Source organism: Pectobacterium actinidiae, from assembly GCF_000803315.1.
Taxonomy (GTDB): Bacteria; Pseudomonadota; Gammaproteobacteria; order Enterobacterales; family Enterobacteriaceae; genus Pectobacterium; species Pectobacterium actinidiae.
Map to the genome: position 1 here is coordinate 1,440,402 of NZ_JRMH01000001.1, position 57,671 is coordinate 1,498,072.

Annotated in this window: 46 protein-coding genes and 1 pseudogene (2 of these 47 cut by a window edge); 22 read left to right on the forward strand and 25 right to left on the reverse strand. The window is 52.2% G+C overall.

Annotated elements, in window-relative coordinates:
* The 4 genes from KKH3_RS06110 to KKH3_RS06125 form a co-directional block, all read right to left on the reverse strand.
* On the reverse strand, positions 1–629 hold the 5' portion of the coding sequence (locus KKH3_RS06110; RefSeq protein WP_039356985.1) for an ABC transporter substrate-binding protein. Its footprint begins 406 nt before the window's first position; only the first 629 of its 1,035 coding nucleotides appear in the window; its start codon is at positions 627–629; the stop codon falls past the left edge of the window.
* A 37-nt stretch (positions 630–666) separates the two neighbouring features.
* Positions 667–1,992, reverse strand: a complete 1,326-nt coding sequence (gene uhpC / locus KKH3_RS06115) for an MFS transporter family glucose-6-phosphate receptor UhpC (protein ID WP_039356987.1) — start codon at positions 1,990–1,992, stop codon at positions 667–669.
* Between the two features lie 89 nt (positions 1,993–2,081).
* Complete coding sequence (locus KKH3_RS06120; RefSeq protein WP_039356991.1) at positions 2,082–3,659, reverse strand: MASE1 domain-containing sensor histidine kinase; 1,578 nt, start codon at positions 3,657–3,659, stop codon at positions 2,082–2,084.
* A 3-nt stretch (positions 3,660–3,662) separates the two neighbouring features.
* A complete protein-coding gene (locus KKH3_RS06125) occupies positions 3,663–4,292 on the reverse strand; it encodes a response regulator transcription factor (protein ID WP_039362185.1) in 630 nt (209 codons plus the stop codon).
* A 355-nt stretch (positions 4,293–4,647) separates the two neighbouring features.
* On the opposite strand from KKH3_RS06125, the gene nlpA reads away from it, so the two are divergent.
* Entirely contained in the window at positions 4,648–5,463 is an 816-nt protein-coding gene (nlpA, locus tag KKH3_RS06130; protein WP_039356994.1) for a lipoprotein NlpA, read from the forward strand.
* Positions 5,464–5,687: 224 nt separating this feature from the next.
* Positions 5,688–6,632, forward strand: a complete 945-nt coding sequence (locus KKH3_RS06135; protein WP_039356997.1) for a pectate lyase family protein — start codon at positions 5,688–5,690, stop codon at positions 6,630–6,632.
* A gap of 468 nt (positions 6,633–7,100) precedes the next feature.
* Here the strand turns inward: KKH3_RS06135 and cuyB (KKH3_RS06140) are convergent, their stop codons facing one another.
* The gene (gene cuyB, locus KKH3_RS06140) at positions 7,101–7,817 is read right to left on the reverse strand and encodes a cysteate racemase (protein ID WP_039357000.1); all 717 of its coding nucleotides are present in this window, start codon (positions 7,815–7,817) and stop codon (positions 7,101–7,103) included.
* Positions 7,818–8,038: 221 nt separating this feature from the next.
* Between cuyB (KKH3_RS06140) and hypT the strand changes: the two genes are divergently transcribed.
* The gene (gene hypT / locus KKH3_RS06145; RefSeq protein ID WP_039357003.1) at positions 8,039–8,938 is read left to right on the forward strand and encodes a hypochlorite stress DNA-binding transcriptional regulator HypT; all 900 of its coding nucleotides are present in this window, start codon (positions 8,039–8,041) and stop codon (positions 8,936–8,938) included.
* Positions 8,939–9,020: 82 nt separating this feature from the next.
* On the opposite strand, the gene KKH3_RS06150 is transcribed toward hypT, so the two are convergent.
* The 4 genes from KKH3_RS06150 to fdhF all read right to left on the reverse strand — a co-directional run bounded on the left by KKH3_RS06150 (position 9,021) and on the right by fdhF (position 16,495).
* Complete coding sequence (locus tag KKH3_RS06150) at positions 9,021–10,325, reverse strand: dicarboxylate/amino acid:cation symporter (protein ID WP_039357004.1); 1,305 nt, start codon at positions 10,323–10,325, stop codon at positions 9,021–9,023.
* 661 nt (positions 10,326–10,986) lie between these two features.
* Positions 10,987–11,880, reverse strand: coding sequence for a GntR family transcriptional regulator (locus tag KKH3_RS06155; RefSeq protein WP_039357007.1), 894 nt, complete (start codon positions 11,878–11,880; stop codon positions 10,987–10,989).
* A 125-nt stretch (positions 11,881–12,005) separates the two neighbouring features.
* Positions 12,006–13,319, reverse strand: a complete 1,314-nt coding sequence (locus KKH3_RS06160; protein ID WP_039357009.1) for a CitMHS family transporter — start codon at positions 13,317–13,319, stop codon at positions 12,006–12,008.
* Between the two features lie 1,025 nt (positions 13,320–14,344).
* A complete protein-coding gene (fdhF, locus tag KKH3_RS06165) occupies positions 14,345–16,495 on the reverse strand; it encodes a formate dehydrogenase subunit alpha (protein WP_039357011.1) in 2,151 nt (716 codons plus the stop codon).
* Between the two features lie 529 nt (positions 16,496–17,024).
* On the opposite strand from fdhF, the gene KKH3_RS06170 reads away from it, so the two are divergent.
* From KKH3_RS06170 to KKH3_RS06205, 8 genes are all read left to right on the forward strand, one after another.
* A complete protein-coding gene (locus KKH3_RS06170) occupies positions 17,025–18,704 on the forward strand; it encodes a methyl-accepting chemotaxis protein (protein ID WP_039357014.1) in 1,680 nt (559 codons plus the stop codon).
* Between the two features lie 562 nt (positions 18,705–19,266).
* Complete coding sequence (locus KKH3_RS06175; RefSeq protein ID WP_039357017.1) at positions 19,267–21,171, forward strand: FTR1 family iron permease; 1,905 nt, start codon at positions 19,267–19,269, stop codon at positions 21,169–21,171.
* Between the two features lie 118 nt (positions 21,172–21,289).
* A complete protein-coding gene (locus tag KKH3_RS06180) occupies positions 21,290–21,817 on the forward strand; it encodes an iron transporter (protein WP_010285198.1) in 528 nt (175 codons plus the stop codon).
* 157 nt (positions 21,818–21,974) lie between these two features.
* Positions 21,975–23,369, forward strand: a complete 1,395-nt coding sequence (locus KKH3_RS06185) for a Fe-S-containing protein (RefSeq protein WP_039357019.1) — start codon at positions 21,975–21,977, stop codon at positions 23,367–23,369.
* 2 nt (positions 23,370–23,371) lie between these two features.
* Entirely contained in the window at positions 23,372–24,661 is a 1,290-nt protein-coding gene (locus KKH3_RS06190; protein ID WP_039357022.1) for an ABC transporter permease, read from the forward strand.
* Positions 24,651–25,790, forward strand: a complete 1,140-nt coding sequence (locus tag KKH3_RS06195) for an ABC transporter permease (RefSeq protein ID WP_039357025.1) — start codon at positions 24,651–24,653, stop codon at positions 25,788–25,790. The genes KKH3_RS06190 and KKH3_RS06195 overlap by 11 nt, the downstream gene beginning before the upstream one ends.
* Before the next feature lie 4 nt (positions 25,791–25,794).
* Complete coding sequence (locus KKH3_RS06200; RefSeq protein ID WP_039357027.1) at positions 25,795–26,511, forward strand: ABC transporter ATP-binding protein; 717 nt, start codon at positions 25,795–25,797, stop codon at positions 26,509–26,511.
* Complete coding sequence (locus KKH3_RS06205; RefSeq protein WP_039357029.1) at positions 26,498–26,995, forward strand: TlpA family protein disulfide reductase; 498 nt, start codon at positions 26,498–26,500, stop codon at positions 26,993–26,995. Before KKH3_RS06200 ends, KKH3_RS06205 begins: the two co-directional genes overlap by 14 nt.
* A gap of 39 nt (positions 26,996–27,034) precedes the next feature.
* On the opposite strand, the gene KKH3_RS06210 is transcribed toward KKH3_RS06205, so the two are convergent.
* Together KKH3_RS06210 and KKH3_RS06215 are read right to left on the reverse strand one after the other, a co-directional pair.
* Positions 27,035–28,012: a DMT family transporter gene (locus tag KKH3_RS06210; RefSeq protein WP_039357032.1), complete on the reverse strand. Its 978-nt coding sequence runs from the start codon at positions 28,010–28,012 to the stop codon at positions 27,035–27,037.
* 95 nt (positions 28,013–28,107) lie between these two features.
* Positions 28,108–28,941, reverse strand: coding sequence for an AraC family transcriptional regulator (locus tag KKH3_RS06215; RefSeq protein ID WP_039357034.1), 834 nt, complete (start codon positions 28,939–28,941; stop codon positions 28,108–28,110).
* Between the two features lie 486 nt (positions 28,942–29,427).
* On the opposite strand from KKH3_RS06215, the gene cbl reads away from it, so the two are divergent.
* The gene (gene cbl / locus KKH3_RS06220; RefSeq protein WP_039357035.1) at positions 29,428–30,381 is read left to right on the forward strand and encodes an HTH-type transcriptional regulator Cbl; all 954 of its coding nucleotides are present in this window, start codon (positions 29,428–29,430) and stop codon (positions 30,379–30,381) included.
* A gap of 58 nt (positions 30,382–30,439) precedes the next feature.
* On the opposite strand, the pseudogene KKH3_RS22430 reads toward cbl, so the two are convergent.
* Positions 30,440–30,696: pseudogene (locus KKH3_RS22430) on the reverse strand (IS3 family transposase); the annotation flags it as partial.
* Between the two features lie 181 nt (positions 30,697–30,877).
* Here KKH3_RS22430 and KKH3_RS06225 point away from each other — a divergent pair.
* Positions 30,878–31,357, forward strand: a complete 480-nt coding sequence (locus tag KKH3_RS06225; RefSeq protein ID WP_039326242.1) for an Hcp family type VI secretion system effector — start codon at positions 30,878–30,880, stop codon at positions 31,355–31,357.
* A gap of 213 nt (positions 31,358–31,570) precedes the next feature.
* On the opposite strand, the gene KKH3_RS06235 is transcribed toward KKH3_RS06225, so the two are convergent.
* Positions 31,571–32,266 (reverse strand): hypothetical protein, encoded by a 696-nt coding sequence (locus KKH3_RS06235; protein ID WP_039357043.1) that lies wholly within the window; start codon positions 32,264–32,266, stop codon positions 31,571–31,573.
* Positions 32,267–32,871: 605 nt separating this feature from the next.
* Here KKH3_RS06235 and gltP point away from each other — a divergent pair.
* Positions 32,872–34,188: a glutamate/aspartate:proton symporter GltP gene (gene gltP / locus KKH3_RS06240; RefSeq protein WP_039357047.1), complete on the forward strand. Its 1,317-nt coding sequence runs from the start codon at positions 32,872–32,874 to the stop codon at positions 34,186–34,188.
* Positions 34,189–34,265: 77 nt separating this feature from the next.
* On the opposite strand, the gene KKH3_RS06245 is transcribed toward gltP, so the two are convergent.
* From KKH3_RS06245 to KKH3_RS06260, 4 genes are all read right to left on the reverse strand, one after another.
* Positions 34,266–35,369, reverse strand: coding sequence for an iron-containing alcohol dehydrogenase family protein (locus KKH3_RS06245; protein ID WP_039357049.1), 1,104 nt, complete (start codon positions 35,367–35,369; stop codon positions 34,266–34,268).
* A gap of 117 nt (positions 35,370–35,486) precedes the next feature.
* A complete protein-coding gene (locus KKH3_RS06250; RefSeq protein WP_039357052.1) occupies positions 35,487–36,353 on the reverse strand; it encodes an ABC transporter permease in 867 nt (288 codons plus the stop codon).
* The gene (locus KKH3_RS06255; protein WP_039357055.1) at positions 36,313–37,179 is read right to left on the reverse strand and encodes an ABC transporter ATP-binding protein; all 867 of its coding nucleotides are present in this window, start codon (positions 37,177–37,179) and stop codon (positions 36,313–36,315) included. Before KKH3_RS06255 ends, KKH3_RS06250 begins: the two co-directional genes overlap by 41 nt.
* 56 nt (positions 37,180–37,235) lie before the next feature.
* A complete protein-coding gene (locus tag KKH3_RS06260) occupies positions 37,236–38,258 on the reverse strand; it encodes an ABC transporter substrate-binding protein (RefSeq protein WP_039357058.1) in 1,023 nt (340 codons plus the stop codon).
* A 319-nt stretch (positions 38,259–38,577) separates the two neighbouring features.
* Here KKH3_RS06260 and KKH3_RS06265 point away from each other — a divergent pair, with 319 nt between their 5' ends.
* The 6 genes from KKH3_RS06265 (at position 38,578) to cuyB (KKH3_RS06290) (ending at position 44,044) form a co-directional block, all read left to right on the forward strand.
* A complete protein-coding gene (locus KKH3_RS06265; RefSeq protein ID WP_039362188.1) occupies positions 38,578–39,600 on the forward strand; it encodes a malate/lactate/ureidoglycolate dehydrogenase in 1,023 nt (340 codons plus the stop codon).
* Positions 39,601–39,666: 66 nt separating this feature from the next.
* The gene (locus KKH3_RS06270; protein WP_039357061.1) at positions 39,667–40,680 is read left to right on the forward strand and encodes a taurine ABC transporter substrate-binding protein; all 1,014 of its coding nucleotides are present in this window, start codon (positions 39,667–39,669) and stop codon (positions 40,678–40,680) included.
* Between the two features lie 6 nt (positions 40,681–40,686).
* Entirely contained in the window at positions 40,687–41,460 is a 774-nt protein-coding gene (locus KKH3_RS06275) for an ABC transporter permease (protein ID WP_039357062.1), read from the forward strand.
* On the forward strand, positions 41,457–42,260 hold the full coding sequence (locus tag KKH3_RS06280) for an ABC transporter ATP-binding protein (RefSeq protein ID WP_039357065.1): 804 nt from the start codon (positions 41,457–41,459) through the stop codon (positions 42,258–42,260). The genes KKH3_RS06275 and KKH3_RS06280 overlap by 4 nt, the downstream gene beginning before the upstream one ends.
* A gap of 21 nt (positions 42,261–42,281) precedes the next feature.
* On the forward strand, positions 42,282–43,295 hold the full coding sequence (gene cuyA / locus KKH3_RS06285) for a D-cysteate sulfo-lyase (RefSeq protein ID WP_039357067.1): 1,014 nt from the start codon (positions 42,282–42,284) through the stop codon (positions 43,293–43,295).
* On the forward strand, positions 43,292–44,044 hold the full coding sequence (gene cuyB / locus KKH3_RS06290) for a cysteate racemase (RefSeq protein WP_039357070.1): 753 nt from the start codon (positions 43,292–43,294) through the stop codon (positions 44,042–44,044). Before cuyA ends, cuyB (KKH3_RS06290) begins: the two co-directional genes overlap by 4 nt.
* 179 nt (positions 44,045–44,223) lie before the next feature.
* Here the strand turns inward: cuyB (KKH3_RS06290) and KKH3_RS06295 are convergent, their stop codons facing one another.
* The 8 genes from KKH3_RS06295 to KKH3_RS06330 form a co-directional block, all read right to left on the reverse strand.
* Positions 44,224–45,564 (reverse strand): anaerobic C4-dicarboxylate transporter, encoded by a 1,341-nt coding sequence (locus tag KKH3_RS06295; RefSeq protein WP_039357073.1) that lies wholly within the window; start codon positions 45,562–45,564, stop codon positions 44,224–44,226.
* A 595-nt stretch (positions 45,565–46,159) separates the two neighbouring features.
* Positions 46,160–47,515 (reverse strand): TolC family outer membrane protein, encoded by a 1,356-nt coding sequence (locus tag KKH3_RS06300; protein ID WP_039357075.1) that lies wholly within the window; start codon positions 47,513–47,515, stop codon positions 46,160–46,162.
* A 2-nt stretch (positions 47,516–47,517) separates the two neighbouring features.
* Positions 47,518–48,876 (reverse strand): HlyD family type I secretion periplasmic adaptor subunit, encoded by a 1,359-nt coding sequence (locus KKH3_RS06305; protein WP_039357077.1) that lies wholly within the window; start codon positions 48,874–48,876, stop codon positions 47,518–47,520.
* Between the two features lie 64 nt (positions 48,877–48,940).
* A complete protein-coding gene (locus KKH3_RS06310; protein ID WP_039357080.1) occupies positions 48,941–50,788 on the reverse strand; it encodes a type I secretion system permease/ATPase in 1,848 nt (615 codons plus the stop codon).
* A gap of 255 nt (positions 50,789–51,043) precedes the next feature.
* Positions 51,044–51,631: a heme acquisition protein HasA gene (locus tag KKH3_RS06315; RefSeq protein ID WP_039357081.1), complete on the reverse strand. Its 588-nt coding sequence runs from the start codon at positions 51,629–51,631 to the stop codon at positions 51,044–51,046.
* Between the two features lie 120 nt (positions 51,632–51,751).
* Complete coding sequence (locus KKH3_RS06320) at positions 51,752–54,448, reverse strand: TonB-dependent receptor (protein ID WP_039357083.1); 2,697 nt, start codon at positions 54,446–54,448, stop codon at positions 51,752–51,754.
* A gap of 256 nt (positions 54,449–54,704) precedes the next feature.
* Complete coding sequence (locus tag KKH3_RS06325; RefSeq protein ID WP_039357086.1) at positions 54,705–55,658, reverse strand: FecR family protein; 954 nt, start codon at positions 55,656–55,658, stop codon at positions 54,705–54,707.
* A 99-nt stretch (positions 55,659–55,757) separates the two neighbouring features.
* Positions 55,758–56,267, reverse strand: a complete 510-nt coding sequence (locus KKH3_RS06330) for an RNA polymerase sigma factor (protein WP_039357089.1) — start codon at positions 56,265–56,267, stop codon at positions 55,758–55,760.
* A gap of 383 nt (positions 56,268–56,650) precedes the next feature.
* On the opposite strand from KKH3_RS06330, the gene KKH3_RS22210 reads away from it, so the two are divergent.
* Together KKH3_RS22210 and patD are read left to right on the forward strand one after the other, a co-directional pair.
* The gene (locus KKH3_RS22210; RefSeq protein ID WP_167371733.1) at positions 56,651–56,821 is read left to right on the forward strand and encodes a hypothetical protein; all 171 of its coding nucleotides are present in this window, start codon (positions 56,651–56,653) and stop codon (positions 56,819–56,821) included.
* Between the two features lie 120 nt (positions 56,822–56,941).
* Positions 56,942–57,671, forward strand: partial view of an aminobutyraldehyde dehydrogenase gene (patD, locus tag KKH3_RS06335; protein ID WP_039357090.1) — the 5' portion only. It continues 695 nt past the right edge of the window; the window shows 730 of its 1,425 coding nt (coding positions 1–730); the start codon lies at positions 56,942–56,944; its stop codon lies off the right edge, out of view.

Genomic DNA, 57,671 nt, shown 5'->3' on the forward strand with positions numbered 1-57,671 from the left:
CCGGACTTGGTGTACTGCGACACGTTGACATTCAGTTTTTTCAGGTAATCAAAGGCCTGATCCTGTCCCCAAAGTTGGGAGAAGGTTGCCAGTGCGGTATAGGCCGTACCGGAACTTTGTGGGTCAGCAATCTGAATTTCGCCTTTGTAGACCGGGTTGGTCAGATCTTTCCAGCACTGTGGCACTGGCAGGTTTTTCTCTTTCAGGCGATCGGTGTTGACACCGAAGCCGAGGATTCCGACGTAAACGGCTGATGAGTAGTTGCCTTTACGTTTGGCCGGATCGCGGAACTGCGGCATGATCTGATCAAGATTTTTCGACTGATAGGGTTCCAGCAGATCCATTTCACCGGCTTGAGATTGTGGGTCCAGCGTGCCGCCGTACCAGACGTCAGCCTGTGGGTTTTTCTTCTCTGCATCGACTTTCGCTAGCGTGCTGCCAGAGCCGTTGCGGATAAAGGAAGTCTTTACGTTGTGTTTTTCACCGAAGGCTTTGGCTTCTTCCTCGCAGAAGGCGTTGGTGGCGCTACAGTAAATGACCAGGCGGCCTTCCGCTCGAGCAGTGGTGGTGGTAACGGCAGCAACGGTTAGTCCAGCGGCGATGAGGGTCGTTAAGGTACTCAGTTTCATGATGTTTTCCTTTATAGGTGTCTAGCTGTTGTTATTGCTATTTTGATGTCATCAAACGTTCCCGGCGGCTGACACCTGCCATCAGCAGCGGCATCAGTAACAGTCCGATGCAGGCTGAAGCCAACGCCAGCAGAGTAAAAAATCCCGACCATCCGTAGTGTTGCAGCACCTGTGCCAACGGCCAGCCCGCCAGCGCCGCCCCCAGATAGGCAAACAACGCCAGAAAACCTGTCACCGTGCCTGCGGCATCCTTATGGCTGTATTCCGTCGCAGCCAGACCAATCAACATCTGTGGTCCAAAAACAAAAAAACCGATACTGAAGAAACAGGCTGCAAGCAGTGAATAGTGGTGAATCGGTGCCAGCCACAGCGCGGTCATGGTTAAAAACAGCCCTAATGCAAACAGCAAAATCATCGGTGCGCGTTGACCACGAAACAGCAGGTCTGAACCCCAGCCGGCAAACAGCGCCCCCATCAATCCGCCCAGTTCAAACAGCGACAGCGTGGCATTCGCGCTCAGGAGGTTGAAGCCGTGGCTCTCCGACAGCCAGATGTTCCCCCAGTCATTCAGTGCGATACGAATCAGGTACACCAGAATGTAGGACACCCCTAGCAGCCAGATGGTACGGTTCCGCAAAATCGCATCGCGCAGAATCTGACGCATCGGCATCGGTGGGCTCTGTTGCTCCTGACGAAGCTCCAGCGCATCGCGCCGCCACTGACCAACACTTGGCAACCCCTGTTGCTGCGGTTTGTCGCACAGTTGCCAGCATAGCCACAGTCCGATCGCGATGCCGATAATGCCCGGCACCAGCAGGGCTGCCTGCCATCCCCATTCGGAGGCCAGATAGCCTGCCAGCAAGGGAACCGCCGCGCCGCCGATGTTGATCGACGTATTCCAGCATCCCCACCAGAGGCCGCGCTCATTGCGCGAATACCAACTGCTCAGCAGTCTGGCGCAAGGCGGCCAACCCCAGCCCTGAAAGAAGCCGTTCAACGCCCAGACAATCAGCAAACCCGTGAGCGACTGGCAGTACATGAACAAAATGTTCAGCACGCCGGTAATCATCAGCCCGACACCCATAAACCAGCGCACCTGACTGCGGTCGCACACGATGCCGGAAATAAACTTGGATGCGCCGTAACAGAGATAAAACAGCGTCCCCAACAGACCGATATCGCCTTTGCTTAACCCTAATTCCAATTGCATCACCGGCATGACGAAATTGATGCTTTTACGCGTTAGGTAAAACGTGGCATACCCGATGACCATGGAAATCAACAACCGCGGTCGCCAGTAGCGATAACGCTGGCTGATTTGTGTTGGTGAAAGCTGTCCCGGTGGAAACATGGGTGCCTGCATGGGGTTCTCCGTCGCGTTGAGAGAAGAGTAGGGGGATGTGAATTAAAAAGGATGAGACAAGGTTTTAGGTGGCTGGGAATAATTCCTAGCTAATCGTCTTTTTGTTTAAATTTTGTGGGCAGGTTAACAATTATGTGCGTACCTCGCGGTGTGGCAGAGTCGCTAAGAGTGGCAGTGTTTACCAGCCAGTTACCGCCCAGCGCTTGTACTCGCTCCTCGATACCTCGCAGGCCGAAGCCATCGCCTGTCGGATTCGATCTGTATTTTTGTGCGATGCCCACACCGTTATCAATGACGTCGAGCGTAATCAGGTCATCCTGTTGGGAAAGACGAACCGTAATCTGCGTCGCGCTGGCGTGTTTGTTGATGTTATTCAGCAACTCCTGCACCAGTCGATAGAGCGTGAAAACCACGACGTCATCATCCGGAGGCGTGGGAAGCTGATAATCCAGGTGAAACTGGATGTCGCGAGCCGAGAAGGCAAACTCATCTGCCAGATGGTGCAGTGCTTTATCTAACACCATCTCATCCAGTACTGGCGGGCGCAGCTGGCGCAGAAGCTGGCGGGTGGTGTGGTGGATACGCCGCGACAGTTCGCTGATTTGCCCGGCGGCATGTTGGGCTGCATCGGCAGGCGCGCTGTGTTTTACCAGCATGGCCTGAATCTGAATCGCGGTGATGTTTTGGCCGATGTCATCGTGCAGCTCGCGTGCGATATCTTTGCGCACGGCTTCTTCGGTGTGGATGATGCGCTCCATAAGCCGCCGCCGGGTTTTCAACTCCTGCTCCAACTGGTGACGATAGCGCTGGAGCCGCTGTGACAGCTGTTGCTGACGGCTTATCGCGATCCCCAGCCCAATCCCGAGCAGCGCCTGTGTAGAGAGAAAGAGTTCCAGTTCGCGCAGATCGTCGAAGGCACCGCTCACCTGACGCGTGACGGCAATCATCAGGCTGCCGAGTACGGCGGAGAGTACGCCGCCTTGCCAACCGAATTTATACGCCATGACCACGTTAGGCAGAAAAACGAAGATCAGCAGCAGGCGTTCCATCTCGGGTGTGAACGTTATTTGCAGGCAAACGCCGATAGAAAAAAACAGTGAGCACCAAATCAGCAGTGAGGTACGCAGTGGCGGATCGGGGATCTCCTGCGCCAGCAACGTCTGCAAGTGCTGCTGCTTGATGTATTCATACAGCAAATAGATGAACGGAATCAGCAGGACGCCGCCGGTAAACGTTGCCAGCAGCGTTTGCGTCAGCTGCGAATGTAACCAGGAGCCGATGGCGATGCCGTGCAGAACAGAGTTGAGTGTCAGCGCTGCCAGCAGCAGTATGAGCCGTTGCCAATAAAGCGTGTAGCGATGCCAGATTTTATGCGTGATGATGGCCGGAATGAGGCTCAGAAAGGGAGAAAGTAGCAGTAGCGAATGCGTCATTAGCTGTTCGCTAATAAGCCAGCTCTGGATGGCGATTTCCGCAAGCAGCAAGGTCGGCCAGTATTTGCGCGGCAGCAAAATCATCAGCGCCAGTCGTAGCCCTTGCGGTAACAGCAGTGTTGCCTGTTGACCGTTGTTGCTCAAATAGAAGCTGATGGTCCACAGCGCCAGCCAAATCAAGCTATAGAAAAAGGCGAGAAACAGCGTCATGCCGATAACATGCGGACGGCGCATGATTTATTTCCCAGCCAGCAGTTGGTGTTGCAGCGCAAAGTGCACCAGCTCTACCGTGGATTCACACTGTAATTTACTGAGAATATTGGCGCGGTGAACGTGAACGGTCTTATGACTGAGTTCGAGCTGTTCAGCGATGCTTTTCACACTAATCCCGTTGATCAGCAAGCTGAATATTTCTCGCTCGCGTGGGGTCAACGCCAGTAGCTCTTTCGGTGGCTGCTGCTGATGGCGAATGGCGTGTAGCGCATCGGCGCAGAGGTAAAGTCCACCGCTGCTGACCACGCGAACCGCCTGCACTAACTCCTCCGGGCCGCAGCGCTTCGTGAGATAACCGCCCGCGCCTGCGTCCAGCGCGCTTTGTACAAACGCCGTGGTGTCATAGATGCTCAGAATAATGGCGCGAAAATTGGGGCGCTGCTGACGCAGACGGGTTAATAACGACAGACCGCTTTCGTCCGGCATGGCGATGTCAATCACGGCAACGTCAATCGGCTGCTTGAGTAAATGCGGCCACGCCTGCGCCGACGAAGCATATTGTCCAACAACCTGAATGTCATTTTCTAATGTCAGAAGCTGTGCAAAGCCAGACCGTACAACGATGTGATCGTCAACCAAAGCCACATTAATCATGGTTTCGCCGTGTGAATTCAAAGTCATCAAAACGTCATAATGCGGGGGAATGCAGAGTCGAGCAATAGCAGATAAGCAAAATGGAATCGGCTTAACAGATATATCCGTCATACTTCAAGCTGCTTGTGCGTTGGCTGCCCTTACTCACCCCAGTCACTTACTTGTGTAAGCTCCTGGGGATTCGTGCAGTTGCCGCCTTCACGCAACTCGAATTATTTAGGATATATATCACTCTTTATTGATTGAATAATGAAATGCATATTCATAGAACGCGGAGTTATTTGACTCGATGAATTATCGGGCGTTACTGTTTTTCTCTTTAAATCAATATAGTTACGATATCAGGTAAACCAGAATGATGAATAAATGGCGTATAGCGCTGGTGGCGGGAATGGTCACGGCGGCGATGGCGTTGACGGCATGCGATAGCGCAAGCCATTCTGCCAACCACATTAAAGTCGGTGTGATTAACGGAGCTGAGCAGGATGTCGCCGAGGTTGCGAAGAAAGTAGCAAAAGACAAATATGGTCTGGATGTTGAGCTGGTCGGGTTTAGCGGTTCGCTTTTGCCAAATGAGGCGACGGATAAAAGCGATCTGGATGCGAACGTCTTTCAGCATCGCCCTTTTTTAGAACAGCAAAATCGTGAACACGGTTATAAGCTGGTAGCGGTCGGTAATACCTTCGTTTTCCCGATGGCGGGTTATTCGAAGAAAATTAAAAATATCAACGATCTGAAAGATGGCGACACCATTGCGATACCTTTCGATCCTACCAATCTGGGGCGAGCGTTGCTGTTACTGCAAAAGACCGGATTAATTACCCTAAAGCCTGACACGGGGTTATTGCCGACGGTATTGGATATCACGACGAACCCACACAACCTGCGTATTATGGAAGTTGAAGGCGCACAGTTGCCGCGTTTGTTAGACGATCCGCAAGTGGCGGTAGCGATTATCAGTACGACCTATATTCAGCAAACAGGCTTAACGCCAACGAAAGACGGTATTTTTATTGAAGATAAAGAATCTCCGTATGTGAATATCATCGTGACCCGTGAAAATAATAAAGACGCGGAAAACGTCAAAAAGTTTATTCAGGCCTATCAGTCTGATGAAGTTGAACAGGCTGCAAACCGTATTTTTAATGGTGGTGCGGTAAAGGGCTGGTAATCATAGTGGTGTGATAGTTTCGGCACTGCCATCTTTACTAAAAGATGGCAGTGCATTAATTAATGGTTGAATTATTCGCAAGGTTGATTTTTTATTAAACTCGATTAATAAGCGTAATGAGAACCCTTATATACAATTTTAATTGTCGAAGGCGTGTTATTTAATTCAGTTAGCTGATACGTCGAGCGACATAATTATTCACTAATTGTAAAAAAGGAAAAATTATGGCTTATCCAACAACGAATCTTACTGGGATTATTGGTTTTGCAAAAGCGGCGAATGTTACCGGAGGCACAGGTGGCAAAGTAGTTACGGTAAATTCTTTGGCCGATTTTAAATCCGCCGTGAGCGGTTCGACAAAAACCATCGTGGTGCTAGGATCATCACTGAAAACTTCGGCCTTGACCAAGGTGGTATTTGGCAGCAATAAAACCATTGTCGGTTCTTTCGGTGGTGCTAATGTACTGACCAATATCCATCTGCGCGCTGAGAGTAATTCAGCTAACGTCATTTTCCAGAATCTGGTTTTTAAACATGATGTTTCCATCAAGGACAATGACGATATTCAGCTGTATCTGAACTACGGTAAGGGATATTGGGTGGATCACTGTTCATGGCCGGGACATACGTGGAGTGATAACGACGGTAGCCTCGATAAACTGATTTATATCGGTGAGAAAGCGGATTACATCACTATCAGTAACTGCTTATTCTCAAACCATAAATATGGTTGCATCTTCGGCCATCCGGCAGATGACAATAACAGCGCTTACAATGGCTACCCACGTTTGACCATCTGCCATAACTATTACGAAAATATTCAGGTTCGTGCACCCGGCCTGATGCGTTATGGTTATTTCCACGTATTCAACAACTACGTCAATAAATTCAACCTGGCCTTTACGATTGCGCAGAATGCCAATGTGCTTTCTGAACGCAACGTATTTGGCACTGGCGCTGAAAATAAAGGCATGGTTGATGATAAAGGCAACGGTTCAACCTTTACGGATAATGGCAGCTCCCCGGCGGCCGTAGCGAGTAAATCGCCTGCGGCTAAATGGACAGCGTCATCTAACTATTCATACAGTTTGATGACCACGTCTGCGGCGAAATCCTGGGTGGTTTCTAATGCCGGTGCGCAAAATAGCTCTCTGAAATTCCCTTCATAATTACGGAACGTTTATTTACATTCGTTCCTGAATACACAGTATTGTGAATTGATATTCATTAAATATTGAGTGTATTACTCTATGCCACTCGGCGGACATATTAATGTCGAGTGGCATATTTATTTGAATATACCCGTCATACTTCAAGTTGCATGTGCGTTGGCTACGTTCGTTACTCGGCTCATCCATGAGCCTCGCCCCGTTGGGGCCGCTGCAAGCAGCGTTCAAATCTGCTCCCGGCAGATTTGTCACCTGAGTAAGCTTATCGGGATTAAATGAGAGACATCCTGTCTCTCACCGGAGGCCAGCCTTTGGCGGGTCAAATTCGTTCCCAACGAATTTGTCCTTCTCTTGCCGCGTTATTCGGCCTTATGGTCTCACCCCTTCGGGGTCAGCGCAAGCGCTGTTCAAAACGCTAGCGTTTTGTCCTGAAACTCGAATTATTTAGAGTATATCTTTATCAAAGAATTAAGCGGCAATATCATTTCTCGTGTTGTGGGTAAAATACCACTCGACCGTTTTCTTAATTAACTCTTCCGTTGCATCGATATAGTGTTGCGGTGATGTTCTGACTTCCTGCTCCAGAATCAGGGGAAGCTCGGTACAACCCAGAATAATTTTCTCAACGCCAGCCTGCAATAGGCGATCTTTTACCGGTGACAATAGGCTATAAGCTCCGGCGATATCACCCGATTTATACGCGTAGATGCTTTCCATTACCTGGTGTTGGTCTGCATCATCCGGCGTGTAGCAATCAATATTATCGGTAATCAGGTTGTCCTGATAAATTCTCGCTTTGACCGTCGCTGTCGTCGCCAATAGGCCGACGCGTGTGGTGTTGGCATTTTTAATCGCCTGACAGGTCACATCAATAATGCTGATCATTTCCGCACGGCACTGTTCTTTTAAGTCATTAAACCAATAGTGCGCAGTATTGCACGGGATAATGATGCATTCAGCGCCCGCATTTTCGAGAATTTTCATATATTGCAGCATTTTATCCAGCGGCGACGCGCTGTGCTGGAGAATGCATTTTGTTCTATCAGGGATATCAGGAATAGAAACCGCAATCATCGGAATATGGTCCTGGTCCCGATAAGCTGGCGTGTTTTTGATCAGTTTTTGCATCGCATCGACGGTAGCACCCGGCCCCATACCACCAAGAATTCCCACGAGACTGTTCATGCTGTTAACCCTGTAGCATTATGAAATTAAAAGGATAATCTCACACTGCCGGGCAATGTGAATTGCTAAATTCCCATCTGCTATGTATGATTTGCATAACTATTTGCATCCCTATGCTTTTACTGGGTTTAACGATCCTGGTGGAAAGCCTCGTTGTTGGCGATGTAGCACGCTGGTATAGGGAACGAAAACATGGCGCTGAGCGTTGTGAGTGAGGGACGATGCTGAATAATATCGAAACCAAGTGGCTCTATGATTTTATTGTGCTGGAAGAACATCGGAGTTTTACGCTGGCAGCCGAGAAGCGGAATATCTCTCAATCCTCATTCAGTCGGCGAATTCAGGCGCTGGAAGCCGCGGTAGGGTTTGATATTTTCGACCGCAGTGCGTTGCCGCTACAGTTAACCGAACAGGGACGCGTGTTCCACGCCTATATCCGCAATACGCTGGACGATTTGGAGTATCAGCTCAATAAGCTGCACGGCGGGGATAATTACAAGAATAAGATCACCATTGCCGCGGCGCATTCGCTGTCGGTATTTATCATGCCAGAGCTGTTAAAAGACGTGCCGGATCCGCAGGAAAAAATCTTTTATGTCGAATCGATCGATGTCGATGAGGCGGTGCTGAATCTCAAAGAAGGGCGCAGTGACTTCATTTTCTCATTCTACAATGAGGATCTGATGGGGGAACCCTTCATGCACGAGAAAATATTGGAATCCCGGCTTTATCCCGTCTGCGCGTGTGATAGTGCAGGAAAGCCGCTGTTTGATGTCAGTGCCTCATCGGTGCCGCTACTCAACTATACCGAGACGAGCTACATGGGACGGCAGGTCAGTCGCTACTTATCCAGCGTCGAAAGCGATAAGTTTACGGTCAATTTCGTTTCTTCCATGAGTGACTTGCTCAAACGTATGACGAAGAAAGGTTATGGCATTGCCTGGCTACCGGACTATTCCATTCAGGAAGAGCTGAAAAACAAAGAGCTGACAATCCTGAGTATGGAAAATGCCGTGATCCGTATGGGGGTTTATCTGTATCGACTCGATGCGCGGTTGAATGTGGCTTCTGAGAAATTTTGGCGCTACATGAAAGGGCTGTCATCGGCATCTGGGCTATAAACGCCCTGACCATGTTGATGGGTAACGAGAGATAAAAAAATAGCGGCCCGCAGGCCGCTATAGATGAAGCATTCACTCAGCATTAGCTATTTTGCGTGGCCTGCTGAGGTTCCTTATAGGCAACGACTTCGTCGGCAGCCTCTTCCTCATCATCGCGGACGTCTTTTTCCAGACTGGCCACCACGGCAGTAGAGATACTATTACCGATGACGTTAGTTGCAGTACGACCCATATCCAGGAACTGGTCGATACCGATAATCAGCAGGATACCGGCTTCCGGCAGGCTGAACATCGGCAGCGTTGCGGCAACCACCACGATGGAAGCACGTGCCACACCCGCCATCCCTTTACTGGTGATCATCAGTGTCAACAGAATCAGGATTTGCTCAGTAACGCTCAGGTCGATGTTGTAAGCCTGTGCGATAAACAGAATCGCAAAGGACTGGTACATCATAGAACCGTCGAGGTTGAATGAATAACCGAGCGGCAGCACAAAGCTGGTGACTTTTTTCGGCACACCGAATTTGGTCAGCGCTTCCATGGTTTTCGGATAAGCAGACTCACTGCTCGCCGTGGCGAAAGCCAACATGGTTGGTTCACGAATCAGTTTCGCCAGTCTAACGATGCCTTTGCCCAGGAACAGGTAGCCAACCAAGAACAGAACGCCCCACAGTACGGTCAGACCGAGGTAGAACTCACCGATCAGTTTACCGAAGTCGTAAAGCAGGCCCAGACCTTGTGTGGTAATCGCGGAAGCGATTGCGGCAAAGACAGCAATAGGAGCCAGCGCCATCACGTAGTCGGTTACGCGGAACATCACTTTGGTCAGTTCTTCGATCATGGAAATGATCGTGGTTGCGTGCTTGTTATGGCCTTTTACATAGGCAAGCGCAGAGCCGAAGAACAGAGAGAACACCAAAATTTGCAGGATCTCATTGTTCGCCATCGCTTCTACGATACTTTTCGGGAAGATATGACTGATGAAGCTCTTGAGCGTAAAGCTGTCCGTATTCAGGCCTGTCGCAACATGCTGTACGGGGACTTCGAGATTCATGCCTGCGCCGGGTTGGAACAGGTTGGCGAAGACCATACCGATAAGCAGGGAAATGAACGAGGCGCTGACAAACCAGATCATCGCTTTCATACCGATACGGCCAACGGCAGAAGAGTTTCCTCCCATGCTTGCCAGGCCGGAAACCAGCGTAGCGAAGACCAGTGGCGCGATGATCATTTTAATCAAGCGCAGGAAGATATCGGTAACCATGTTGAAATAAGATGCAACTTCTTTTGCTCGACTGCCGTCAAGATATTGATGGCAAGCCCAGCCGATTAATATTCCCAGGACGATAGCCAAGACTATCTGTACAAGTAACTTCTGCCTTTGCATATAAACCTCATGTTGATGAATTGATTCAGACAACACAATATTATTGCCGCGTGATGGTTGGCGCTTTCCCTGAATACGCCAATCTCCCACCCGAACCTGTTATTGGGGTGTTGTGTCTGCCCGCCGATATTACAACGATTCTTGCTTTTTACATTTTTTTTCTGCGGATTGTTATGTAATTGTGATCCTTGTCATGCGAAAAATGCATGTCCATGTCGCTTGTAATGATAAATAGGGATGTGATGCGCAGATCGCGTAAAACGTGATTTTTCATTTAATTCGTTATAAAACAATGTCTTATGTCGGTATTTTATTGGTGATGGCAGGAGGGGTAAGGTGTTGAATTAGTGTTGCTAATGATATGTGGCTATACATCAATAAAACATATAGTAAATTACTTAAAGATTAAGTAAAAATAAAAGAACAATTAACGAAAACTTTAAATACTTGCCATTTTATTAAAAAATTAATTTTTTAATTATTTAAGTCGTGACTTTTGTTTCTTGGTTCGTGCTTGATTTTTGTGTTGTTGATTTAACGTTTAATTATTGTTCTATGTGTTTCTATTTGTAACTATCTGGGCGTTTAGGGTGTTTAAAATGGTGTTTGTTATTTTTTAAACATATGTTATCGATGATTTGAGACCTCACTGTTGGTTATTTCATCGAAAAAGATCGATGCTCACTTTATCGTGGCACGCTTTTTCCAGATGCTTTTTCATCCACTCTGCTGCTGTTTCGATCTCTCCCTGTTGCAGGAAATCCAGAATCGCCAGATGCTCTGCAATCTGCTCCAATCGCTTGGGGTTGAAGGCTGGACTCCCTTGACGATATTCCACCAGACGCCGTAATTGATTGATTCGTTGCAAACTATGGTGGGCGAAGCGGTTGCCGCTACAGGCAAGCAGCGTTTCATGAAAGTGCGTATTGGCATCGAACATTTCATGCGGTGTGAGTGTCAGGTAACCTCCATTGAGAATGTCTTCCTGCTGCTTACGACAGGCGCTGAGCGTGTGCTGATCGATACGAAACTGCGGCGACAGCAGACTGACCGGCTCGACCAGTAGGCGGAAAGTAAAACTTTCCTCATAGGCCGTGACGGAATCGATAATCGGCGTAGTTCGCCAGCCTTGCCCAGTGCGGAACTCCAGCCAACCTTCCTGTTGAATACGAGTCAGAACGTTGCGTAGTACGGAGCGGGACACCTGACATTCTCGCATCAGCTCCACTTCTGAAAACTGTTCTGGCAACCGACGAGAGAGGCGCATATCCACAATCTTCCGGTAGAGCGGCTCTTCGCTGCTAGCGGCTAACTCGGTGACCAGATGCCCTAATTCATGGGCGTGGCGGTCAAGATAAAACCCCCGGTTGCGGTGGTAATGCAGCATGCCTTTTTCCGTCAGATACAGCAGCGCGACCTTGACCGGCGTGCGCGAGGCGTTCAGTACCTGTGCCAGTGACGATTCGATCAGATGAGCGCCGGGCGGCAACTGCTCGCGGCGAATATAGGCAACAATCTGTCTGACAATCCTTGTCTGTAGGGGAGTTAAAGCCATGGCTATCCTGCTATGTCGGTTAGGTGCTATGTCGTGTAAGGGGGTTACGGGAAATCGCTATGTTCTTGTCAGCAAAGCTTGTCTGTCAGCAGAGGTTGCCCCGGCTTGACCGGAGCAACCCTGTTTCACTGGTGATAGAACGGAAATGCGCCGAAGACAATACCACCGACCAGCAGCGACAGGCTGACAAAAATCGCCCATTTGATTGCAAAGCGTTGGTGATCGCCGATGTCCACTTTTGCCAGACTGACCAGAAGGTAGAGTGACGGCACCAGCGGGCTAAGCAGGTGGAACGGCTGGCCTACAATCGACGCACGGGCGATCTCCTCTGGGGTAATACCATAATTGACCGCCGTCTGGGCGATAACCGGTAAGATTCCGAAATAGAACGCGTCGTTGGACATCAAAAAAGTAAACGGCAGGCTAATAAGCGCGGTGAATACAGCAAGATACGGGCCGAAACTTTCAGGTATCACCTGCAACAGACTCTTCGCCATGGCATCCACCATGCCGGTACCGGATAAAATGCCGGTGAAAATCCCAGCGGCGAAAATAAGTGATGTCACTGCGAGCACGTTAGCGGCGTGTGAGCCGATCCGCGCTTTTTGCTCCTCCAGCTTGGGATAGTTGAGCATGACAGCGATAGCGAAGCCGACCATAAACAGCACCTGAATGGGCAGAAGGCCGATCACCAGAAACACCAGAAGTAGGGTGGTCAGAATAAAGTTAGGCCAGAACATTTTAGGGCGGCGGTTGGCGTCGCTTTCTTCGTCGCTGCCGTTGCCCAGATTGATCGAGGTATTCTGGACGTTGCTGACATCAATAATCCCCAGCCGTTTGCGCTCCTGTAGACCCAGAAAAACGGCCACGCCGACCAGCGTCAGGCTGGCTAAAATAATCGCCGGGAGCATGGGAAGGAAAACGTCCAATGCATCAACACGCAATGCGGCGGCGGCACGCGCCGTCGGGCCGCCCCAAGGAGAAAGGTTCATCACGCCGCTGGCGATGTTCACCAGACAGGTCAACCCCAGCACGTTCATGCCCAAGCGTTGATAGAGTGGCAGGAATGCGGCAATCGCGATCATATAGGTCGTCGTACTGTCGCCGTCTAGCGCGACCATTAAGGTTAATACGGCGGTGCCGACCAGCACTTTCAACGGATCGCCTTTAACCAAACGGAGGATGAAGCGAACCAGTGGATCGAACAGGCCTGCATCGATCATAATGCCGAAGTAGAGAATAGAAAACGTCAGCATAACGCCCGTTGGAGCCAGCGTTTTGATGCCGTCCAGCATCATCGCGCCCAGCCCCTGATAGAAACCTGCCGCCAGTGCGAACAGCGTAGGGACAAGAATCAGCGCGATAAGCGCAGACATCCGCTTGGTCATGATCAGGTACATAAAACAGATGACCATAGAGAAACCGAGAATAGTGAGCACAGTGAATCTCCTGTTTTTTATTATATTCTGAATAACTTACTGCCTTTCTTCCGGCGAATTTGGGGTACTAGAGGCCGTACGGTTTTTTATAACCGCATATCGAAAGGGATGAGCACAGGTTATTTCCCGACGTCAGTAACGTTCAGGGGAGAATACGAATGAAAGATGGGGTTAGCTTCCGGGGTCGATACGAATAATAAATGACAGATAATGAGGAAGCGATAAGGTAACAGTAATCGGTAACATAAATGACCTCTATGCGAGCAATAATATTCCTTTTATCCCCACCAATGTCCATCTAACCGATTGTTTAGTCATGGTTTTAATCGGTCTGAAAACTACCGCTACAGGTGGCTCTTTTTGTTAAAAACAAATTAAAGCATTGTAAAATGAAACGCAAATTGCGCTAAATTGGAATAAAAAACAATTAGGCGGAGGGAAGGGCTGTGATAGCCAACATAATTTTAAAAAATAAACAGAGGTGTAAAAATTTAATTGCTGCGTAGAAATTTATTATCGATTAGCGGAAATCCATCCATTTTCATTAATAAATCTTTACAACATGAAAGGGAGAATAAAGCATTATGGGTGAGGAAGGTTAAATGGTGTCTAAACCATCTATACTCGTCATACTTCAAGTTGCATGTGCGTTGGCTCCGTTACTCGGTCCACTTACGTGGACCTCGCCCCGCTGGGGCCGCTGCAAGCAGCGTTCAAATCTGCCTCTGGCAGATTTGTCAGTCACCCGAATCACTTACCTGAGTAAGCTCATCGGGATTAAATGAGAGACATCCTGTCTCTCACCGGAGGCCAGCCTTTGGCGGGTAAAATTCGTTCCCAACGAATTTGTCCTTCGCTTGCCGCGTTATTTGGCCTTATGGCTTCACCCCTTCGGGGTCAGCGCAAGCGCTGTTCAAAACGCTAGCGTTTTGTCCTGAAACTCGAATTATTTAGAGTATGTATTTTCCTAAGCCGCCACGACCTTTACCAGATGGCTTAGGTTCGCGGCGGCTTAGGTAAAGGGATTAACTGACATTTTCTGCGGTGCTGCGCAGTCGATTTTTCAGTTGGCTGTATTCTTGCTGTACATAGTTTTCTGCTGCCTGCTGATCGTCAATCGCCTCCAGCTTAACGGCGCAGTGTTTGTATTCCGGCGTTTTGGATACCGGATCGAGATGGTCCAGCGTCAGTTCATTGCAGGCACCGATCCACCATTGGTAGGTCATGTAGACGGCACCTTTATTGATGCGCTCGCTGACGGCAACACGCGAGATCACCTTGCCACGTCGTGACGAGATCCAGGCCAACTGCTGATCGCGTATTCCTAAACGTTCGGCGTCATAAGGACTAACCTGCACGTAGCCAGGTTCATCCGCCAGCGTTTGTAGTGCGGTGCAGTTGCCCGTCATGGAACGGCAGGAGTAATGACCGACCTCACGCACCGTGCACAATACCAGCGGGTAATCCTCATCCACCAGCTCCATCGGCGGTCGCCATTCGGCCGTGAGCAGTAAGCCTTTCCCATTGGGACGATCAAAGTGATTATTGGCGTACAGCCACGGAGTGCCGGGGCTGCCTTCCGTTAGACACGGCCATGGTACATAGCCCAGCCCCGCCATTTTTTCGTAGGTCGCGCCGTAATACAGTGGGCAGAGCTGCCGCAGCTCGTCCCAGATCTCCTGCGTGTTGTTATAGTGCATCGGATAACCGAGTGCGGTTGCCATCAGGCTGATGATCTCCCAGTCGGGTTTGACATCGCCCTGTGGTTCCACTGCTTTATAAAAGCGCTGGAATCCCCGGTCTGCGGCGGTATAGACCCCTTCGTGCTCGCCCCAGGAAGTCGCCGGTAAAATCACATCGGCAATCGCGGCGGTCTTGGTCATGAAGATGTCTTGTACGATCAGCAGGTCCAGCTCGTTGAATGCATCACGCAGCATCGACAGATCCGGCTCGGTTTGCAGCGGATCTTCGCCCATCACGTAATTGGCTCGGATTTTCCCTTCTTTTATTTTGTGCGGGAGATCGGTCAGCGAGTAGCCAATCTTGTCAGAGAGCTCAGGCACGCCCCAGGCGTCGGCAAATTTCGCCAGCACCGCGTTATCTGTGACTTTTTGATAACCGGGGAACATATTCGGTAGTGCGCCCATATCGCAGGCGCCCTGTACATTATTTTGCCCACGCACCGGCCCGACGCCAACGTTCGGACGTCCCAGATTTCCGGTCAGTAGTGCCAGCCCGGACAGCCCTTTGACCACATCAACGCCTTGTCCCCATTGTGTTACGCCCATTCCCCAGAGAATGGTGGCGGACGGCGCGGCGGCATAGATCCGCATCGCGTCGCGAATCAATTTCGGCGACAGGCCGGTGATGTCGGCGACATACTCCGGTGTGTATTTCGCGACGGTCTTGCTGAATTCCTCGAAGCCCTCGGTATGGCGGGCGACGTACGCTTTATCGTAATGACCTTCGTTGATCAGCACGTTAGCGAACGCATTGACCAGCGCCATGTTGGAGCCATTTTTCAACGGTAGCCACAGATCGGCGATGCGGGCGGTTTCAATATGACGCGGATCGCACACGATGATTTTTGCCCCGCGTGCTTTCGCTTTCAGGATGCGGCGTGCCACGATGGGGTGTGAGTCTGCGGCGTTATAGCCAAAAATCAGGATGCAGTCGGTTTTTTCGATTTCGCAGATAGAGTTACTCATGGCGCCGTTGCCCAGCGTTACCTGTAGCCCGGCCACCGACGGGCCGTGGCAGAGCCGGGCGCAGCAGTCGACGTTATTATTCCCGGTAACCGCCCGGGCAAATTTCTGCATCACATAATTGGTTTCATTACCGGGGCCGCGCGACGAGCCAGTGTGCATAATCGACTCGGCACCGTACTTTTCTTTAATCGTTTTCAGTCGGGAACTGGCGAAGCCGATAGCCTCATCCCAGGATACGGCCTCAAAGGGGGCGCCTTTCTGACGTCGAATCAGCGGTTGTTTTAAACGGGGTGTTAGAATTTTCGTATCGTTGAGAAAATCCCAACCGTAATAGCCTTTCAGGCACAGTTCACCTTCATTGGTGACGCCGTTTGCCCCTTCCGCACCGACCACTTTGCCGTTCTCTACCAGCAGGTTAATTTTGCAGCCTGACCCGCAATACGGACAGACAGTAAGCACTTTCTGCATGATTATTCTCCAAAGCCGAGTCTTGGATCGTTAAGAACTGCATTCTTGTTAGGGCATCGATGCAGCGGTTTACTCTTCGATAATCGCCGATAAAGAAAATTAATTTACTGATCGTGGTCATGCTCAGCGCGCGGCAAATCGTCCTAACGCGTTGAGTGATGCGACCTTTTTCCATAGGACATTTGTCTGGAAAATAGGCGCTAGCGTATTCATCCTCTTTATCCGTTAATGCCTATACTGTTTTTGACGATATTAACTCTATGTGTCACCGATTGGGCTAGGCTCGTCCTGCCTGTCGGCTGTTTAAAACAACGGAAATTGGCTTTTCAAGGAAGATAACGCATTCTATTCGTTAATTTTTTGAGCTTAACTTCCCATCTAATGGGTTATGAATCAGGGAATTCCAGAACGTCTGTTAGATCGCGTGGGATAAGGGCGCGATGCAACGGGCGGCACCGTCATGAGTAAAAAGTAAATACTTTTCCGACAGAGCGTGCGGGCAGTATTTGTTAACGTCGCGGAGTGCATTATGGAATTTCTAAGAAATGTCAGCATAAAATTAATGGTGCTGGTCATAGTGGCTTCCCTATTAGTGGCGTGGGGAGTGGCATCAGGATTCAGTCTTTACTCGCTTTATCAGGTTACGAATTTGCTTGATAAAAGTGAGACTCAGCGCAAAACGTATTCCCATCTGGTCTATGGCGCCGATCAATATTTTCGGGCCGTAACTCGTATGGAAAGAACCATGGATTATTTGCAGCGCAATGAGTCAGAAAACGCCAAACAGACGTTGGAAATGGCACAGAGTGCGATCAAAAACACCAAAGAAGCGCTGGATAAGTTCCAGACAGCGGAGCACGTTGGTGTCGATCAGGCAACGGTTGATGCGGTGAGGAATACCTGGAACACACTGATCTCTTCTTCTATCGATCCGATGAATGCGGCGCTGCAACGCGACGATCCCGAAGCATTCCGACAAATTTTCCGCTCAGTTTATCCTCCTGTCAGCCTGACGTTTGGAGAGAATATCAAGCGATATTCGGACGGTATTACCGCTTCTTCGTTGATTCCAAGTGTGAATGAACACAATGATAAAAACCGCAATGCACTTATTGCAGGGATGTTCATTGGGATCATTGTGCTGATTTTCACCGAGTATTACCTGAGAAACTATTTGGTGATACCGATTGCCGTACTGAAATCGCATCTGTCGCAGCTGACTGCGGGTCGCTTAGGCTGTGAACTGGCGGAGTTCGGCAAGAACTGTGCGGGGCGGTTGATTCCCGATATCAAGCGGTTGCAGAAAAGTTTACGCGATACGGTGACCGTCATCCGGCAAAGTACGACGGAAATCAACAACGGGACGTCGAACATTAAGGATGGCAATGATGATCTTTCCAGCCGTACGGAGCAGCAGGCGGCGGCATTGCAGCAGACCGCTGCGAGTATGGAAGAGATTAGTTCGACGGTGCGTCAAACGACCGATCACGTACATCAGGCACGTAAGCTGGCGCAGGACGCTGCCGACATGGCGAAAAAAGGTGGGGATATCAGCACCAATGTGATGACGACGATGGAAGGGATCAGTGCCAGTTCCCGGCAAATTTCCGATATCACCTCGGTGATTAATGGCATTGCGTTCCAGACCAATATTTTGGCGCTGAACGCGGCGGTTGAAGCGGCGCGTGCGGGTGAACAAGGGCGAGGGTTTGCCGTGGTGGCGGGCGAGGTTCGAACTCTGGCGCAGCGCAGTGCGCAGGCGGCGAAAGAGATTGAAGCGCTGATTGCGGAATCGGTTTCGCGCGTTGAAACTGGCGCGGGACAGGTGAAACAATCCGGCGAAGCAATGACGTCAATTATCACCGCTATCGCCCATGTGAACGATCTGATTAGCGAAATCGCGGCGGCAACCGATGAACAAACGCGCGGTATTACGCAAATTAGCCAGGCAGTGCATGAAATGGATAGCGTCACGCAGCAAAATGCGTTGTTGGTGACCCAATCGGCGGAAGCGGCCGCCCGTCTGGATGAACAATCCAGTGAGCTATCTGCCGTGGTGGATGTGTTCGATCTGGATTCAGAATGCGATCCAACAATGTCTTTTTCCCGTCAGGCGGTCTCCGCCCCCGTCCATCGCGCTGTCGGGCAGGGCACTACACCGCTATTGTCGGCACATGGCCGCAATGGTGAGGGATGGGAAAAATTCTGATCCGTAGCGGGTTAACTACGCGACAGACGTTGAATATAAGATAGCCCACGAGGCGAGTTGCGAGCCGGGCGGAAAGGAATCTGCCCGGTTCTGTTGATTGTGGGTTATCACTTGAACGCCAGATTTACTGAAATGTGGTGCTTACTTGAATAGCTAGGGTGAGTTGCCCAAAAATGCTCGATGAAACGTGTTAAACGCACCGCAGGTAATGCCTTGGATTACAGAGGAAAAATGGCGTTTTTCTCTGTAAATCTGATTGTGGTAATGTAAAGAAATGCCATTATAAGACGAGGGTATCTAACCTTGGGATGAATTATTTAAAACAATGGCATAATTTTTGCCTTGTTTTTTGTGGCGATTTATACCGTTTTTTAGATCGTAAAACCGTATTTTTCTGGGGTTATAGAAATAAAACGGAATTTTTTGGCATTAAGTTAAACCTGAAATCATTTGTTACATACTAAAGTGGTTATTGCTTATATTTTCGTGACGTAAATCAAGACAGATGGCCGCTTCAAAGTGATAATAAGAATAAATATCATTTCTGCTTCATCACTCGCTTATGTCTATCTGGCAAAAAACGCTTCTCGTGTTGTGTTGGCTGTTTAGCTGTTCAGTAGCAGTTGCCGCCACCGATTACGCCTCATTTATTCAAGATATCGAAACCCGGCTGGATAAAACGGCTCAGCTCTATGAGCAACAAAAGCCGGATGAGGCTCGTACCGAAGTTCAGATGGCCTATTTTGAGGTGTTTGAAAACCTTGAAGGCCCCATCCGCATCAATATTTCCGCGCAAAAAAGCTATCAGTTAGAGGCTACATTCGGTGAAATTCGCCGCATGATTGGCGAAGGGAAGCCGCAGGCCGAGGTACAGGCAAAAATCTCCTGGCTGAAGGGCGAGCTGGATGCCGTTCTGCCCGTGCTGTCAGAAGGGCACAAGCTGGTCGCACAGGAGCAGCACGGTGCTTATGACAACACGGATATTGCGCCGTACTGGCAGCAGAGTTTCAAAATTATCGATGACCAACTCGCGCAGGCCGTGACGGAATATCAGGCTGGAGACTACAAAAAAGCCAGCCAGAGCGTGCAGTTGGCGCACTATCAGGGCTTTAAAAACTCTGAAATGGAGATGTCGGTCAGGCAGAGTCGCTCAGCGCAGCAGGCGGCCTCCATTAATCAACAATTCTCCGCGCTGATTACGTTAGCCAGCCAACCCGATCAACTGACGGATGTCGCCTATCGGGTCACCACGCTGTTGCAGGATATCGAAGATGTCTTGCCTGGATTGCCAACCACGCGTGACAGCCAGCAGGCGACGGCAACCCCTGCCGCGAATGCCGATACGAGTGCCGTGCCGGATGCGAACTGGGCGAAAGTCGCCGACGATATTAATCAGGCGATTGCTGCGGCAATTGCGCAGTACCGTCAAGGCCAGGTCAAACCTGCCATTATGGCGGTGCAGGATACCTATTTCGATCTGTTTGAAGCCACCGGCATGGAGAACAAAATTGGTTCTCGCGATGCGGCGTTCAAATCGACGCTGGAAGGCTATTTCACCCGTTTGGTGAGCCTGATGAACGCCAAACAGCCTGCGGAGCAACTGCAAGGGCAGGCCGATGCGTTGCAGCAGGAACTGGCGAAGGCCGTGACCATGCTGGGCGACGGCGGTGAAACCCACTGGAGCCTGTTGATATACAGCCTGCTGATTATTGTGCGTGAAGGTCTGGAAGCCTTGCTGATTGTGGCCGCGATCGTGGCCTATCTGGTGAAAAACAATCAGCAGGACAAACTGCCGCTGATTCGCCAGTCGGTTTACGTCGCGCTGCTGTGTAGCGTGATTACCGCCGTCATTTTCCAGCTCGTGTTCACCAATTCCGGTGCCAGCCGTGAGCTGCTGGAAGGCATTACGATGCTGATCGCCGTGGTGATGCTGTTCTTCATGAGCTACTGGCTGCTGTCCAAAGTGGAAGCGCGGCACTGGAAGGCCTATCTGGAAGGTAAGCTGTCCCATTCGCTAAGCAGCGGTTCCATGATCGGCCTGTGGTTAACCAGCTTTCTGGCCGTGTATCGCGAAGGCGCGGAGACGGTGCTGTTCTATTACGCGCTGGTCGGTGATGCCAGCAACATGGCGGGACACCTCTCTATTTTGGCTGGGTTTGCCATCGGCTGTGTGATCCTGCTGATCGCCTACTTCGTGATGCGCTACACCATCGTCAAACTGCCACTGAAGCCGTTCTTCATGTTTACCGGCTGCTTTATGTACCTGATGGCGTTTGTGTTTGCGGGGAAAGGCGTGTTGGAACTGATCGAAGGCAAGCTGTTTGAACCGACGTTGCTGACCGGCGTGCCGGAAATCAGCGGGTTGGGGATTTATCCTTATGTGGAAACGCTGATTCCACAAGGTGTGCTGGTGGTCGCGGCGTTAATCGCCCTGTGGGTGATGCGGCGCAGAGCGTCTGCCGTCTGATAAGAAGGCATCCGACGTTAATGTAATACTGGAAGCAATAAGAGCAGCAAATAACCATAACAACCCCAATCGCTTAGCGAATTAAGCGCAGGGGACGACTGAGATGAGGATGGGTTTGATGAATATGCAAAAAAGTCTGATTGCGGGTGCCGTTATTGCCGGTATTTTCACTGCACCTGCCGCGCTGGCGTTTAAAGAATATCCAGCGGGTGAGCCGGTTTCCATGAACGAAATGGAAATTGCCGCCGTTTATCTGCAACCTATCGACATGGAACCGCGTGGGATGGGCCTGCCTGCCGCGAAAGCGGACATCCATCTGGAAGCCGATATCCACGCCGCTGAAGGCAACAAGAATGGCTTCGGTGCCGGTGAGTGGATGCCGTTCCTGACCATCGCTTACACCCTGACCAACACCGACACCGGTGCGAAACAGGAAGGTACCTTCATGCCGATGGTTGCCAGCGATGGCCCGCACTACGGCGCGAACATCAAAATGATGGGCGTGGGTAACTACAAAGTGACGTACCACATCGATCCGCCATCAAAAGCGGGTATGCACCGTCACACCGATGGTGAGACGGGCGTAGGCCGCTGGTGGAAACCGTTTGATGTCAGCTTTGACTTCAAATACGTCGGTTTAGAATAAGGTCTTCTGTCCGCGAGGTTCTGTCGCGGCCATGTTCACGCCTCTGCGGGTACACAGTTGTTGCCTGTAGAGGCGGTGATTTTCCGGCTAGCGTGCTGATGCCACCCGGCATTGCGCTCAACCGACGCACCTGCAACTCGAAAGGTGACGGGTATATATGAATTTTTTTATCACGACCCTCCAATCCTTCCTGCCGATAGCGCTATTACTGGGGCTGAACTGGAGCCATCGTTCTACGCCGACGGTCAGATCGCTCGGTTGGATCACCCTGCTGGCGCTGTTTGTCGGGACGTTTATTGGCGTACATTTTCCTAACGGGCAAGCATTTCTGCTGGGATTTACGGCGCTTCAGGCGCTTGCCTTGATCCTGTTTCTGGTCTGTCAGTATTTTTCTCACCCGCGTCTTGGCTATTTGTGGCAGGCGCTGTTGGTGGCGGGAGCGGCGGTGCATTGGGGCAATGATCCCAATCTGACCGCGCTGACGACCACTCATGTCGTGAATACCGATCTGCTGCTGAATTTCAGCGCCGTGCTGCTGGCGTTTGGCTGGCTGGCGTTCTGTGCCGCGCTGTGCGGCATGATTGCGCGCCGCATTCGTTTACTGCGTTGGCCGCTTCTGGCGCTGTTGGTTGCGCTTCTGCTGTTGCCGATAAGCGGCAATCTGCTGCTGCTGTTGATGAAATTACAGGCGCTGGGGCTGACCAAGCCGCGCCTGAGCTATGTGGCGCACGTCACCAACAGCGCGTATTTATTAAATTACCTCAGCGCCTTGTTCATGGCGGTGTTGGTTGCCGGGCTGGTTTGGCCGCTGCGGCATGCGCGTCGCCAGATGCTGGCTACACATGAGGCGATTGAAAAGCGTAAAGCGACAGCAGGCTATCGCACGCTGCGCCGCATGCTGTTGTCGACGGTCACTGCGCTGTTGGTGGTGGTGTTGGCCCAGCTTTATTGGGATAAGGTCGCCTCGCAGCCGCCTCGTCTGTCGGAAGCACAGCCCGTGACACTGGCGGCCGATGGCAAAGTACATATTCCGATTGAGCAAGTGCGTGATGGCAAGCTGCATCGCTTCGTGTGGATTGCCGATGACGGCAAGGCCGTGCGCTTTTTCATCATTAACCGCTATCCCGATCGCTTGCGTCTGGGCGTGGTGTTTGACGCCTGCTTGCTGTGCGGCGATCAGGGCTATGTGATGGAAGGCAATCAGGTGATTTGTGTCGCCTGCGGCGTGCATATTTTCATTCCTTCTATCGGGAAGGCGGGCGGCTGTAATCCGGTGCCGATTGAAGGCTGGAGCAACGACGATAATGAGCTGGTGATTGGACGAGCGTCATTGGCGGCAGGCACGAATTACTTCTCGACGGTGGTGTCGATGGACGTTATCGATCCGGTTGATGGATCCAAACTCACCAACGTGAATGCCGAACATAAATATCGCTACGGCGGTAAAACGTACTTCTTCTCGTCGGAGGCCAACTATAACCGCTTCCGCGAAAGTCCCGCGAAATTTGCCACAGCCAAAGCGGCGGCTGGCGAGCAGGCTGAGGAGGAATAATCATGCTATGGCGACTGTTACGTCAGTCCTGGCGCAGAAATATTCGGCGTAAATCGCTGGCGGTGCTCACCGTGTTTTTGGCGGCGGGGCTGATCTCCGCGCTGCTGGCGGTGTCCATCGACATCGGCGATAAAATGGCGCGCGAGCTGAAGTCCTACGGTGCGAATATTTTGATTGAGCCAGCAGGGCAAGCGGCGCTACCCGCGCTGTTTGGCGAACGCAGTAATCCACTGGAAGGGCAAGATTTCCTCGATGAAGCCGAGTTGCCGAATATCAAGGATATCTTCTGGCGCAATAACATTGTCGGCTTTGCGCCGCTGCTGAGCGGTGATGTCGAGATCAATGGTCAGCCCGTTGCCGTGTTGGGTACCTTCTTTTCTCAGCCTGTTGCGGTGCCGGATGAAGAAGACTATCGCACGGGACAAATGACCGTTAGCCCTTACTGGCAGGTGGCCGGGCAGTGGCCGCAGGAACCCATAACGACGGAAAATGTGGCGCAAACGCTGGTGGGAAAACAACTGGCGGCGCAAACGGGCTGGAAAGTCGGGGATAAACTCGCGTTGCACGGTGCAAAAGGGGACGCGACGGTAGAGGTGAGCGGCATTCTGAGCAGCGGCGGTGATGAAGAAAGCCGTTTAGTGATGCCGCTGGCAACGGTGCAATCGCTGCTGGGGCTGGCGGGTAAAATTCAGGCTATCCGCGTGTCGGCGCTGACCGTGCCGGAAAATGAACTGTCGCGGCGGGCGCGGGAAAATCTGGAAGCGCTGAATGCCGAAGAGTATGACCTCTGGTACTGCACCGCATATGTCTCTTCGATTGCTCACCAGTTGGAAGAAGCGATTTCTGGCTCGGTGGTGCGTCCTATCTGGCAGGTCGCCGCGTCGGAAGGCGTGGTGATCGACAAGATCCAATTGCTTCTGGCGGTGGTGACCTTCGCCGCGCTGGTAGCGGCCGCGATGGGGATTGCTTCGCTGATGACGAGCACCATTATGGAACGAGCCAAAGAGATCGGGCTGATGAAAGCGCTAGGGGCGCGCCAGTGGCAGATCATGCTGCTGTTTTATCTCGAAGCCGCGCTGAGCGGTCTGGCCGGTGGTATCGTAGGCTGTGTTGCAGGCTGGGGGCTGGCGAAAGCTATTGGCCTGATGCTGTTCGGCGTACCGTTGAGTTTTGCCTGGATCGTTATCCCCTGTGTGTTGGTGATCTCAATGCTGATCGCCATCATCGGAACGTGGTTCCCGGCGCGCCGGATCGCCAAACTGTATCCGGTGGAGGTGCTGTATGGGCGCTAATGGCTGGATGAACAGTATGTTCTGGCGGCTGGTGTTCCGTGCGTTGCGACTGCGTATGCAGCGCGTCAGTGTCGTGTTCGCGGCGCTGATGGTCGGGGCGGCGATTGTGACAGCGATGTCCGCCGTCTATTTCGATATTAACGCCAAGATGAGTCAGGAATTGCGCACTTTTGGCGCGAATTTTTACATCGGTCCGGCGCGGGGCAATACGATTCTACAGAGTACGTTTCAGCCGATCATCGACAACGCACCCGCTGGGTTGATTAATGCATCCAGCCCTTATCTGTACGGCATGGCACGTACGGAGCTGGAAAAAGTGGTGCTGATGGGCGTGTGGTTCGAATCGCTGAGGCAGTTGGCACCGTACTGGCAGGTCACGGGTAACTGGATTGGCGTGAGTTTCGATGACCGCAATGCGATGATCGGCGTGAAACTGGCGGAGCGGTTGAACGTTAAAGTCGGCGACAGCATCACGCTGGTGGGCGATGGCGGGAAGCAACGTTTGCAGATTAAAGGCATTGTGGAATCGGGTGATGCGACAGACAACATGCTAATCGTGAATCTGGAGCTGGCACAAAAGTGGCTGGATAAAGAAGGTGCGATCAGTAATGCCCTGCTGAGCGTCAGTAACGATCTGGGGCAGGTCGATCGCTTTGCCGCACAGCTCCAGCAGCAATATCCGCAGTTGGAGATCCGCCCGATCCTGAAGGTGTCGGCGTCGGAAGGCCAGGTACTGAATAAAATCAAAGGGCTGATGGGGCTGGTATCGGCGGTGATCCTCGTGCTGTCTTCCCTGTGTGTGAATACCACGCTGATGGCGATTGTCGGTGAACGCGCGCGCGAATTTGCGCTACAGAAGGCGCTGGGCGCGAGCGGACGAGACATCATCCGGCAGATGCTGGCGGAAACCGGCATCATCGCACTGGCAGCCGTGTTATGCGGTTCGCTGTTGGGGTATTTGCTGGCACAGGTGCTGGGTATGGCCGTATTCAACGCAACGATTTCGCTGCGGTTACCGGTGTTCCCGCTCACGCTGGGGCTGTCGTTACTGGTTGCTGCCGTCGCGGCAGTGGTTCCTACCCGGCGGGCGATCTACGTTGAACCAGCCAAAGTCTTGAAAGGAGAGTAGGTCGATGTCTGTAGAGGTGAACGCGCAGGAAAGGGCGCAGGCAGCGGAGGCGGTGATTGAAACTCGCCAGCTCTATAAACGCTTTGGTCAGGTTACCGCGCTGGAAGATATCAATATCCGCATCGCACGCGGCGAATTTGTTGCGATCATGGGCGCGTCCGGTTCCGGTAAAACCACGCTGATGAATATTCTTACCTGTCTGGATACGGTGAGCGAAGGGCAGGTGTTGCTGGACGGTATCGATGCCGCTGGGCTGGATGAGGAAGGCCGACGTCAGTTCCGTGCCGATAAAATCGGGTTGGTATTCCAGCAATTCCACCTGATTCCGTTTTTGACTGCGCTAGAGAACGTGATGTTGGCGCAGCACTACCACAGCGTGGTGGATGAAGCGGCGGCGCAGCGCGTGCTTGAGCAGGTTGGGCTGGCGCATCGCGTCGATCACTTACCGAGCCAGCTTTCCGGCGGAGAGCAGCAGCGTGTCTGTATCGCCCGTGCGCTGGTGAATGAACCTCCGGTGATTTTTGCCGATGAACCGACGGGAAATCTGGATGAAGAGAACGAACGACGGGTGCTGGATCTGCTGAAAGATCTGCATCGGCAGGGTCGCACCATTGTGATGGTGACGCACAATCCTGAATTGGGGCGGTTTGCTGACCGTATTATCCGCCTGCAACACGGCAAGTATTTCGGTGAAGAGGTTAATCATCATGAGATGGCGTAACGGTATGACCGCACTTTGCCTGCTGGGCGCACTGGCGTTGAGCGGCTGTAAGGAAGAACAGGTTAGCGTCGGGGCGCAGGCACCGGCGCTCGCCGCCTACGATCTGGCGGGGCAGCAGGTAGAGCTGTCGCGCTGGCAGGGGAAAAGCGTCTATCTGAATTTCTGGTCATCAGGCTGTGGTGGCTGCATGGTTGAAATGGGGGCGCTGGAGAAGTTGAGCAAGGAGTACGGCGATAAAGTGGTCGTTGTGGCGGTGAACACCGATCCTGACGGCGTGGATATCACTTCAATGCTGGCACACCATAACGTGACCTATCCGGTGGTGCGCGATCAACTGGGTATAACCAAAGAGCGCTATCAGGTCAGCGGTACGCCAACGTCATTTATTATTGATGCGAACGGCAAGGTGACCGACCAGCATCAAGGGGCAAGGGATGAAGCGCAACTGACCGAGCTGTTTCAGAAGCTGGCAAGCCGGACATAAAGACGACCGGCTTATTTCCACAGCATGTCCGGCGTGCGTTTACTCTGCCCGTGAAACCGGCACCTGAACTTCCACAATCACCGGTTCCGGTTTCACCCGCATGGCGTAAATCACCCCGACAATCAGGCAGGTGATGCCGCAGAGCGTCAACAGCGGCGGCCAGGATTGTCGGATGATGAAGGCATAGGTCAGCCCCGCCAGCGTTTCAAACACAATCAGCGGCCCTACCAGTACCGTCGGCAGACGCTGGCTGGCTTCGTTCCAGAACAGCGTACCGATCCACGAACAAAACAGCCCAATCGCCAGCATCAGCGGGATGAAGACCTCAGGCCGTGGACCGAACGGCTGTGTAAAGGTGCTATCCGTTAGCGCCAGATAGCTGCCCACCACGATATAGCCCAACAGCGCCAGCGGTAGCGTGACTAGCCCCTGCGCTGTGGCCCAGGTGGTCGGCGTATTGCCTTTGTGGTCGCGCAGCCAGCGGGCGTTACGTAGCGGATACCAGGTCCAGCAAATCACGGCGAGAAAAGCCATCACAATGCCGCTGGCATAACGCCATAAATCGAATGTGGCCGTGCTTCCCTTCAGCTCTGCAATATTGACGCAGACCAATCCCGCCGCAATCAGCAGCAGCGAGGGCAGCAGCCGACGCCAGGCTACGTGGCCATCATGTTTGCTGTACAACACATTTGCGGTGACAGAAATTACCACGGGCAGGGTGCCGATAATCATCGTCGAGATCGGGGCACCTGTGCGCTGAATCGCGCTGGCGAGCAGAAAGTAGTACAGCAGATTACCGATAATCGTGAGCTTCGTGGCTTCCAGCCAGTCGCTGCGGGTTAACTGGCGCAGACGGCGGCGATCGAGCCACGCCAGCGGTAAGGCAATCAATCCAAAAGCCAGATAGCGTCCGGTGGACTGCAAGGCAGCAGAGTAGTCCGGTACGAGCAACGGCCCAACGAAAATCAGTCCCCACATCAACCCGGCAGCAAGCGCAAATAAAACACCGATCAGCATGATAAACCCGTTTGTTCACAATAGTGCATCGCCCCAGTCTAGGGAGAGTCGGTAACGAATTATTGTAGGATATTGCTGTTTGTCATCGGCGACGGCTAGCGCTGGAGCGGATACACCTGCTTTTGGTAGCGAATGGGCGTGACGCCATAGCGCTGGGCAAAGGTGCGAGTCAGATGCGCCTGATCGGTTAACCCGACGGCGACGGCGACATGGGCAGCGGGCATACCGCGCGTCAGCATCTGTTTGGCTTCATACAGCCGAATCGCCATCAGCATCTGGTGGGGCGTGACGTGAAATTGGGCTTTGAACTGGCGCAGGAAGTGGTACGGGCTGAGGGAAACCAGTGCCGCCAGCTCTTTTAAGGTAACCGTATGGGCGAAGTTTTCCCGTAAGTAAGCCTTCACCACATCAAAGCGATGGAACGGTTCAATAATCTGACGCTGTGCAATACGCGCGTGAGGCCGGAAAAGCGCAATCAGTGACAGCAGCAGGCTTTCACTCGCTAAGGGATCGGTCGTCTGCCACATGGCGGCCAGCGTCATCGCCAGTTGACGTGCCGTAGCGGGATCGTGGCGCACAACGTCAGTAAACCACCAGCCTTTCTCACCGGAGATGTTCTCCAGCACATCGGGTGGGATGTAGATCATGCGATAGCGCCAGCCATCTTCCGTCGCGGATTCCCCGGTGTGCAGCTCATCAGGGTTCATCAGAACTAACGAATCGACAGGCGCAATATGCTTGGCACCACGATAGCGAAATCGCTCCGCGCCGTCGTCGATGGTGCCGATTCCGAACGCCTCATGCGTGTGCGGCTCAAAGGCATAACGGCAGATATGTGCGTGGTAAAGCTCAATGCCGGGCAACGTCGGCAAATGCCGGAACTGGGCATAGTCTCTTTCATCGGTAAAGTGTTCCGGTACGCCCTGCATGCTGCCACCTTTTCTCTGATTCTGACCGCCATCATAGCAGTGATATACCCGTAATACTTCAAGTTGCATGTGCGTTGGCTACGTTCACTCACCCGAATCACTTACTTGTGTAAGCTCATCGGGATTCCCTCTCTTGCCGCCTTCCTGAAACTCGAATTATTTGGGGTATAGCACATCAGCTTGAAGCCGTGCGTCCTATTTAGCTTGAGAAGAAATATGGGAAAAAGAGAATAAAAGCGCGGATACAAATAGATCAGAAAGGTATAAATCATAGCGAAATGGTTGATTGGCGGCGTGCGTGGGACAAAAGTGATTCTATTTAACTATTTGATTTTAATGTTTATGTCTATTCCTTGTTAGGTAAGTCCATGTGGCAGACATACCGTTAGTATAAAAAAATATAATCAACTCCATTTGCTTATTTGTTCTGGCTCTCATTACTTGCATCAATATTGCTATCTGTAATAAAGAACAAGGGAGTGAAAGGTGAACTTTCAGCAACTGAAGATTATTCGTGAATCAGCACGGTGCAATTACAACCTGACCGAGGTGGCGAATACGCTGTTTACCTCTCAATCCGGCGTGAGTCGCCACATTCGCGAGCTGGAAGAAGAGCTGGGGATTGAAATCTTCATCCGTCGCGGCAAACGTCTGTTAGGCATGACCGAGCCGGGAAAAGAACTGCTGGTGGTAGCAGAACGCATCCTGAATGACGCCAGCAATATCCGGCGGCTAGCGAATGTTTTCACCAATAACGATACTGGTCAGTTGGTGATCGCGACAACGCATACGCAGGCGCGCTACAGCCTGCCGCCGGTGATTAAAGCTTTCCGCTCGCTGTATCCACAGGTGCGTCTGGTGCTGAATCAGGGTACGCCGGATGAAATTGTAGCGATGCTCCATTCCGGTGAAGCCGATATCGGTATTGCCAGTGAGCAGTTGATTAACGATCCCTCGCTGGCGGCGTTCTCCTACTATCGCTGGCACCATTCGGTGATTGTGCCGGAGCACCATCCACTGACGCAGGAACCCGTTATTACGCTGGAAATGCTGAATGCGGAGCCGCTGATTACCTATCGTCACGGCATTACCGGTCGTTCTCGCTTGGATCGTGCATTCCAGGCGGTGGGGATGTCGCCGGATATTACGCTGAGTGCACAGGATTCGGATGTGATTAAAACCTATGTCGAACTGGGGCTCGGGGTGGGGATTGTGGCCGATATGTCATACGATCCCGTGCGCGATAAAGGGCTGGTGCGCTTGAATGCCGAGCACCTGTTTGAAGCTAACACGGTCTGGCTGGGACTGAAAAAGGGTCAGTTACAGCGTAACTATGCCTGGAAATTTATTCAGCTATGTAATACAGAACTGTCGCTGGATGACATTAAAGATAAGGTGTTCTCGGATAACGATGAAGCAGTGATTGATTACCAAATCTGATTGATGACACGTTTTCCTAACCCGATGCCCAGCCAGCGTTTTTTCTGACTGGGCAGGGTTTTACTTGTTCGACATACAAGCCTTTTTCACGACAATATTCGCTGAGTTCAGCTTCATTTACACTCGCCGTTTCAATCACGGTAGCAAGCTTTGCTTCTGCCGACCAATGCTCTGGGTGGATTTATTTCCGGGCACAGGGCGACCTTCTTGTTTGCCTTTATTGCGCTAATTATACAACGTTTGCAGACTAATCCTTTCACTTCTTGCCACTTCAGCAATAGTCATGTTTAAAGGAGGCAGCAATTTACCTAAGATCGCTTGTTTACGTTAGCGAGGCACAATCAAGCCTTAACGCCCCAATTGGTTAAATGTTAAGTAGTGACAACTATCCTGCTAGAGGGCGTGTTTTAAAACCTTACCTGAGAGAGTATTATATCCATGCAATAGGAAATACGGCTCTGAACCGTAGAATGGAACTTCTTTGTATGGAGACATAATGTCCAATCTTATTTATCTTAGCGTTACTGGGGAAAAACAGGGACTGATATCAGCAGGATGTTCATCTCTGGACTCTATTGGCAATAAGTATCAATCGGCACATGAGAATGAAATTTTTGTTTATGAGTTGGTGAACAACATTAGTCGGGAAGAGAATATTTCAATGCTTCCTGTAGAAATCCGAAAGCCAATTGATAAAGCCACGCCATTGTTCGCTCAAGCAATCAATGATAAGGAAAAGCTGGAGTGCATTTTTTCGTTCTACCGAACGGCGCAGTCTGGTGGAAATGAACTTTATTTTAAGATGAAGCTTCGGGATGCACTTATCAGCAATATCCGCTTTTTCTACCCTAATTCACTAACACATAATGAAGTTCAGCCACAGGAAAGCGTATCATTCAAGTTTGCTTCTATTGAATGGGAGCATGTTATTGCAAGAACAAGTGCTTACATGCTTTGGCAGAATGTAGCCTACTAAAATTATATTAAAGGCCGAATTATTTTCGGCCTGATTTTTTTGAAAAGAATTTTATGTCTACATAAATGATAATAACAATTGAAAGAAGAGTCAACTTACCCCAATGATCAGGGATGAATTCGTAGAATAAAACCCCAAAAACAATCATTAATGCCATCGTGGTATAGGTGTTAATAAACTCTTTAACGGCATAAGAAATTATTTTTTTTAAGCTCATTTTTTTAGAATTCCGTTTATTGCTTCTGTGATATCGATTTTGTCATAGGGATTTTTGGGCACGTAGGGAGACAGGCGCTCTTCAAATACGAAGTATAACATCTCAACCTGCATAGCATAGAGAGACCAGTATAGCTCCGGACATACGTCATGCAGGTGCCGTGCAGACATTGCCGCCTTCTGAACTTTCCCATGAAATGTGAGAGCACTCAGCCCTATCAGCGAGTATTTATTAATCGTTCTGCGAATGGATAGTGAAAAATTCAACGAAGTGGCAATATGCTTTGCAAGCAGATAAGCGACTGACATTTTTACTGCCCGGCTTGTTGCGAACTCTGATGCAACTGATACTCCTAATATGGCTTTAGCTATTAATTTTTGCTCTCTTTCTTCAGTATCTTTTAAAAGTATTTTAAGATACTCTATTAGCATATCTATTATTACATCTTTTCTCTTGTATATCTGTTTAATAGCCAAATACATTCTTTCATTTTCAGATTTTAGTTGCTGGCAGTCAGAATTATATTTTTCTATAAAACAGGATGAATACCATGTTGCTCTTTCTATGCCACTGTATAAGTCATCACCAATTTTTATTGTATTATCTTTAATTTTATCTGCCATACTGTCCAGATGAGTGGCAAGAACTCTGTCAGATTCCATTTTGTATTTTAAATATTCTGATAATTGCATGTTACATCCCTTTTATTAGGCTATTCCTCTCCCTTTACACATGTAGTTTACCCGAATAATTGGCGATATTTCAATATTTTTGCTTGACTAGTGATTTTTATTCTAATAATTACGGTGTGAAGGTGTTGCTTTTTGAGAAAATGCGACAATATATCCTAATATAAGTAAAATTTAGTGGTTGGAGGATGTGATGAAAAAGTCCGTAGCTGTAAAACTACGGGCTGATGTTTTCCCTCTGGGCAGGGCTTTTCCTTTCGATTTCGTCGCGGTTTCTTGCGCCGCGATGCCTGCCGTTTTCTATGCTCGATTCAGCATAAGTATGGTTTATCGTGCCGATAATCTGCTTGATCTGAACGTGCTGCGATAGTAACATCCTTGACATAACAATAACTTATTTCTGTATTTTTGTTAGGTGATACAAATACTTGTGCGTTTTTATTGAATAATTATGTTAACGATTTTGGTATCACAATAGAAAACTTACTCTAATCAGACATCCTTCTCACTAGTCAGTCACCTCCACGTTGATTTTTCGGTTCGCATTGCGCCGGAGTCGCGCTAGCGCCATGTTTGTAATGGCGGGGAGTTTAAAACGGAAAATGACGATGAAAACACAAAAAATCAGCCTTGCCTGGCAAATCCTTATCGCATTGGTTCTGGGTATTGCTCTCGGTGCCGTGCTGCATGAACAGCAAGAAAGCCGCCAGTGGCTCATCAGCAATATTCTTAGCCCTGCGGGCGATATCTTTATCCGCCTGATTAAAATGATTGTTGTCCCGATCGTGATCGCGACGCTGATTGTCGGGATCGCAGGCGTAGGGGATGCTAAAAAGCTCGGACGCATCGGCTTCAAAACCATCCTCTATTTTGAAATCATCACGACAGTGGCGATTATCCTTGGCATCACGCTGGCTAATGTCTTCGAGCCGGGTCACGGCATCGATATGTCGACGCTGACCGCCGTTGATATTTCGCAGTATCAAAAGACCACCGAGCAGGTGCAGAGTGGTTCGCACAGTCTGGTAGGGACGGTGTTGTCGCTGATCCCGCCGAATATTTTTGCGGCGATGGCACACGGCGAAATGCTGCCGATTATCTTCTTCTCTGTGCTGTTTGGTCTGGGGCTCTCTTCATTGCCGAAAGATCACCGTGAGCCGCTGCTGAACGTCTTCCGCGGCGTGTCGGAAACCATGTTCAAAGTGACGCACATGATCATGCGTTACGCACCCGTTGGGGTGTTTGCGCTGATTTCCGTCACGGTTGCTAACTTCGGTTTTGCGTCGCTGTGGCCGTTAGCCAAGCTGGTTATGCTGGTTTATGCCGCGATTTTCTTCTTTGGGCTGGTGGTGCTCGGTATTGTCGCACGCCTGTGTAAGCTGCGTATCACCATCTTGATCCGTATCCTTAAAGATGAACTGATCCTCGCGTACTCCACCGCCAGTTCCGAAACCGTGCTGCCGCGTATCATCGAAAAAATGGAAGCCTATGGCGCACCGAAGTCGATTACCAGCTTCGTGGTACCGACCGGTTACTCCTTTAACCTCGATGGCTCTACGCTGTACCAGAGTATTGCGGCGATCTTCATCGCACAGCTCTACGGCATCGAACTGTCGATTGGGCAGGAAATCGTGCTGGTGTTAACGCTGATGCTGACGTCTAAAGGCATTGCCGGCGTACCCGGCGTGTCGTTTGTCGTGCTGCTGGCGACGCTAGGCAGCGTCGGTATTCCGCTGGAAGGTCTGGCGTTCATTGCGGGCGTCGACCGTATCCTCGACATGGCGCGCACGGCGTTGAACGTGGTGGGGAATGCGCTGGCAGTGCTGGTCATTGCCAAGTGGGAAAACCAGTTCGATGAACAGAAAGCACTGGCCTATGAACGTGAGCTTAAAGGGATCAGCACGGAGCCAGTCCAGCAGGGATAATCCCGGACTAGTTTACATAGCCTATGCAACGGGCGCGTCGAGTGATCGAGGTGCCCGTTTCTTTTATGGATCCACCGTCATGCTGCGTGGCTATTTATCTCGTTGGTTTCTAACGTTTGTGTGCGCCACAGCGCCTGTTCAATACGTTCGGCATCCGTCGCAAAAGGCAGGCGGGCGGCAATTTTCGGTGCGATTTTGACGTTCTGCGCGATGCTTTCAACCAGCTGTGGACGTTCAGTCAGGCCGAGGGCGCTCAGCGTGATCGGGCTTCCGTAGCGGCGCAACTGAGCGAACAGCTCTTCGCGGTCGGCGTCGTTATCGTGTTCCAGAAATGCCTGTGCCGCTAGCCCAAAACCCACTTTCTCGCCGTGTAGCCAGTCATGCAGTTCTGGCAGGCGCGTCATGCTGTTGTGAATCGCATGAGCGACGCCAATGCGTGGCACCTCATCCTTCATGCTGTTCGCCAGACCCGCTAATGCGATAACGGCATCAATCACGCTGCGCAGAGCCGGCGTGACTAAACGTTGTTCATTATCTGCGATGGCCTGTTCACCATAGGTATTGAATGTCTCTACGGCCAGGCGGGCGGCCTGCGCTTTAAGCGCCAATGCCAATCCGCTATCGCCGTGACGCAGATAGGGTTGAAATTCGTACCATTTCGCCAGGGCATCCACGATACCAGCTTTGAGATAGCGTGAAGGGCTGTGGGCGATGATCTCGCTGTCCACCAGCACCCACACGGGTAAGCGCGTTAGCGGAAATGCGCCGTTGTGTGCACCGCTCTCGCTGTATATCACGCTGATCGGTGACCACGCAGCGCAGGTTGCGGCAATGGTGGGAACGGCGATGACGGGTAACTGCCCCAGAATATCACCGACGGCTTTAGCGACATCCAGCACGCGCCCGCCGCCAATGCCTAAAATCAGTTCTGCGCCGAATGCTCGTGCCTGTGCCGTCAGCGCTTCTATTGCCGGTTTGGTGCAATCACCCGGCAACAATTCGACCTGATACCGTAAGCCGTATTCACTGAGGCTGCGTTCGACGGCATCCGACGTCGTTTTCCACGCCTGTGGGCTGGTAATAATCAATACAGTGCTGGCGTAGGGCGCTGCATATTCGCCGACAGAACGAATGACGCCATCACGATTCAGATAGGTTTGTGGCGCTTGTATTGCAATCATGTTCGCGATCTCTCATCTCTGTGGGAAAAGATAAATCAGTTGTAGCAGCGATGCCGAACGCCGCAAAAGAACAATTCTGGCTATGAATGGTTAGATTTTGCATAACCAGAATGATGGCTAGCGCTGCATTCCCCAGCGTTTCACCGTGACCTTTTCGATGGTGGAAAACACCAGCCCTTCAACCAGCAGCCCGATGATGATGACGGAAGCCAGCCCGGCAAAAACACGGTCGGTGTAAAGCTCATTACGGTTCTGGAAGATATACCAGCCCAAACCGCCGTTGCCGCTGGATGCGCCAAACACCAGTTCAGCGGCGATCAGGGTGCGCCAGGCAAACGCCCAGCCGATCTTCAGGCCGGAGATAATCGACGGTAGCGCGGCAGGAATTAGGATGGCATTGATGTAGCGAAAGCCGGTCAGGCCGTAGTTGCGGCCTGCCATACGCAGCGTTTCCGAAACGCCGAGAAAGCCGGAGTAGGTGTTCAACGCCATCGGCCACATCACGGAATGAATGAGCACAAAGACCAGACTTTTCTCTCCCAGCCCAAACCACAGCAGCGCCAACGGCAGTAACGCAATCGCGGGCAGCGGGTTGAACATGGAGGTTAATGTGCCTAAGAGGTCACGCCCGAAACGGGTGGAAACCGCCAACGCGCTAAGGGCGAGTGCCAGCAGGCTGCCAATGACATAGCCTTTCAACAGCGTGCCGAGTGAAACCACCATTTTCTGTGGCAGTTCGCCGCTGGCGAGATCGTCGCGAAAAGCCTGAAAGGTTTGCAAGAAGCTCGGCAGCATCAGGTCATTGTTTTGCCAGCGCGCGGCGAATTCCCACAGGATAAGCAGCCCAGCCAGCAGCACCAGCTTACGCAGCCAGGTCTGGTTCCACAGGCGCGTCGTCAGCGGCAGAGGCTGGGTGAGGGTAAAATCTTTCAGCGGCGTGAGTTCACGCTGATACTCGGGCCGCACGGGGGGCTGAATGCTCATAGGGTTTACCTTGCGTGGATGTGACGGGTGAAGGTGCGTCGACATCGGTTGGAAAAAGAAGATGGTGAATACGCTGTGCGGTGGTTTGAAAGGCTTCGCTGCCCTGATCGCTCAACGCAAATTGATGGCAGTTGATTTCTGCTCGCACGCGACCTGGATGCGGTGAGAGCAACAAAATCCGGCTGCCGACGATCAGCGCTTCTTCAATCGAGTGGGTGACAAACAGCAGCGTGAAGCGAACCTCTTCCCACAGCGCCAGCAATTCTTCCTGCATTTTGCGGCGGGTCAGCGCATCCAGTGCGGCGAAAGGCTCATCCATCAGCAGCACTTTCGGCTGCATGGTCAGCGCCCGAGCGATGGCGACGCGTTGCTTCATCCCGCCAGATAACGTATGCGGATAGGCATCGGCAAATTTCGCCAGACCGACCTTATTGAGAAAATAGCGGGCGCGTTCTTCTGCTTCGGCTCGCGTTGCCTGACGGCTGGCCACCAGCGGAAACAGCGTATTCTCCAGCACGGTTTTCCACGGCGGCAACTGGTCAAATTCCTGAAAGACCATGATGCGATCCGGCCCCGGTTTTGTGACGCGCTGGCCGTCGAGGCGGATTTCACCATCTACCGGCGACAGAAAGCCGCCGATGGATTTAAGCAAGCTGGATTTGCCACAGCCGGACGGCCCCAATAGCACAAAGCGCTCGGCGGGAAAGACGTCAAAACTCACATCATGGGTGGCGCGTACCAGACTGCGCCGCGTTCGGTATTCCAGCCCGACGCCGTCAACCTGCAACAGCGGCTGGTCAATCGTGTCGTGAGTGTGGTGTGTCATGCTTGTTCTCCTGCGTAGCGACGAGGTTCTCGTCGAATGAGCGCGACGCTGAGCATTTAGCTGCCCGGCTGTTCGTGAATTTCTGCAAAGAAATAGTCTTTCCAGGAGGCGGCTTTGTTTTTCAGTACGCCAAGCTGGTGCAGTTTTTCGGCATAAACGTAGGTGCGTTCAGGGGTGATCGTGAAGTCGATCTCAGGATCGGCGACGATGCGTTTCACCAGTTCAGGATCCAGCTTCGATTTCTCTACCCGGATATAAGTGTCGGCCGCTGCGGCTTTATCTGCTTTGATGATCTGCGAGGCTTCCTTCAGTGCGTCGTAGAAGGCTCGGTAGGTTTTTGGGTTCTCATCATGGAATTTCTGCGTGGTATAGAGCACATTGAACGTTGCCTGACCGCCCAGCACGTCATAAGAACTCAGAATTTTGTGCACATTGGCATGTTCTAACGCCTGATATTGGAAAGGTGGACTGGAAAAGTGGGCATTGATCTCGGAACCGCCGGCGATAAGTGCCGCGCTGGCATCAGGATGCGGCAGGCTGACGGAAATTTTGTCGAAGCGTTTGAAATTTTCCGCGCCGTAGAGCTTCGCGGTTTCGATTTGCAGCGTACGTGACTGGAAGCCAACGCCAGCCGCAGGCACGGCGATACGATCTTTATCGCTCAGGTCACGGACAGATTTCACCGCCGGGTTATTGCTGAGCAAATAGTTGGGCATGGAGCCAAGTGAGGCGATGGCTTTCACATTTTGGCGACCCTGCGTGCGGTCCCACACTGTCAACATTGGTGGAACACCGGCGGAGGCCACATCCAGCGCACCGGACAGCAGCGCTTCGTTGATTGCCGTCGCACCAGAAAGCGTGCGCCAGTCTACCTTGATATCCAGACCTTGCTGCTTACCGTGCTTCTCTATCAGATTCTGGTCGCGCACCACATCCAGAATCAGGTAGCCGATGCCAAACTGCTGCGCGATGCTAATGCTGCCTTCCGCATTCGCGCTAAATGCCGTTAACGTCAGGCCAATCATGGCGGCAAGGCGTGTAAAACGCGTCGATTTTTTCGTGGGTAGTGAGGGATTCATTATCGTTGTCTCATTATTAATAGTAATAGGGTTGGCAATAAAATTAGAAAAGAACCACAAGGTATTATTTCAATAAATTATTCGTCGTAAATAATGTATTAAAGAAGGCATCCTATTTTCTTAGCGCGTTGCAGCTAAAGTGTTTTTTGGAATAAGTTAGAATAAATGAGATTTTAAATAGCCATGCGTGCGATAAAACAAGTAAATAACCGCTTTAGCTAAATATTCGCTATGGATAGTCTTATTTGTCAGTTATGGATAAAGATCTGCGCGTTATAGTGGGTATATATAAATGTCTATTGTGGTATACAGAGAAAATATGCCTGTTTTTACTCATGATTATTTACGCGATTATTTACGCGATCGGCTAACAGAGAATGACGTGGACGCATCAATTGCAGAGATTGTGGCGGATAACCTCGTCGAATCCAGCCTGAAAGGGCATGACTCGCACGGTGTGAGCATGCTGCCGCGCTATATCGATGCGATTCGGGAAGGTGGACTTTCGCCCCACGCGCAGGCGGAAAAAACGCTGGATTTTGGCCCGCTGATTTCGTTCGACGGCCAGCAGGGCTTTGGTCAGGTGGTGGCAAAACAGGCAGTCGCAGAAGGTATTGCGCGTACGCAAACGCATGGTCTGGCGGTGGTGAGTTTAGCGAATGCTCACCATCTGGGACGTATCGGCGCGTGGGCAGAACAGGCGGCGGAGGTCGGGCTGGTGTCACTGCATTTTGCCAACGTGTATACCAAACCGGTGGTGCTACCGTGGCAGGGCCAGCAGGCGCGTTTCGGGACGAATCCATTCTGCGCCGGTATTCCGGTTGAGCATGATGATCCGGTAATTCTGGATTTTGCTACCAGCGTAATTGCTGGTAACAAAGCCCGTATCGCATGGAATGAGGGTAAACCGGTCGCACCCGGCTGTATCGTCGATAATCAGGGTAACCCAACGGTGGATCCCCGCTGGCTGATGGAACAACCTCTGGGGGCGCTACTGCCGTTTGGCGAACATAAGGGATCGGGGCTGTCGTTGGTTTGTTCGTTGCTTGGCGCGGCGCTGACTGGTGGGAAAACCGAACGCACGGCGAAAGGTGAGGGCAAGCAGATTATTAACAGTATGCTGTCGATTTTAATCGATCCGCAGAAATTAGGCGGTGCGGCAACCTATCAGCAGGAAATTCCGGCCTTATTAGAATGGGTGCGCCAATCCCGTGATGACGACGCGTTATTACTGCCCGGCGATAAAGAAAAGCAAACTTATCGTGAACGGCTGGAGAACGGTATTTTTGTCGATGATGTCAGTTGGGGGCAATTATCTTATTTAAATAACAAAGTGGCTTGAAGGATTAATTAATAATTTATTAATTTATTTAACTGGTTTTTTTATTTATCACCATAGGGTAAAACGATGAGAAATATATTGAGTGCAGTGGGTGTCGGTGGGTTGTTATTAATGACGACATCCGTGCTGGCGGTGGAAAAACATCCTGATGAAGTTCGTGTGGCCTACAGCGGCGGCTCACAGGTATTGGTATTAGCTAAAGCCGACGGTTCGCTACAAAAAGCGCTGGGCGCGCCGGTAAAGTGGGTGCAGTTTGCTTCCGGTGCTGATGCGCTGAATTATTTCGCCAGTAATGCGATAGATATCGCCAACTTTGGTTCCAGCCCGGCGACAGCTGGTATTGTCAGAAAACTTCCGGTGGAGATTGTTGGCGTATCTGGCGTGATCGCTACTTATGAGCGGCTGATTGCCAAATCTGGCATCACCACGCTGAAAGATATCGAAGGTAAGCGCGTCGCTTATCCGCCAAATTCAACGGCGCAGTACGCGCTGGAAGCGGCCATCGCGGTGAATAAACTCGACCGCAGCAAAATTACCCTCATTCCGCTACGTCCGGCTGAGATGGTGGCCGCATGGAAGCGCGGCGATATCGATGCAGGCTACGTCTGGGCACCGTTCGCACAAGAGCTGGAAGCTTCCGCTGGACACGCTATTTTTGCGACCAAAGATCTGCAAAAAGATGGCTACCTGATTTACAACAACTATGTGGTCAGAAAGGCCTTTGCCCAACAGTATCCAGAAACGGTGGCGCGCTTCCTGCGGGTACACCAGCAGAAAGTTGATGAGTTCCGTCAGGATCCGGAAAAAGCAGCGGCGATTGTAGCAAAAGAGGTGGGAGCGCCGGTCACAACAGCAACCAATACGCTGTCAGGGCTGGAATATCCGACGCTGGAACAGCAGGCGACGGCGCAATGGCTAGGTGATGGTAATCACACGGATCAGAGCGGCATCGGTCAGGCCGCCGCTAGAACGGCGCATTTCCTGGAGAGTATCGGCGAAGTTCGCCAGCGTGATATTCCCGCTTCGTTCGCCGATTCCATTAATTCCTCCTATTTGAAGCAGGCGGCGAAAGGGAATTAACGGGTCGTGAAAAGAACGTCTTATGTGTTATTGAGCATCACGTCCGTGGCGGCGGTGCTCGCCTTGTGGCAGTGGGCGGGGGCGCAGCAGTGGGTAGATCCGCTGCTGCTACCGCCGCTGTCGGATATCATCTTGACCGCCGGAGAGCTGGCGCAGGACGGCTATCGGCAGGTGTCGCTGTGGGAACATATTGCCGTCAGTGTCGCTCGGGCGCTGAGCGCCTTCAGCGTCGCGATTATCCTTGGTGTCCCACTTGGCCTGTTGATGGGACTATCTCCTCCGATTGCTGCCGTTTTTAATCCTTTCGTTCAGTTTCTACGGCCGTTGCCTAAAATCGCACTCATCCCGCTGGCAGTAGTCTGGCTGGGAATTGGTGAGGCATCCAAATTCTTCCTGATCTTTATCGCGACTTTTCTCAGCGTCGTGGTTGGTGCCTGTGCCGCCGTTGAGCGCGTGGAACGTTCCCGTATCCGTGTCGCACAAACGCTCGGGGCTAGCCGTCGACAGATTTTTTTCCATGTCGTGTTGCCCGATACGCTGCCGGAGCTGTTTACCACGGTGCGACTGGCTATTGGTATCGGTTGGACATCCCTCATTGCGGCGGAAATGGTCGCTGCCACCTCGGGCATCGGCTGGATGGTGATGAATGCCAGCGCCTACCTGCGTACCGATATTGTGATGTTGGGCATCTTATTATTAGGCGGTATTGGCTATGTGCTCGATCTGCTGTTGGTCGGCGCACAGCGAGTCTTCGTGCCGTGGGCGGGAAAATCATCATGACCGAACATTCTCAGCCTGATGCGCCACACATTGTCGTTGAGCGCGTGAGCCTCACATTTCCGTCAAAAACCGGTTCTCTAACGGTGCTGGATGACGTTTCTCTCCAGATTGCTAAAGGCGAATTTGTGGTGCTGCTGGGCCCTTCCGGCTGCGGCAAATCGACCATTCTCAACATGATTGCTGGTTTTGAATCCGCCGATAAGGGGCGCGTGCTGTGCGGTGGGGAGCCTGTTCGTCGTCCGGAGCCCTCGCGCGGCATGGTATTTCAGCAGGCCAATTTATTCCCGTGGCTCACCGTGCTGGAAAACGTGACGTTTGGCCCACGAATGCAGGGCGCGAATAAAGCCCAGCTTCAGCGTAACGCGGAAAACTATCTTGCCTTGGTTGGGCTGGAAGGGTTCCAGCAGCACTATCCCTGGCAGCTCTCTGGTGGGATGAAACAGCGGGTGGCACTGGCGCGCGCCTGGCTGCCGAACCCCGAGGTGCTGCTGATGGACGAACCGTTTGGTGCGTTGGATGCACAAACCCGTTTGATGATGCAGGAACTGCTGCTATCTGCCTGGCAGAAAACCGGCACCACGCTGTTATTTGTGACGCATGACGTGGACGAAGCGCTGTTTTTAGCCGACCGGGTACTGGTGATGTCCGCACGTCCCGGTCGTATTGCGGAGACGATCCCGCTGCCGTTTGGCCGCGAGAGAGAAATTGAAACCTTGGCACAGCATCCTGACTACGCCGCACTGAAGCAGCGTATTTTACATCGCGTTCGTGAAGAAGCGCGTCGTCACCTCAATCTGTAATTCGTATTTCAGGAGAATATTATGCACCTTGCCCGATTCCCCCGTTTATCACTGGGCCATTTTCCCACGCCGCTGGAGGTGTTACCGAACCTGTCCGCCTATCTGGGTGGGCCGACGATTTACATCAAACGTGACGACGCCACAGGGTTGGCGACCGGCGGCAATAAAACCCGCAAGCTGGAGTTCCTGCTTGCGGATGCGCAGCAGCAGGGCGCGGATGTCATCATCACGCAGGGCGCGACGCAGTCTAACCATGTGCGACAAACTATTGCGGCGGCGGCAAAGCTGGGGCTGAAAACCAAGGTACTACTGGAAAAGCGCGTGGAGGACTACGGTGAAGATTATCAGCGCTCCGGTAACGTGCTGCTGGATAACCTGCTTGGCGGTGAAATTATCGATCATCTGCCTGCGGGTACGGATATGCAGCAGGCGATGGAAACGTTAGCAGAATCACTGCGCAAAGAAGGATTGAAGCCTTATGTCATCCCCGGCGGCGGCTCCAGCCCGGTAGGCGCGTTGGGCTATGTTGCCTGTGCGGAAGAGCTGTTATTTCAGTCCAGCCAGCAGCGTCTGCGTATCGATCATATTGTTCACGCGACGGGCAGCACCGGCACGCAGGCAGGATTGGTGACCGGGCTGGTGGCGACGAACAGCCAGATCCCACTATTAGGCATCAGCGTCAGAGCGCCGAAAGCGAAGCAGGAAGAGAATGTTTACGCGTTAGCACAGCGTACCTGGCAACTGCTGGGGATTCCGGGCGAACTGCCGCGCAGCACGGTGCAGGTGAACAGCGACTATGTCGGCAAAGGGTACGGTATTCCAACCGAAGGAACGTTGGAGGCGCTCAGGCTATTGGCACAGTTGGAAGGAATTTTGCTCGATCCGGTCTATTCCGGCAAAGGAATGGCGGGGCTGATCGATCTGATTCGCCAAGGGCATTTTCGCGCCGATGAAAACATTGTTTTCATCCATACCGGCGGTTCGGCGGGGTTGTTTGGCTATCGTCAACTGTTCGAACAAACGGCCGCGCAATGAGTACACCGCTGATTGGCGTGCTGGGCGGGATGGGGCCGCTGGCGACGGTCGATCTGTTGCATAAAATTGTTGAAGAAACGCCCGCCAGTCGCGATCAGGATCATGTGCCGGTGGTGGCCTGGAACGTACCGCAGATTCCCGATCGCCAACAGGCGCTGGCAGGTACTGGTGAATCGCCGCTGCCGACGCTGCTGCATGCTATCCGGCAGCTTAATCGCCTGTCGGTCAGCCACATTGTGGTGCCATGCAATACGGCGCACCATTGGTTTGACGCGTTGACGGAGGCAAGTGATGCACCGCTACTGCATATTGCCGATGTCACGCTGCACGCGCTGACACAGGCAGATGAGGCAAAGGCATCACCGCGTAAAATCGGGCTGATTGCGACTCACGGGACGCTCAATGCCGGATGGTACCAGCAGCGTTTTGCCACGCAGTTAGGTGCGGAAACCGTGGTGCCGAACGAACAGGAAATGACAACGCTCTTCGTGCCGGGGTGCTATGCGGTAAAACGTGGAGAATTACAGCACGGTGGACGGTTGCTGGAGCAGTTAGCGGCACAGCTGGTGGAACGGGGAGCCGAACGTCTGGTGCTGGCCTGCACGGAAGTTCCTCCGGCACTGGAGGCGGTGTTGTCACGCTGGCGGGACATCAGTATCGATCCGACACGCGCGCTGGCGCAGGCCTGCGTTCGTATCTGGCAACAGAAACGAAAGCCGTCCATTGCTGGACGGCGATATTGTAGATAACTCTATTTACAGAATGAAAACGGTGATAATGGAATAGAAGAGTAAAGCGTTTGTGCCAGGGATGGCACCATCCGAGCGTACAGGGATGTTTATAGCGTCTTTACGATCTATCCATTATCACCGCCCCACGGTTTTTGTCAGTCGCCTAGCCGCCCATTGCTGGACGGCTTTTTGGCAGATTACAGGAAGCCGTACATTGCAGCGAACACCCAGCCAAAGACACAGGATGTGCTCACGCCGATCAGGCCCGGCAGAATGAAGCTGTGGTTGATAACGAAGCGGCCGATCTTGGTGGTACCGGAACGGTCAAACTGGATAGCCGCCAGATCGCTTGGGTAGGTTGGCAGAATGTAGTAACCATAACAGGCTGGCGCAGATGCCACGATATACGCTGGATCTACCCCGATGGCTAGTGCAACGGGCACAATCGCCGCCAGCGCCGCCGCCTGCGAGTTAACGAACTTGGACACAATCAGCAGGATAATGGCGTAAGCCCACGGGTAGACCTTCACCATTGAGCCGAGTGTGCTTTTGATCTCTTCCAGATGCGCGCCGAACATGGTTTCCGCCATCCAGGCGATACCGTATACCGCGACGATGGCAATCATCCCCGAACGGAACACTTCATTCTTCGAGATCGAAGACGGATTGGTTTTGGTCGCGATAATGATGATGGCACCGGAAAGCAGCATAAACATCTGAATGACCAGCACCATCGACAGCGGCTTACCGGCAAAGACCGGACGCAGCTCTTCAACGGCACCCAGAATCGCTACCGCTGCGATGGTTGCCAAAAAGATCCACATGGCGACCCAGTTGCTTCGCGGCAGTTTTCTGTCGAGCAGCGTGGCCGTATCGCCATACACATACTGTTTGTTTTCTGGATCGGCGATGAATTTCTGAAAGTCTTCATCCTTGTCCAGCTCCTTACCACGGAACCAGCTGAAAATCCCAATCGCCAGAATACCCAGCAGGGTAGAGGGAATGGTAATAGACAGCAGATCGAGGAATCCCAGATGTTTGCCCTGGAAGGTGAAATTAGCCAGCATGGCAACCAGCGACACTACCGCAACAGAGACCGGACTGGCGATAATCCCCATCTGAGCGCCGATTGAGCTGGCGGCCATCGGTCTTTCAGGACGGATATTATTCTTGATGGCGACATCATAAATAATCGGCAGAATGGTATACACCACATGGCCTGTACCACACAGGATGGTCAGAATACAGGTAACAAACGGCGCGATAATCGACACGTATTTCGGGTTACGCCGCAGCATACGTTCCGCAATTTGTAGCATGACATCCAGCCCGCCCGATGCCTGAAGCGTTGCCGATGCGGCCACCACGGCAATGATGACCAGCATGACGTCAACGGGCGGTTTACCCGGTTGTAGTTTAAAAATAAAGACCAGAATAACAAGTCCAATCCCGCCTAATAAACCCAGCGCGATCCCGCCTTTTCTTGCCCCGTAAAAAAGGCAGATCAGGACAATGACTAATTGAATGATAAAATCCATAGTAGCCCCATTGCAAAATATAATGAACCGATTAGTTAGAATTAAATAAGTGAGTTTTTTACTGCGGGTACTATATGGACGGGTTGTTGATTATTTTCTTGATCTAAATCTATTAATTTTTATGTTTCTTTTATTTGCTGAAAATAAAAGACCATGCTCGCAATAATGGATAATTTTTGATTTATTTAGTTTATTAAATGTAATTTAAGTTTATTAAAGAATGGTGGCGCTTTTATTTACGCGTTTTGTTATTGGATTGTGTGTTTTTTATTGGTGGTAATTAATTTTATGTTTTTATTTTGTTGATTTTTGTTTGTGTTATTTCCTGTTTATGGTTAATTTTATTGAGATAATTATACCTTGTTAGAAATAAAAAAATTAATCATAAAGTGGTAGTTGAGGGTATTGTATTGTTTTTAAATGATTAGTTTGAAAACGAAATAATTGACAGTGTATTTATCGCAAAAGTCAATCTATGCCCATGAGCGATGATTCACGATAGCGCATTCCAGAATGCGCTATCAAATTTATAGCGCAATTGGTTATTAATATAAATATTTTATAAATGATAAGAATATATCGTCATCGTTCACTTTTACGTATGCACGAAATAGGCCGCTAACTGACGTAGCGTTTGTTCGTCGAGCGTACCAGCGTAGTAACGCAGCTGTAGCCAGGCTGTCAGCCAGGTATAACGCGCTTCGGTCAGATCGCGCCGTGCGCCGTAGAGCTGCTGCTCGGCATTTAGCACGTCAAGATTTACGCGCTCCCCGCCCTGAACGCTTTTCTGTGTGGCGGTGACTAGTGCCAGCGCCGACTTTTCTGTCAGCTCATAGGCGCGGATTTTCGCTTGGCTGCTGGTGACCAAATTAAACTGGCGACGCAATTCCGTCTGGATTGTCGCCGTCTGTTCGTCTTTTTCCCGCGCGGTTTGTTGATAGCGCTCCTTTGCCTGACGTGTCGCGGCAGAGACGCCGCCACCGGCAAAAATCGGTACGCTGACGCGGATACCAATCGACCGTGTATCGTATTTCTGGTTGTAGCTGTTTTCGGTGTCTGACTGCGTGTTACGGGTGCTGGCAACCAGCGTCACCTGCGGCAGGTGACCCGCCCGATTACGCTCAATGCTGTATTTCGCCACGGCCAGCGATTGGTTCAGCGCCAGTAGCTGCGCATTGTGGCGTAACGCCAGCGATTGCCAGTGCTGATAGCCCGCAGGCTGAAGCGACAGCGGCGTGAAGCGCGGGGTTAACGCTGCAAGTTGATCTACGCCAACGGGCATCCCCAACAGCGTTTCCAGTTCACGCAGGCTGATATCAAGGTTGTCCTGTGCTTCGATAAGCTGTGCTTCCGTCAGGTTGACGCGCGCTTCGGTTTCCAGCATATCGGTGCGTGTGCCTTCTCCCTGCTGGAAGAGGCGTTGATTCAGCTGATATTGCTCGCGATATGCGCGCTGTTGTGCCTGAACCAAGGCGATCTGCTCGCGGCTAAACAGCACGTTGGTGTAGGCCTGAAACAGACGTACTAATAGCTGCTGGCTGGCATCGCGCAGTTGTTCGTCCGCCAGAACGGCGCTGGCTTCACCTTGCTGATAGCGCGACCATGCTGCGTAGTCGATCAGCGGTTGTTGCAGGGAAAAGCTGGAAGCGCGGCTGGTGTAATCCCGCTCAGACTGCTGGCCACCTGCTGTAACGGTGGAATCGTTACGGGACTGGCTGTAGTCATAGGTGACTTTTGGCAGCAGCCCGGCTCGCCCGATGTTCTTCTCTTCGCTGTCGGCATTACGCGCATGTACGGCGGCCTGAAAAGCTGGGTCGTGCGTCAGCGCCTGCTGCCAGGCTTCCATTAATCCCAGAGCCTGACTCGGTGCGCTGTAGAGCAGCGTGAGAAAAAGCGGGACGGCATAGCTGGAGCGGATCGCCGCGCGATAAACGGATGAAAGGCGCAGCATGATTACTCCTCGGTCAGCGCCAGATGCAGGCGGTCGGAAAGCGGTTTGAACAGGTAGTTGAGCAGGGAGCGTTCACCGGTACGAATGAAGGCTTCCACCGGCATACCGGGACGAATGTCCAGCCCGGCGAGTTGCTGCTTACCTTGTTCATCGACGTGAATACGTAAGGCGTAATAAGGTTTTCCCGTCTGTTGCTCGACTAACTGATCGGCGCCGATGAGTGCGACGACGCCGGAAATACGCGGCGTGGTGCTTTGATTGAACGCAGAAAACAGCAGCTCGACGGGGAGCCCGTCGCTGACTCTGTCTACCAGTTCGATAGGCAGCTGTGCGTCAATCAGTAGCGGTTGCCCATCAGGAACAATTTCCATCAGCATCTGCCCGCTATTGACCACGCCGCCTTCGGTGTGCAACGCCAACCCAACGACCGTGCCGCTAGCGGGGGCGCGAATGTGCGTGTGCTGGAGTTCATACTCTGCCGTTTTCAACCGTTGGGTGAGATCCTGAATGGAACGTTGGGTATCGGCGAGCTGGGTTCGCACCTCTTTCTGGTATTCGTTCTGGCGCTGCTGGATCTTTTGTTCCAGTTCGACGACCTGCTGCTGGAGCTGTACCTGATTATTGCGTTCCTGTGCCATCGCGCCCGCCAACTGGGCGGCCTGCCGCTCGACGTCCAGCAGGCGATTACGGGCGATGTAGCCTTCCTGCGCCAGCGGACGCAGCCCGCGTAGCTGCTCGCTGATAATCTGGAATTGCGTCTGGCTGCTGGCAAGCAGCGCTTGTGAACCCTGCGACTGCGCTTTTGCCCCGATGATGGCAGCCTGCATCGCTGCGCGTTCCTGTTGCAGCGCCGCGCGACGGCTGATGAAAAGCTGCTGCTGGGCGATCTGAATTTGTTGCGTGACGGTGCTGTGTTGCTCTGTGGGAGCAGGGAAAACGATCGTACTGAGATCGTCGCGTTCCGCCAGCAGACGTGCTTCGCCCGCGTGCGCTTCCTGAAGCTGCGTGACGAGATTATCGCGTTGCGCCTGAGCGGGCGTTTGGTCCAGCGTGGCAAGGATTTGCCCAGCCTGCACGTGGTCGCCATCCCGTACGGTGAGCGAGGCGATGCGTCCGCTACTGACGGGCTGCACGGTTTTGCGGTTATCCGCAACGACGACCCGGCCGGATAAGGCGACGCCTTTATCCAGCGGTGCCATGCCGGCCCAGAGTAGCAGGCCACCAAAGCCTACCAGAACCAGCCAGAGGCCGTACTTCAAATAGCGTCCGGCGTCGGTGTGTAACGGCATCGTCGCGATATTATCCGCCACCTGAGGGAGGGGCGTTGTCGGCTGTGATGTGACTTCGCGTAACGCGGACATGGTTATCCTCTTCTTTCCGTGATGCTGTTCTGACGGCAGGCGTTTGCTATCAATGGGCTGAATTTCATTTATCCGGTACGGCGCGGCGAGACGCCGGTGCGCTGTACACCATACTTAGCCCGGCTGAACTCGGTTCCTTTGGGATAAAGGCATTTGCGGCGTCGGCTGTCTTAACTGGCGCAGATTTCGCGCTGGGTGATGTGGCGATAGGCGTCTTGGCGGGCTTGGCACGCTGTAGCTCTTTCAGTACCTGCTCTGTTGCACCGAAATACTGGATTTGTCCGGCGCGCAGGACTAATAGCTTATTGGCGCAGGAAAGTAGGGCGGGTTTATGCGTGATCAGCACCTGCGTGCTTTGGGCTTCCTGTTGGGCGGCAATCGCGGCCAGTAAGGCTTTCTCACCGTCGTCATCCAGGCTGGCATTGGGTTCATCCATCACAATCAGGCGCGGCTGGTTATAAATGGCTCTGGCGAGCGCGACACGCTGTTTTTGACCACCGGACAGCCCGGCACCACCTTCACCCAGCTGTGTATCGTAGCCCTGCGGCAGTCGCAGAATCATTTCGTGTACGCCTGCCGTGACGGCGGCAGCAACGATCTTTTCTGCATCCGGCTGAGTGAAGCGGGCGATGTTTTCGGCAATCGTCCCGCTGAAAAGCTGAACATCCTGCGGCAGATAGCCGACGAAGCGGCCCAGGTCGGCTTTGTCCCACTGGTGCATGTCTGCCCCGTCCAGCCTGACTTTGCCACCGAGGGTGGGCATGGCGGCAACCAGCAGACGGGCAAGGGTCGATTTACCTGAGCCCGAAGGCCCTAACACGCCAAGTACATCGCCGGGAGCCAGTTCAAACGTGATATTGGCGAGTATGGGCGTTCGCGTGTTGGGGGCGTTGGCACTGAGCTGTTCCACCTGAAGCTTACCTTCTGGTGCGGGCAGCGCCATGCCAGCGGGACGCGCGGGGTGATTATCGAGTAAGAGATTGACACGCTGCCAGGCGAGGCGCGCCTGCATCCACTGCTTCCAGACGCCAATGATTTGATCGATCGGGCTGAGTACGCGACCCACCAGAATGGAGCCCGCAATCATCATGCCGGGCGTGATATCGCCCTTGACGGCCAGCAGTGCACCCAGCCCCAGCATCAGCGACTGAAGCGCCAGTCGGGTGCTTTTCGTCAGTGAAGTAATGTTGGCGCTCTTTTCACTGGCAACGTTCTGATAATAGAGAAAAGATTTGTGCTGCGTCAGCCAGCGTTCGCGCATGGCAGGCAGCATGCCCATGGCTTCGATGGCATCGGCGTTGCGCAGGTTAGCGTTGGCCTGTTGCGTCGCCTGAACGGTGTTTTGTGCGGCTAAGGCCAAGGGCTCGCGCGTGAGTTTTTGATTCAGCCAAGCCAGCACTATCAGGATGATCGCCCCCGCCAGCGCCATCACGCCTAGCCAGGGATGAAGTAAGAAGATCACCAGCAGATAGACCGGAAACCACGGCGCATCAAAGAAGGCGAACAGCGCGTTTCCGGTAGCGAACTGGCGTAGAGCGGTCAGATCGTTTAAGGCTTGTCCGGCTCCCGCCGTTCCATTCTTGAGATTGCTTTCAAACGCCGCATTGTAGATACGCTGGTTCAGTCGCATATCCATCTGCGTACCGAGGCGGATCACCACGGCACTGCGTATCCACTCCAGTAATCCCATCAATAAAAACAGCCCCAGCATAATGAGCGTTAGCATCGCCAACGTCATGGTGCTGCTGGAAGGCAGCACACGGTCATAAACCTGAAGCATATAAATGGCTGGAGCCAGCATCAGCAGGTTGATGACAGCGCTGAACAGGCCAATTCCCCAAAATCCCTGACGATAGGCAGCCAGCGCGTCAATAATCTCACGGCCTGATGAAGCCGGATGGGATGCGGGCATGGGATGTTCCTTCTTTAATAATTGCCATCGTTCTCACCATGGTGTGCCCACAAGGTGGAAGAGGGGAGGCGGTTAGCCGTACCGCTATTGACGCGGTTTGCCAACGGTTATTACACTTACTGGACCGCCGCGGTGCCGTGCCCGCCATATTTCACGCTGCATCCGTGCAACGCGAAATATCGAGGGTATAAACTCTCTCCGTACCGCGACGGTGTTCACTCAAACGGCTAAAAGCGTCATCTTTTAGCCGTTTTCTTATGCCGCCAGCAGATCGGCGGTTTCTGCGACACCCACAACGTCAACCACGGTATCGGCAGAAAGCGCCGCATCAGCGGTCGCAGTGGCGAAGCTCAGGCTATCCAGGCTGGCGTTAATATCGATGCCCGCATTGCTCAGCGCATCCAGCAGCGGCTGAACTTGTCCGCTCATCAGGCCGTAGACAACCTGATGCACCACGCCTTCACGGCCGCTATCCACGATGCTGGAGAGATCCAGGCCGCTAAAGGTGACTTGAGGTTCTTGAATGGCGTATTCGGTGCTGGTGCCTCCGCTTAGACCGTCGCCGAAGGTCAGTGAATCCAGTTGGCCATACAGAACGTGGTTAGAGAATTGATAGGTCAGGTTACCTTCGGCAACGAAGGCAGAGGTGGCGTTATTCGGGCTGACCAGAGAGTATTGTGTCCCGTTATTCCAAGAGGTGCCACCGTAGAAACCTCCCGAGTTGCTGTCGGTGACGTTGCCGTTAGTGTGGTTAGCATCGCCGAACAAAGAGGACCACTCGGTCAGATACTGGGAGATAGAATAACTGGAAAACTCGGTGTCATACTGAATACTTAAACTCATGTTTTATTCCTCATTAATACTCTATCTGATAAACGGAGGCGTTTTATGCCTCCTCTGACAAACCGCGCATCGTGATGATTCGCGGTTGATTCACACGCAGGCAGTCCCTGCGAAGAATGCTTAAAAGCGATATTCAACGCCGCCCTGGATGGTTCTTCCTCTCCCCAGCGTGTATGAAATCGAATCGCCATAGCTAACGAGGTAAGCGCGATTAGTGACGTTTTCTATCGCCCCGCTGACCTTTACATTATTCGTGATTTGATAGCTGGCGTAGAGATCGAGTAGGGTATATTTGGGCCAGTCGGCAACGTAGAAATTGCCGGTACCTCCCGTCTGATTCACCGCCGAGCGATCCTGATAGCCTCGGTTGTAGCGAATCACCGCGCCGGCATCTAATTTACGATCGAACGCTCTGGTGCCAATCGTGAGACTTCCCCGATCGCTCGGCATATACGAAGACGAGCTAAAAACGGTGCCGTAATTGCATTGCACGTAGTTGTTCACGTCATCATAGGGGGGGGCGTAATAATTATTTCTACCGCCTTCGCGTATGACGACGCCGCCAAGCCAGGCCGTGTTTGAGCAAAAGTCATTTTTGCCAATCATTCTGGTGTAAGTCAGATCGGCATAAAATCGACCTGTATCGTAATTCAATTGATATTCAATACCGCGGAAACGGGTTTTTGCCAGATTATTGACATAGGCTGCGTTACCGGAACCTGCGCCAGTGTAGACACCGGGTTTAACTCGCCCGATTTCCATATTGATGTAGTTGCTTATCTTGGTATCAAAATATGCCACCTTGGCAACCAGACGATCGGATTCTGTAAGCAGCTCGCTAGCCTTAATATTGAACCCCGTTTCCCACGCAGTTGATCGTTCCGGCGCCAAATAAGGGTTGGGATATTGCGTTGATGAGGAGTGCGCGCTGCCAGTGGTCAACGTTTCTGTAATAGCGGGTGGGCGCCATGATTTCCCATAATTACTGAACAACTCAAGCCACGTTATCCCTGGTTTAACGGCGATAGCGGCGGTGGGAGAAAGCTTTCCGGTTTCGCTATCCACCTTCCAGAGCTGAGTGTTTCTGACGACCGGGCAGAGTGTTAGGCGATTTGCCGTGCAGGGGTTATCGACCGTATACGGGAACTCGGTGATCTCCATTCCCGTGGTTCCGCGCAGGCGATAGCGGTCATAACGCAGGCCGCCTTCTAGCGTAAGGAAATCCTCATAGCCGTAGGTCAGGTTGGCAAACAGGCTAGCCAGAGAACGATTACCACCCGGTGTGACGCCCGCCATGGATTCACGTGTGGACTCACTGCTGGACTTATCGTAGAAAACGTCAATGCCGTAGTTGGCGCTTAGCTCATGCTGAGCCGGTAAACTGAAACGTGAGATATTCTGTGCCTGCACGCCGTAAGTACGCATCCGGCTACGCGTCCAATAGCTATTATCGATGACGCTGGTACTGTAGGTATCTGATTTGTCGGTCGTATCCACATAATAAAGTTTGGCGCTAAAATCAAGCCAATCGCGATCGTCCGGGTTCAGGTGATAATCCAGCGCGCTGCTACGCGACATGACGTTGCTAAACCCGCTTTTTTTCCAACCCAGTTCGGGAAACGTGGTGTTCGTTAACATACTGGGATTGGGCGTGTCTGTCTGAGTCTGCAAATAACTGAACTGAATACGTTGGTTGGCGGGAAGATTCCAGCCTACTTTAGCCAGCCGGGAGCGCATCGTGTGGCCTGAGTCAGTCACTTTGCCATGTTTCAGCGAATCGCTGGCGCGAAGCGTGTTCTCATCGCTTCCCGATGCGGTGCGGATATCGCCGATTTTGCCTTTATTGCCCGGCCAGTAATCGCCCAGATGACGCTCGCTGGCTCCGACTAAAATATCACCGCTTTCGTTACCGAGTGCGAGAATCCCGCTGCCGATAAAATGCGTCCCATTGTCGCCCGTGCTGGCGTGCAATTTTCCGCCCAGTTCTTTACCCGGCACCAGAAAATCACTGGCGCTGACGGTATTAAACGTGGCGATACCTCCGAACGCGCCTGCGCCGCCCATGCCGCTTGTGGCACCTTTCTCAATCGTGGCGTGAGAGAGCAGTTCTGAATCAATATACATTTGGCCGTTACGTTGCCCGTGACCGCTTTTCTGGAAGTTCTGCCGCATACCGTCAATGTTCATATTGACGCGGCCATAATCCTGTATGCCACGAATATTCACCGAGAGGGCGGGATCCTGCTGGCTGACGCTGGAGTAAACGCCAGCGGACTGTTCCAGCATATCAGCGGCGTGGCGGGAAGGGCGGTTATCCATCTGCTCGCGTGAAATGACGCTGATGGCACGCGGTTGGTCATAGATCCAGTCGCCCGGATTGGCGACGGTAAACGCGCGTACCGTCATCACGTCGTCTATTTTTGCTGTACCGACGTTGACTGAACGAGGGCGCAGGGTAATCACGCCATTGCTGCCGATCTGAAAGTCGACCGGATTCGTGCCGATCATCCTGCGCAGCCCCTGCTCAGGGGGGAAGCGCCCTTGAAGTGCAGTAGCCTGCATATTTTCCAGTTTGACGTCGGCAAAAAACATCTGTAGTCCCGCCTGTTCGGCGAAACGTAGCAGCGCACTGCTCAACGGCTGCGGACTGATGGAAAAGGCGGTGCTCTGAGGTGCGGCTTCCTGAACGTTGACGGCCTGCGTTTCTGCTTGCGCATAGTGAAACGAACCAGGCAGCGACAGGGCGATGCCGACGGCAAGAGAAAGTGGATTACGTTGTAACAAGCGGCTGTTTTGCTGTTGTGTTTTTTTAAACATTTTTTGCCTGGTCTGCCATCTGTTAAATCATCAATAAGCATTAATAAACAAAGGGATAATTCACCACATTATTCTTAATGAAAATGATAATAAAAATCATTACCTAAATATGAAGACGGTTGAGATGACAGAACCCGTAAAAAATATTTAAATTTTTTCTCCACAAAGTTGCGGCCTTGTGAACATAAAGGGAATTTATGCGTGATGACCACTCCTGAACAGCATGGCAGGAGTGGATTAGGCAGGGGAGAAAGGATCAGTACAGAACCGTGATGCCGGGGAGTGAAACCGTTTTCGCGCCCAGTTCAGTGGCGATGGTTTGCAGCGCGCCATCCAGCTCGTTCAGTGAAAAAATGCCGCTGACCTGACGTTGGCGCAAGGCTGATGTAGGGATGACGATCGTCCCTGCGCGGTATTGATTGATACGTGCGATCACAATAGCCAACGGTTGTTGATCAAAAATTAGCAGGCCGCGTCGCCAGTCGCCGCGCTCGCGGCTATTCCAGCCGGGGAGGCGGGTCATCCCTTGTTCGGTATAGCGTGCCGCCTGTTGCTCATCAAGCCGCAGCGTTTGCCCGTTTGCCGTTACCTGAACACTGTGCTCCACCACGCCGACGGTCGTGGTCTGTGAGGTATTTTGCACGATGAACTGCGTGCCCAGCGCCTGTGTGGTGCCCGATGCGGCATCGACCAGGAAAGGCCGTTTTTCCTGTGTCGTTGTCGGTGCGACGGTGAACCAGGCCGAGCCTTGCAGCAGCGTGACTCGCCGTTCTTGTGACGTGTAGGCGAGTGAAATGGCGCTGCCCGCATCCATATCCACTTCACTGCCGTCCGGCAGCGTAACGTGTTTGACCTGATGTACAGCATGATAATCCGAACGTAACATGAGGATACCGTCGGAAATCCACGTCGTGCCGAGACTGAAGCCCAGCAGCAATAAGGCGGCGATTTTCCACTGCGTCATGCGGTTGACGCGCCTGACGGGTAATGTGGCTAACGGCTGTGGTTGCAGTACCTGTTTTTGCTCGGTACTGAGCGACCCAAGCCCGTGCCAGAGCGTCCCTGCCTGTTCCAACGCGTGGTGATGGCGCGGATCCTGTTCCAGCCAGTGCTGGAATGTCAGTTCCTGTTCATCGTCCAGTGGCGCTTCGGCCAAACGGATGGCCCATCGTGCTGCCTGCTGTTGAATTTCAGGGGGATAATCGTTCATGTTGTAGGCCTGGAGTGTGTAGGGTCTCTAAATAGGTAGACGTCTGACGGCAATAAACCCGTAAATAATTTGTGATTATTTTACGATGGGCGACGCGTTTCACGAAGAGCGGATCGTCATCATCGCGTTCAGCGTCATGGCAAGGTGTTTCTCAACGGTGCTGAGGGAGATAGCCAACTGCTGAGCAATTTGCGCCTGCGTCATGTGTTCAAACCGATGCAGATGAAATATCAGCTGTGTGCGCTCCGGCAGCGTTGCCAGTACCTTTGCCAGACGCTCCAGCTCCTGTTGGGCGATGGCCGTTTGATCGAGCTGGGGCGCGGCATCCGGCAGGAATTCCAGCGTTGCTTCCGCGTCGTCAACGGACGTCGCCATCTGCCAGCGCTGCTGGTGACGGACATGATCAAGCAGCAAATTATTTGCTGTCTTGTAGAGATACGCCTTCTTGTCGTCTACATCATCTTGCTGTTCCAGCCGTTGTGCCAACCGTAAAAAACTCTCTTGCACCAGATCTGCCGCTGCCTGAGGGTCGCGCAGTTTATGATTGAGATAGCGTTCCAACCGTTCTGCATAGCGGTTGAACAGCATTCTGAGTTCAGACTCTGACATGCCAACGTCCCGTCAGGTGACCTTCCCGCCGACTCTGCGGCAACAGAATTCCTTTCCCTTGTCACGGTGCTATCCATAGCGATCCTGTCCGTTGATATCGACGGGGTAAGGCCCTGAATAATATACCCGTCATACTTCAAGCTGCTTGTGCGTTGGCCGCGTTTAGTCACCCGAATCACTTACTTATGTAAGCTCATCGGGATTCCCTCTCTTGCCGCCTTCCTGCAACTCGAATTATTTAGGGTACAAATTTAATGTAATTGATAATTATTATCACATATGACGAAGCGGAAAGCAGAGTTAAATCTTCTTCAGATTGGCGGATTTTCGTCATCGACTACACTTATCTTTGCTGGCTTATTATTTAATCGGGAGGTACAGAGATGGCCACGAAAGACTCAGCGCAGGATCCTAAAGAAGTGACGGTCAGCGAAGGGCTGGCAAAGGTGCATGAGGCGTCAGATCAGTTGACGGAAGAAGATATTGAAGCGCTAGCGGAGGAAGCCAGACAGGCCGCCACGCAGACGCAGAAAGAATCGGGCAACGCGCCCTAGTGTAATGCCACGGGTTGCATAACGGAGCGACAGGTAAGCACAACGTGGCAGGTTTTTTGCACAGACATTTTGCAGATAGTGATGAAAAACAAGACGGTTTTCTCTCTGTAAGGAAAATGTATGCATGACAAATTACTGATAGAAGGCAAGCTGGTCGCGGGGAAAGGCGAGGCGTTGGCGGTATTCAATCCAGCCACGGGAGAGCAAATTGCCGCCATTGCGCAGGCCGATTTGCACCAGATTGATGCAGCCGTTCTGGCCGCAGAGTCTGCTTTTGCACACTGGGGCCAGACCACACCGAAAACGCGTGCGACGCTGCTGCTACAGATTGCCGATGCCATCGAGGAAAACGCCGAGACCTTTGCCGAGCTTGAATCGCTGAACTGCGGTAAGCCCTACCATGCGGCGCTGAATGATGAAGTGCCTGCGGTCGCCGATGTGTTTCGCTTCTTTGCTGGTGCGGCACGCTGCCTGAGCGGTTCGGCGGCGGGAGAGTATCTCGAAGGACACACCTCCATGATCCGGCGAGATCCGGTTGGCGTGGTGGCATCCATCGCACCGTGGAATTATCCATTGATGATGGCGTCGTGGAAGCTGGCACCCGCGTTGGCGGCAGGAAACTGCGTGGTGCTGAAGCCGGCGGAGCAAACCCCGTTGACCACGTTCTATCTGGCGCATCTGCTGGCGGAGATCCTGCCGGCGGGCGTCGTGAATATTGTGTTTGGGCGCGGGGCGGATATCGGCGATGCGCTAACGGGGCATGAGAAAGTCAACATGGTGTCGTTGACCGGTTCGATTGCGACCGGGGCGCATATTCTGTCGCATACCGCCGCGAGCGTAAAACGCACGC

What these genes read in the sequence shown, in the direction of transcription:
- uhpC (WP_039356987.1), bottom strand. Translation starts at nt 1,992, where the DNA reads ATGCAGGCACCCATGTTTCCACCGGGACAGCTTTCACCAACACAAATC.
- KKH3_RS06120 (WP_039356991.1), bottom strand. Translation starts at nt 3,659, where the DNA reads ATGCGCCGTCCGCATGTTATCGGCATGACGCTGTTTCTCGCCTTTTTC.
- KKH3_RS06125 (WP_039362185.1), bottom strand. Translation starts at nt 4,292, where the DNA reads ATGATTAATGTGGCTTTGGTTGACGATCACATCGTTGTACGGTCTGGC.
- nlpA (WP_039356994.1), top strand. Translation starts at nt 4,648, where the DNA reads ATGATGAATAAATGGCGTATAGCGCTGGTGGCGGGAATGGTCACGGCG.
- KKH3_RS06135 (WP_039356997.1), top strand. Translation starts at nt 5,688, where the DNA reads ATGGCTTATCCAACAACGAATCTTACTGGGATTATTGGTTTTGCAAAA.
- cuyB (WP_039357000.1), bottom strand. Translation starts at nt 7,817, where the DNA reads ATGAACAGTCTCGTGGGAATTCTTGGTGGTATGGGGCCGGGTGCTACC.
- hypT (WP_039357003.1), top strand. Translation starts at nt 8,039, where the DNA reads ATGCTGAATAATATCGAAACCAAGTGGCTCTATGATTTTATTGTGCTG.
- KKH3_RS06150 (WP_039357004.1), bottom strand. Translation starts at nt 10,325, where the DNA reads ATGCAAAGGCAGAAGTTACTTGTACAGATAGTCTTGGCTATCGTCCTG.
- KKH3_RS06155 (WP_039357007.1), bottom strand. Translation starts at nt 11,880, where the DNA reads ATGGCTTTAACTCCCCTACAGACAAGGATTGTCAGACAGATTGTTGCC.
- fdhF (WP_039357011.1), bottom strand. Translation starts at nt 16,495, where the DNA reads ATGCAGAAAGTGCTTACTGTCTGTCCGTATTGCGGGTCAGGCTGCAAA.
- KKH3_RS06170 (WP_039357014.1), top strand. Translation starts at nt 17,025, where the DNA reads ATGGAATTTCTAAGAAATGTCAGCATAAAATTAATGGTGCTGGTCATA.
- KKH3_RS06175 (WP_039357017.1), top strand. Translation starts at nt 19,267, where the DNA reads ATGTCTATCTGGCAAAAAACGCTTCTCGTGTTGTGTTGGCTGTTTAGC.
- KKH3_RS06180 (WP_010285198.1), top strand. Translation starts at nt 21,290, where the DNA reads ATGAATATGCAAAAAAGTCTGATTGCGGGTGCCGTTATTGCCGGTATT.
- KKH3_RS06185 (WP_039357019.1), top strand. Translation starts at nt 21,975, where the DNA reads ATGAATTTTTTTATCACGACCCTCCAATCCTTCCTGCCGATAGCGCTA.
- KKH3_RS06190 (WP_039357022.1), top strand. Translation starts at nt 23,372, where the DNA reads ATGCTATGGCGACTGTTACGTCAGTCCTGGCGCAGAAATATTCGGCGT.
- KKH3_RS06195 (WP_039357025.1), top strand. Translation starts at nt 24,651, where the DNA reads ATGGGCGCTAATGGCTGGATGAACAGTATGTTCTGGCGGCTGGTGTTC.
- KKH3_RS06200 (WP_039357027.1), top strand. Translation starts at nt 25,795, where the DNA reads ATGTCTGTAGAGGTGAACGCGCAGGAAAGGGCGCAGGCAGCGGAGGCG.
- KKH3_RS06205 (WP_039357029.1), top strand. Translation starts at nt 26,498, where the DNA reads ATGAGATGGCGTAACGGTATGACCGCACTTTGCCTGCTGGGCGCACTG.
- KKH3_RS06210 (WP_039357032.1), bottom strand. Translation starts at nt 28,012, where the DNA reads ATGCTGATCGGTGTTTTATTTGCGCTTGCTGCCGGGTTGATGTGGGGA.
- KKH3_RS06215 (WP_039357034.1), bottom strand. Translation starts at nt 28,941, where the DNA reads ATGCAGGGCGTACCGGAACACTTTACCGATGAAAGAGACTATGCCCAG.
- KKH3_RS06225 (WP_039326242.1), top strand. Translation starts at nt 30,878, where the DNA reads ATGTCCAATCTTATTTATCTTAGCGTTACTGGGGAAAAACAGGGACTG.
- KKH3_RS06235 (WP_039357043.1), bottom strand. Translation starts at nt 32,266, where the DNA reads ATGCAATTATCAGAATATTTAAAATACAAAATGGAATCTGACAGAGTT.
- gltP (WP_039357047.1), top strand. Translation starts at nt 32,872, where the DNA reads ATGAAAACACAAAAAATCAGCCTTGCCTGGCAAATCCTTATCGCATTG.
- KKH3_RS06245 (WP_039357049.1), bottom strand. Translation starts at nt 35,369, where the DNA reads ATGATTGCAATACAAGCGCCACAAACCTATCTGAATCGTGATGGCGTC.
- KKH3_RS06250 (WP_039357052.1), bottom strand. Translation starts at nt 36,353, where the DNA reads ATGAGCATTCAGCCCCCCGTGCGGCCCGAGTATCAGCGTGAACTCACG.
- KKH3_RS06255 (WP_039357055.1), bottom strand. Translation starts at nt 37,179, where the DNA reads ATGACACACCACACTCACGACACGATTGACCAGCCGCTGTTGCAGGTT.
- KKH3_RS06260 (WP_039357058.1), bottom strand. Translation starts at nt 38,258, where the DNA reads ATGAATCCCTCACTACCCACGAAAAAATCGACGCGTTTTACACGCCTT.
- KKH3_RS06265 (WP_039362188.1), top strand. Translation starts at nt 38,578, where the DNA reads ATGCCTGTTTTTACTCATGATTATTTACGCGATTATTTACGCGATCGG.
- KKH3_RS06270 (WP_039357061.1), top strand. Translation starts at nt 39,667, where the DNA reads ATGAGAAATATATTGAGTGCAGTGGGTGTCGGTGGGTTGTTATTAATG.
- KKH3_RS06280 (WP_039357065.1), top strand. Translation starts at nt 41,457, where the DNA reads ATGACCGAACATTCTCAGCCTGATGCGCCACACATTGTCGTTGAGCGC.
- cuyA (WP_039357067.1), top strand. Translation starts at nt 42,282, where the DNA reads ATGCACCTTGCCCGATTCCCCCGTTTATCACTGGGCCATTTTCCCACG.
- cuyB (WP_039357070.1), top strand. Translation starts at nt 43,292, where the DNA reads ATGAGTACACCGCTGATTGGCGTGCTGGGCGGGATGGGGCCGCTGGCG.
- KKH3_RS06295 (WP_039357073.1), bottom strand. Translation starts at nt 45,564, where the DNA reads ATGGATTTTATCATTCAATTAGTCATTGTCCTGATCTGCCTTTTTTAC.
- KKH3_RS06300 (WP_039357075.1), bottom strand. Translation starts at nt 47,515, where the DNA reads ATGCTGCGCCTTTCATCCGTTTATCGCGCGGCGATCCGCTCCAGCTAT.
- KKH3_RS06305 (WP_039357077.1), bottom strand. Translation starts at nt 48,876, where the DNA reads ATGTCCGCGTTACGCGAAGTCACATCACAGCCGACAACGCCCCTCCCT.
- KKH3_RS06310 (WP_039357080.1), bottom strand. Translation starts at nt 50,788, where the DNA reads ATGCCCGCATCCCATCCGGCTTCATCAGGCCGTGAGATTATTGACGCG.
- KKH3_RS06315 (WP_039357081.1), bottom strand. Translation starts at nt 51,631, where the DNA reads ATGAGTTTAAGTATTCAGTATGACACCGAGTTTTCCAGTTATTCTATC.
- KKH3_RS06320 (WP_039357083.1), bottom strand. Translation starts at nt 54,448, where the DNA reads ATGTTTAAAAAAACACAACAGCAAAACAGCCGCTTGTTACAACGTAAT.
- KKH3_RS06325 (WP_039357086.1), bottom strand. Translation starts at nt 55,658, where the DNA reads ATGAACGATTATCCCCCTGAAATTCAACAGCAGGCAGCACGATGGGCC.
- KKH3_RS06330 (WP_039357089.1), bottom strand. Translation starts at nt 56,267, where the DNA reads ATGTCAGAGTCTGAACTCAGAATGCTGTTCAACCGCTATGCAGAACGG.
- KKH3_RS22210 (WP_167371733.1), top strand. Translation starts at nt 56,651, where the DNA reads ATGGCCACGAAAGACTCAGCGCAGGATCCTAAAGAAGTGACGGTCAGC.